Consider the following 56,435-nt stretch of genomic DNA (forward strand, 5'->3'; position numbering starts at 1 on the left):
GCATGGTGTTTATGATCTTGAGCGCAGTAATGTTGTGGCTGCTCAGGATATTCCACTGCATGCCAGCGGTGATTATTCACCAAGCGTCAAACGATTTTACTCTCGCCATCAAGATTCTCACTCGCCGCTCAAACACTTTGATCCACACAGCGATTTTCCTTCTACAGAATTAAGTAATTTTTTGCCGGTAATTTTCTCGTCGGCAACAAATTTCTACAAATATTACCCAGCTCTCTGCTTGCATCAACTGCAAGCCCTCAATGCCCCGCGCGCGCCACCGCTCGTTTAATTAATCCTGCTTAAAAACAACGTAATTATTTTTTTGCTTTCCTTTCTTGATTGAAAGTCGGGGGCATAGTGGAGTATTAGCGATGAAAACACTTTTTTCGCGGGCGCTTGTTTATGGCCTGATTATTTTATTTGGATTACTTTGTGCTTTACCAAATGTGCTACCGGATTCGGCGTTAGAAAAGTTACCAGCTTGGTACACGCAAAATGAAATAACCCTGGGGTTGGATTTACGCGGTGGTTCGCACTTGTTGTTGGAGGTTGATACCAGTGATCTGGTGCGCAATAAAAATCCAGCCTTGCATGAAAAAATAATACAGGATGCAGTCGAACAAAGCGTAGAAGTCGTGCGCCGTCGCCTGGATGAAACCGGCATGGTAGAGCCGCTGATTTCCCGGCAGGGAACGGACGGCATAGTTGTGCAATTGCCGGGCGTTAGTGATCCGCAGCATATCCGCACTTTATTGGGTACTACTGCACGCATGACATTTCACTGGGTCGCAAATGAAAAGTCAGCCATGTATACCAAGGTCATTTCAGTGCAAAGTGATTCTCCCGCAGAGAACTATCCGCTGGAGGAGCGGATTGCATTGGAAGGCAAACATATTAGCGATGCGCGTTTGGCATTTAATCAGGAAACGGGAGAGCCAGTTGTTAATTTCAGATTAGATGGTGAAGGCGCGCGTCGTTTTGGTGACATGACCAAAAATAATATTGGTCGTGCGCTCGCCATAGTGTTGGACGATAGAGTGATCACTGCTCCTGTTATTCGCAGCGCAATTCAAGGCGGCAGTGGAGAAATTAGTGGCAGCTTCACCAGTGAGAGTGCAAATGATTTAGCTTTGTTGTTGCGTGCAGGCGCGTTACCCGCACCCTTGAATGTTATTGAAGAGCGTACGGTCGGCCCCGATTTAGGCAGCGATGCAATCTCCATGGGTATTAGCACTGGCATTCTTGGTGCCTTGTTAGTGTTGGCGTTTATGGTGGGTATTTATGGGCGTTGGGGATTTACTGCCTGCGTTGGCCTTGCGCTAAATATTGGCCTGACGTTTGGGGTATTGGGATTGCTCGGCGCAACGCTGACGCTGCCCGGCATTGCCGGTTTTATTTTAAGTATCGGTATGGCGGTGGATGCCAATATTTTAATTAACGAACGCATCCGCGAGGAAACCCGGCGCGGAAAAGCAGCAATGGCAGCGCTGCGCGCAGGTTTTGATCGTGCTTACAGTACTATTCTCGATTCCAATGTCACCTCCCTTATTGCAATCAGTTTGTTATTTTTATTTGGCAGTGGACCAGTGCGCGGATTTGCAGTGACTATGGCGGTGGGCCTATTAATCTCGATGTTCACGGCGATTTCTTTTACGCGCTTGGTAATGGAATGGCGTGTAGAAAAATTGGGTCGGCAGCCGCTGATTATCTCGGGCATAAAATGGCTGGATACTATCAGCGAAAATACTATTCCATTTTTGCGTGCGCGCTTTTTCGGTTTATTGGTCTCGGCGATTTTATCGTTTGCATCGCTATTTTTATTATTTAACCCGGGGCTGGATTACGGTATTGATTTTAGTGGCGGTACTGTTGTGGAAGTGAGTGCGCCTCACGCCACTATCACCGACTTACGCGGCGCATTTAAAGGCGAAAATACAGCGGTAGCAATTCAGGAGTTTGGTGCAGAAGGGCATTATTTAATGCGTTTACCTATGGTGTCAACGGAAGATGTTGCGAGCGGAGACAGCGTACAAAAAGTAAAAGCTGCGGTGTTAGCCATTTCTCCCGAGGCAGAGTTTCCGCGTGTTGAAATGGTAGGCGCACGGGTGAGTGGCGATTTTGGTGATGCAACTATCCTCGCTATTATTTTAGCCGGACTAGGAATGCTGGGGTATTTGTGGGTGCGTTTTGAATCGCATTTTGCGCTAGCTGCAACACTTACGCTTGCTTTGGACTTGACGAAAACGATTGGCTTTTTTGTACTGGCGGGGGTTGAATTTAATCTCACTGCTGTGGCTGCATTGTTAGCGCTGATTGGTTATTCGGTGAATGATAAAGTGGTTGTGTTTGATCGCATCCGCGAAAATTTGCGCAACACTCCCGATAAACCGCTGGTGCAATTGCTCAATGAAAGTATTACTTCAACGCTCACTCGTACAGTGTTTACCTCGGTCACTACTTTTCTCGCGCTTTTGCCCATGGCTGTTGCAGGCGGTAGTGCGGTGGCCAGTTTTTCTTTGCCGATGTTGTTCGGCATTGTGATAGGAACCAGTTCATCAATTCTTATCGCTGCACCTATAGTGCTGTGGTTGGGCGAGCGACGAATGCGCAAAGGGCTGGGGCAGGTGCGGTCTGCACTAACGAGTGAGAATGTAGATGATTTGCCGTGACTAATTAATGTGGTGCAAGGTTGAAACAAAAACGCCGGCAATTGCCGGCGTTTTTTGTATGGCAATAAAACAGTCTGTCAGAATTTAACGTTGTCAGAATCTTCACCGAACCAGCGCTGCTTTTCATCACCGCGCGCATACTCCACAGTGAAACCGGAATTACCGAAGCCCTGGAAGTAGGAGACGTGTACCTGATGTTCGCCTTCATTTAAAAATACCATGCAAGGCTGAACACTGTAGGGGCGATCACCAAGGTGTTCACAAATCAGTTTTCCATCAATGCTCAGCGAAAAACCGTCATCACTGCCAACCATAAAGCGATAGTTGTCTGACTTTTTGACGGTAATTTTGTGATCAACATCGACGAAGAAGTCATCGCTGTAAGTCGCAATATTGCCAAGCTTTGGATGGCTGAAGCGGCTTTTATCCAGCAGGTTTAACCGGTCAATCATTACCTCGCGGGTAAATTCAATATCGCGCTGCTGATAAATATTGCCGATGCTTACGCGGTTTTTACTGATAACCAACTTAACAACCGGGTCGACAGTTACCGGCGTAATACGCACCAAAATAATAATGACCACCAATGCGATGAGCGCGGTGAAAATACTATTTTTATTAAGAAAGTTCTGAATGTTCATCTTATCTCACCACCTGCAATTTCCAGAAGCTGAACCAGTTGCGCAGCTCGAATTGGTCTTCAGTTAAACCAAAACCGTAGGTGAAAGGCGAGAAAAATGCGAACACGCCGATTACCAGCAGCGCAAACAAGCTGGCGTTGATGATGGTATGTTTGTTGTTGGCAATGACTTCATCACGGTAGATGTAATTAAATACCAGGGCGAGATTGACCGCGCCAAACATAAGTGCGATCAAATAGTGGTAGAGATACATTACCCGCTCGATTTGCAGCACCGCGATCATGTAGCAGATATACAGCCCGGTAAACGCGCAAATCCAATAAAACAGTCGCTCATCTTTAACAGGATTGTTGTAAACAAAGCGGCCAATGATTAATCCAGACGATAAAACAATTCCCGCAATCACCGACAACCATACAATCGGATTCCCGATTAAATATTTATATTGGGTGACTGTTTTACCATCGACAGTATTTTTGTCCCAGCGATAACTAATGGTTTTGCTGCTGAGCGGCCAGTTCATCACATAGCTGCCATTTTCATCGGGTTTACATTCGTCGAGGCGCGGAACTCCATCGGCGTATTCAGACATGAATTTCCAGTTGTCGCGCATGCCCAATGAAAAGGTTTTGAGTGACCAGGTTTCGCCCATGCGAATTTGGTTGAGATATTCTGGTGATGCTTTGTAGGTGCGCTCTTGATAGACCTGACTACCCAGGCCGATATGGATATAAAACACACCGAAAAACGCGATGGCAACGGGAATAACACCGGAGGGCACTGTGGTTGCCAAGCGCTTTAGCAATACCTGCCAGTTCCAGCTTTTAATATTTTGCCATTGATCCACCAGATACAGCATCGCGAGCAGCAGTACCAAAATGGCCGCAGTCACTTTTACCGTAATGCCTAAACCTACTACTAATCCAATGATGGCGTAATCTTTTAATTGGATTGGTCTTTTCTGGTTAATAAATGCAGTCACTGTTCGAGCGAAATAATAAAGTGCTCCTAGAATAAAAAAGAGCTGTATGCCGTCGAGATGCGCTGCGCGGGAATGGATGACCAGCGCGTTATCAAAAATCACCATGCTGGTGAATGCCGCTGCTAACCAGGCTCGTTGGGTGATGCAATTGATAATGCCGTAAAAAAATAACACTGAAAGCGCCATCATTACTGTTGATGGCCATCGAAATCCTTTATACGTCATTTCTGGCGGTGCGTTGTCGCCGGTCAAATAATCGGTTTCCAGCAATTTGGTTTTATTGACGTTTTCGTTGCCGCCAAACCAAACCTCCCCCACCGCCATGAGCAATTTGCCCAGTGGTGGATGGGGCTCCATATACATCACACCATCAACATATTTTTGCGCGTTAGGGACGTGGTAATTTTCATCCCAAAACATTGCCTGTGGTGATCCGTAATACGGAAAATAAATGCTGAGCGACACCACCAAAATAAGGGCGGGATAAATAAACCTTGCATAGGTCTTAAGGAAATTTTTCATAATATTTTTTAGTTTTGTATAAGATGAAAGTCAGGAATTATTTTTTGCGCAAACCTTTACCGGTTGCTGCCCAATAAAGCCCACCATAAATGTGTTCAAGAAAGAGTTTGTCACTATAGGTGGCGGGCATGTGGCCGAGAGCGGTGTAAAACGCGCGGCCGCCGTCATAATTGTGATACCAGGCGATGGGATGGAATTTGCCCATGCCCTTTGTTTCTTTCTCGCCCCACTTGGCGGAAGGATCAAAGGTTTGCTCATCGACCGTTAAAATATAATTCAGTCCCTCAATGCGCTCTGCGCCAAATTCATACCATTCATCAGTCCATAAGAAGCGATCTGGCATGCGTTCAACGCCGGGAAATTTGCGATTGGTAACAGTCAGTTCCGCTGTTTGAATTGCTGGGTGGATATGAAATGTGCGGCCGACCATTTTGGTGTACCAGTCCCAGTCGTATTCGGTATCAGATGCGCTATGAATGCCGACGAAGCCTTTGCCGGAGCGGATAAAGCGTTCCATGGCCGCCTGTTGCTCGTCATTGAGGATATCGCCTGTGGTTAACAGGAAAATGACAGCCTGGTATTTTTTTAACTTTTCATCGTTGAAAATGCTCGCATCTTCATGCCAGTCGACGGCGAAATGATGGCGCACGGCAAGCTTGCGCACCGCATCAACTCCCTCATTGACCGATTCATGGTGAAAACCACTGGTTTTGGTAAAGAGCAATACATTGAATTGTTGCGCTTGGGCACTAAGTGCTGTGCAAAAGAATGCGCAGGCCAGTACAAGGGATGAAGCGATTCGTTTTGACATACATTTACCTCGCAGATGGATTGTTATTGTTGTGCCTGTTTTCTTATTATCTTTTTTATAACCGGCGCCATCATAAGCGATACAAATATATAGGCAATAAAAAAGGGCGCTGAAGGCGCCCTTTTTGGTTTGGATTACTGCTTGTGAGAACTAGGCAGCGCGACGGCGCACTACGCCTAAACCGATCAAGCCTAATGCCAACAGTAACAGTGAGCTTGGCTCAGGCACTTTCACTACCGGTGGGCGCTCAACGCTCACGCCTTTGACTTTAAAGTAGTCATTGCCGTTGCTGAGGTTTTTATTTGAGCCAGTGAAGCCGCCCAGTTTATCGTTGTAAGCACCTACCAACCAGTATTGGGAAGTAATGCCTGTGGAATTTACGTTGCCATTGTTAGAGCCGTAATCCACGTTGTAATAGTTGCCCGCGGACTGCCAGCCATTACCAATCAGGTCTTCCCATTTTTTGCCAAGCAGGGAGCTGGAGTTGAAGGTTGTACCAGTGAAGGCAAGGAGCGATATATCGCTGTCACCGCTGATCCACCCCAAGTCGATGCTCAGAAGCTTAACGACTTCATCGAACGAGAGTAGGAGCATATCGAAATCGCCCCCTTCGTTATCAACTGCATGGTTTGGCGAGTCAGTCTTTTCAACACCAAGACCATCCCACTTGCCTACATATTCCTGTTCGATACTTGTGACAACTGATGTTGTTGTCACTGCTGCGTTCCAGGATGTGCAATTACCACGGCGATCTTTCTTCGCACAGGTTTTGGGGGTGGTTACGGTTTTAGTTCCGTAAGACCAGCCCGTAACTGCCAAACCTAAATCACTTTTTTCGTAGTTGTATTGCTTTGCGTAAGTACTGTTAAAAATACCAGTGCGAGAGTTAGGTGAAGTCAGGTCGATAGTGATTGCACCTGCGTGTGCAATGCCGCTGAAGCTGAGAGCGATTACAAGACCTGAGAGTAAGTTTTTGATGGTGCGCATAATTAGAGTCCATGAGTGGTTGTCTTCAGCCTCTGCTGAATTACATGCCTAAAGGCAATTAGTGCGCCAAATTTGTAAGTTATTGATTCTGTTGTGTGATGCTGTTCTCGCTTTTTCGTGGCGTCATAAATTTGTAAAAACAATCGACGGTTTTTATGTGTGTGGGGATATTGGCGCCAAAGTTGCGTTATTTTGATAGTGAATAACGCGACAGAAAACGCGATGTGATCGAAATAAAAAAGCCCGACATGAGTCGGGCTAAAGGGCTTTCTTAAAGGAGAAGAAAGGGGTTTTTATCAAGCCGTTTGGGGTTTGGTCTCGATTGGTTGCGGTTCTTGTTCTTCTGCGTCTACGGCCGCCAGTTCGCCGGTTTTCCGTGCATGCTTGCCGTACACGAGTTCAAACAGTGGTGATGCCATCAAGGTAGTGACAATCGCCATCAATACCATGATTGAGAACAGGGCTGGGCCAATCACGCCCGCTTGCAAGCCGATATTGATGATGATCAGTTCCATCAATCCACGTGCGTTCATCAATGCGCCTATGCCCATGGCGGTACGGTTGTCCGCGCCGCACAGACGAGCTGCGCCCCAGCAGGCAACACCTTTGGCGACGATTGAGCCAACCAGAATTACCGCTGCGATAGCGAGCAATTCAATGTTGTTCACCATGGTCAATTGTGTGTTCAAGCCAGAGTAGGTGAAGAAGATTGGAATCAATACGATGACGACAAAGGGTTCCAATTGACGCTTGATCTCTTGGGTCAGTTTGCCGCGTGGCATTACTGCACCGAGCAGGAAGCCACCGAAAACCGCGTGCAGGCCAATCGCATCTGCAGTAAAGGCAGACAGCATGAATGCCATCAGGACCAGGGCAAAGATGGTTGGGCTGAGGGTTGCTTGTTTCTCGGCGGCGCGAGCCAGTGGGGCGAGGATTTTTGGCGCAACCAGAATCATAAAGGTCGCGAAGATGATACCGCCAACAATTGTTTTAACTGCCAATTCAGCACCAGCGCCGAAGGTGGCCAACACAATCGCAAGTACACACCATGCGCCTGCATCATCGATTGCGCCTGCAGACAAGGAGAGCGTGCCCAGTTTGGTTTGGCTTAATCCGCGCTCATGGATAATGCGCGCCAACATCGGGAATGCGGTGATCGCAATACATGCACCCATAAACAAGGTTGCGCTAAAGGTAGTGGCTTTCTCGGAGAAGAGGCCGGGCACAGTGAGCAGCCAAGGGGTTATTGCAAGCGCAACGAGAAATGGCGCCGCCATTCCAGATATGGAAACCGCCGCTGCACTTTTGAAGTTGGATTTAAAGTGATCGCCACGGAAGCCCAGTCCCACCAGGAACATGTACATGCCGACGCCCAGCTGTGCGCCAACGTAGAGCACGCCTTTCATCTCGGTTGGGAATACAGTTTTTTGTAGTTCTGGCAACAAAAGGCCAAACAGTGATGGCCCGAGAATTACACCGGCGATCATCTCACCGACAACTTGGGGTTGATGCAAATACTTCTTCCCGATCCAACCGACGAGACGGCAGGCGGCGAGAATGATGAACATTTGCAGGAAAAATACGACCGATAATTGAGCAATTGGCATAACGCACCTACTGATAATTTTTATAGTGTTTTATTGGAGAAATAAGAACTGTCGAAAAGACGGTGAGCCCGTCGCACTTTTTACGTGAGCGGGTGAATCGGGGGCAATTCTGACGCCATAGATTTTATCTATAGTCTTTTAGGGAGGGCGCTTTACCTGAGGGGCTGCAAAAGGGCACACTGGCGTCATTATCTGACTTTTGGGATTTCCATGACCCTGACCGAGCTGCGCTACATCGTTATTCTGGCGGAAGAAAATCACTTCGGGCGTACGGCCGAGCGCTGTCATGTGAGCCAGCCGACCTTGAGTATTGCCGTCAGGAAGCTTGAGGAGGAGCTGGGCATCGAATTATTCGAGCGCACTAAAACCAAAGTTCAGCCAACGCTTTTGGGTGAGAAAATTGTTGCCCAGGCAAAACTGCTGTTGGCTAATACGGCTGCGATTAAATCACTCGCCGACGCTGGTAAAGATCAGCTCAATAGCCCGCTGGCACTGGGAACTATTTTCACTATGGGACCCTACCTTCTACCGCAGTTGATTCCGCATCTGAAAAAGCAGGCGCCGAACATGTCGCTCTTTGCGCAAGAGGATTTCACCGAGAGTCTGCGCAAAAAACTGCGCGATGGTGCATTGGATGCAATTTTGGTCTCGCTACCCTTTAGTGAATCTGATGTTGTCACCCAGGAGTTGTTCAGTGAGCCGTTGGTGGTGCTGATGCCGCAAAACCATCCGCTTGCGCGTAAAGATGAAATTGCAATAGCCGATATTGCTCGCGATGATTTATTGCTGATGGGTGAGGGGCATTGCCTGCGTGAGCAAGTATTGTCGCTCTGCCCTGAATGGCGCGAGCCGGGTAGTGATGGTCAGGTGGTGCGCAAATTCACCGAGGGCAATAGTTTGGAAACAGTGCGCTATATGGTGGCGGCTGGTTTGGGGGTGAGCATTTTGCCGCGCTCTGCGGCGGAGAGTAATACTTGTGCACCACTTAAGTTGGTCGCACGGCCACTCGTCGGTGCAAACCGCAAATTGGCCTTGGCTTGGCGGGCGAGCTTTCCCCGTCACAAAGCCATCGATGTGCTGCGCAAGTCCATCCAGTTTTGCAGTGGCGCCTATTGGAATTTTACAACTGAACCAGATTCCGCAGAGCAGACTATGCTTCCGATACAGCGCTGGTAAATGTTGGGATGTCGTTATGAGTGCAAGTATGAATCCACTTAAAAAAATCGTCGTGTTGGGTGGTGGTACATCCGGCTGGATTGCTGCATCCATGTTGGCTGCGCATCTCAAACGCGAGTTGTGTGAAATTGAATTGGTTGAGTCGGAAGAAATTTCATCGATTGGTGTGGGTGAATCCACTATCCCACCCGTGGTGCGATTGATCACCAGCTTGGGCATTGATGAAGAAGAGTTTATTCGCGAGACCCAGGCCTGCTACAAATTGGGCATTAAATTTGTTGATTGGAAAGCAAAAAACGAATCCTATTTTCACCCCTACGGTACGCTGGGCAAACGCATTAATTCGCAGGATTTTTACCAGTGCTGGCTCAAGGCGACTATGGAGGGTGAGCAATACAATTTACAGGATTTTTCTCCCTGCGCCGTGATGGCCGCGCAGGAGCGTTTTTTCCCACCGTCGCAGGCGATGAATACACCGATTGGCGGCGCGGGATATGCGGTGCATTTGGATGCAAAATTGGTGGCGGCTTATTTGCGTCGCTACGCGGAAGCGCGCGGCGTGGTGCGCAGTGAAGGCAATTGTGTTGATGTGCTGCGCAAAGAAAATGGTTTTATCGATGCGCTGGTGCTGTCGGACGGGCGCAAAATTCACGGCGATTTTTTTATCGATTGCTCCGGCTTTAAAGCGCTGTTGATTGAAAAATCCATGGGCGTTGCGTTTGACGATTGGTCAAAATATTTACCCTGCGATCGCGCTATAGTCGTAAAAACCCAAGTGGCAGGTTCGCGCATGCCTTACACCACCGCGACCGCGCGCAAAGCTGGTTGGGCGTGGCGTATTCCGCTGCGCAATGGCACCGGTCATGGTTACGTCTATTCCAGTAAATTTTGCAGCGATGCCGAAGCAAAAACGACCTTGTTAAAAAATCTGGATGCACCGCGCATCAATGATCCGCGAGTGATTCATTTTAATACCGGGCGTCGTACAGAATTTTGGAAGGACAATTGCCTTGCAGTTGGTTTGTCGGGCGGATTTATTGAGCCGCTTGAGTCCACTGCGATTCATTTAATTGCGCGCGGGATGGATTTCTTTTTGCGCTTTTTCCCCGATGCGGATTGTGAGCCGAGTTTGCAGCGCGAATACAATCGGCGCATGGGTGCGGATTACGAAGAGGTGCGCGATTTTATTGTATTGCACTACTGCGCAACTGAGCGCGACGACAGCGAATTCTGGCGCTGGTGTAAAACGATGGAGTTGCCCGAGTCGCTGCGTGAGCGCATCGAGCTGTTTAAAGGCCACGGTATTTTGCGTGAAGATAACGATGAATTATTTCGTAGCACCAGTTGGCAATCAGTATTTGAAGGGATGGGAATTCGCCCGCAAAAATACAGCCCGCGGGTCGACAATCTCGATTTTGAGCAGATCAATGAAACTTTAAAGCTCGCGCGCTCAGCCATTCTCAATATGGTGAAGAGTTTGCCTACGCACGACGATTATCTCGCGGAGCACTACGGCTCCGAAGCTCCCGGCAAATAAGTTATTCGCTTACCGCCAAATAGCTACCGTTGAGGTAGCTCCCACCTTCAACCACTGCGATGCTGTGCGAGGGATATACCTCGCTCAAATGCAGGCGTGTGTCGCGCTTTACCAGGCGCGTGTCGGCCACTTGATAGTCAGTGTTTGAGCCAACCACAATCACTTGGTACAAGTGCAAATTATCGCCCGCATGCAAACCGTTATTCGCGCCGCCGTGCAATAAAATTTGCGCCTGCCCTGGTGCGCTATCGATTGTTGCCATAAACGGTTGGCAGTGAATTACTTGGGCTAATTCCTGGCTGATTTTATCGGTGAGTGCAACAACCTGCTTTCCATATGGCGTGTTGAAAAAAGCCGCCGAATCAAAACCAACGGGTTTGCGTTGGTTCCAGATGCCAGTAGTTACATAGTGTTTGTTAAATAATAAATCGCCGGTAAATCCATCGCGCAACTGCACGTCCATGCTCAGAGTGCGAGTGCGCTTATCAAATTTTTCAATGCCGGAAATATCGTGAAATGCATTGGCGGTGCGGCGGTAGAGATTGGGGGCGTAAGTGGTTTCCGGTGTGTCCATCGCCATATCGTAAATGGTGCCGCTCAGCACAAATTGCGTGCGCGCTTGTCGGGCGATTTTTTGCGCGTGCTGCTTTAGTTGCGCTTCGGTGAGGTTGGTTGCTGCGAATCCTTGTTGCAATACCGATGGCCCAATCGATTGATATTGTTCGCTGAGCTGCGCGCGGATTAATTCCGGCACGCCGGATTCGGCCGCAAATAAATTCCCGGCATTGGCCGTTTGCTGTGAGTTGCGCAGGAAGCGGGTAATCACCAGGGATTTTTGCAAGTTGTCGTGGCTGCGGCTTTGGTCAGGGCATTGGCCTCGGCCCAGGTAGCTTGTCGGTTGTGCTGTTACCGCGATATCCGGTGCGATGGCGGGGGATGAGCCTGGCTGGGATGTGTTTGGAGGTGTGTTTGGCAGCTCGGCAGTGCCTACGATCACGCCTGGCGTGTTGGCAGGAGCGGTTGTGCTTTTGGGCTTGTAGGCGATGTCATCCGGCACAATTGAGTTGGCGCCCAAAGCTGAACTCGCGCCCAAAATGCAGGTCAACAGCAGTCCATAACCCAGGCTGGTGTGGCGGTTGGATGAACCCATGGTAGGCTCCGGCGTTAAACGCGTGTAGTGTATGCGGAAAGATAAATAGCTATGGCTAGTTTGTCGGCTGTCAGCATGGATTCTTTAATCGGATGTGTAATGTGTTTGCCGGTAACGGTAGCGCCACAAAATTGATAAATAATGAAAACCGGATGTGGGATTTGTGCATGAAGAAACTGCTGATTCTGATGCTAATAGCTGCGGGCGTGATGAGCCTCGCTGGCTGCGGAACCTCGGGACGCAATTACGTCGATACCGAAATGGTAGAGACGCTGGAGGTGGAGATCCTGCCCAATACCAGCAAAATGTTTACCTATCGCCTGCGCTGGCCTGAAGAGCATATTCCTAATCATGTCCAGGTCGCGCGCAGCGGTGGCAGTCCGGGGCGGGATTTTGCCCGCGGCGGTGTCGATATGGGGCGCGGTACTTATGATCGCCTGCTCGAAAACACGGCTTATGTGGTCGAGCATGCCGGATATTGCCGGGAAGGATTTTTTGAGTTGGATCGCAGCATCTCCCGCTATCACCTATGGGTGCGCGGTGAGTGCAAAGACAGTGCAAGCGACGCTGACCAACAGGCATTCGGCGGCAAACAAACCCTGACGCGCGAGCGCTGGGGTAAATCTTCCTGATCTGCCAAGCGCCGTCCGGTGGTCGGATGGCGCAATAAATTCGGTAGTCCCAGCTGATTTTTGCACCGATCTGGCTCATAATTCTACATCTGTAACCCCTTTGCTTGTCTTGCCAATACCCCTCTAAGCGGGTAATATCCTGCGCCCATTTGCCCAGCCCCTACACCTCAGGGGCTTTTTTGTCTGGGATGTGATTTGGCGCGGCTTTCGCATGAGCCTTGCCTCTACTTGCAGCACATTCCGTGATAGTGATTTTTGTTGAGAATCAGCCTATGACCACTGGCCTCTACCAGATAGACGAGTTTAAAGATAACTGCGGTTTTGGTTTGATTGCCCATTTAAAGGGCAAGACCAGCCATCGTCTGCTTACAACGGCGATCGAAGCCCTGACTTGTATGACCCACCGTGGGGGCATCAATGCAGACGGTAAAACCGGTGACGGTTGCGGCCTGTTGATCCAGAAGCCGGACAGCTTTTTGCGTGCTGTCGCGAAGGAAGCCTGTGGTGTTGAGCTGACCTCTATTTACGGCGTGGGCGCGATTATGCTCAGCCGCGAGCCTGCTGTTGCCGATAAAGCGCGCGCAATTGTGGCGGAAGAATTGACTGCCCAAGGCCTGATCGTGGCTGGCTGGCGCGAAGTGCCGGTTGATCCGACGTGCCTCGGCCCAATCGCCATGCGCTCGCTGCCTGCGTTTAATCATTTGTTCGTAAACAACCCTGACCTCACCATTGAAGAGGTTAACTCCAAGTTGTTTATGGCGCGTCGCAAGGCTGAAATTCGCCTGCAAGACGACAAGACTTTCTATGTGTGCAGCCTGAGCACCGGGATTCTCTCCTATAAAGGATTGATGATGCCGGTCGATCTGCCGCGTTTCTTTTCTGACTTGGCTGACGAGCGTCTGGAAACCGCGATCTGCGTGTTCCACCAGCGTTTCTCTACCAATACCTCGCCGCGCTGGCCATTGGCCCAGCCATTCCGCATGCTCGCGCACAACGGTGAGATCAATACCATTGTGGGTAACCGCAACTGGTCGGTAGCGCGTACCCCTAAATTTGTGACGCCACTGCTGCCGGATTTACACAGCGTGACTCCGCTGGTTAACCGTACCGGTTCTGACTCATCAAGCCTGGATAACATGCTTGAAGTGCTGGTGTTGGGTGGCATGGAGTTACACCGTGCGATCCGTATGCTGGTGCCGCCGGCATGGCAGAACGTGGAGAACATGGACCCGGATCTGCGTGCGTTCTACGAATACAACTCCATGCATATCGAGCCGTGGGATGGCCCCGCTGGCTTGGTAATTACCGATGGTCGCTACGCGGTATGTACCCTTGACCGTAACGGTCTGCGTCCGTCCCGTTGGGTTATCACCAAAGACGATATGATCACCGTGGCCTCGGAAGTGGGCGTGTACGCCTATGATCCGGCTGACGTAGTGGCAAAAGGGCGTCTTGGCCCTGGCCAGATTATGTCGATCGACACCCTGACTGGCACCTTGCATAGAACCCAGGATATCGACAACCAGCTGAAAGCAACCCAGCCCTATAAAAAGTGGCTGAAAGAGCGTGCGCTGCGGATCGAATCCACCCTGAATACCGATGCCAAAGAAAATGGTATCGACGGTATCGCGCTCAAAGCCAACATGAAAATGTTCCAGGTGAGCTTTGAAGAGCGCGACCAGTTATTACGTCCCTTGGCTGAAGGTGGTCAGGAAGCAGTTGGCTCCATGGGTGACGATACCCCTATGGCGGTCTTGTCGCGTCACCAGCGTTCACTGTATGACTATTTCCGTCAGCAATTTGCGCAGGTAACCAACCCGCCCATCGACCCGCTGCGTGAAGCGATTGTAATGTCGCTGGAAACTTGCCTTGGTCGTGAATTGCCGGTCTATGACGAGCTGCCAGAGCATGCGGATCGCGTGATCCTCAGCTCACCGATCCTGTCGCCGGAGAAATTCCGCGGCTTGATGAATTTGAATCGCCCCGGCTATGAAGTGGCGAAGTTCTCGCTCTACTACAACGCCGAGCAGACCAACCTGAAATCTGCATTGGTTAAGCTGTGCGATGACGTAGCTGCTGCCGTTAAATCCGGCAAAGTGCTGATGGTACTGAGCGATTACGGCTTTGAAAAAGGTCTGTTGCCAATCCCGGCATTGCTGGCGGTAGGTGCTGTTAACCAGCATTTGACCAACGTTGGCCTGCGTTGCGATGCCAACCTGATCGTTGAAACCGGCAGTGCGCGCGATCCGCACCAGATTTCTGCTTTGATTGCCTACGGTGCGACGGCGGTATATCCGTTCCTGAGCTACTACGTACTCAACGACCTGATCGAAACCGGCGAACTGCTGAGCGATGTGGATACCGCGTACAAAAACTATCGCAAAGGTATCGATAAAGGCCTGCTGAAAATTCTCTCCAAAATGGGGATTTCCACTATTACCTCTTACCGTAGTGCCCAGTTGTTTGAAGCGATTGGTCTGTCGGAAGAAGTGGTTTCCATGTGCTTTGAGAGCACGCCGTCCCGTGTGGCCGGTGCGCGTTTTGAAGATCTGGAAGCTGACCAAAAGATTCTGGCGCAAACAGCTTGGCTGGAGCGTAAGCCAATCGTACAGGGCGGTCTGCTCAAGTACGTACACGGTTCTGAATATCACGCTTATAACCCTGACGTGGTGCAATCGCTGCAGCGCGCGGTACAGAGCGGTAATTACGCCCTGTGGCGCAACTATGCCGATCTGGTGAACAAGCGCCCGGTGGCGATGCTGCGCGATCTCTTGGCGATTCGCGAGGATGCCTGCACACCTGTGCCGTTATCGGAAGTTGAGCCGATCGAAAGCGTCATCAAGCGTTTCGACTCAGCCGGTATGTCGCTCGGTGCTTTGTCACCTGAAGCACACGAAGCTTTGGCTGAAGCCATGAACCGTTTGGGTGGCCGCTCCAACTCCGGTGAAGGCGGTGAAGATCCGGCGCGTTACGGTACGGTTAAATCGTCCAAAATCAAGCAAGTGGCCTCAGGCCGTTTTGGTGTGACACCGGCTTATCTGGTGAACGCCGAAGTACTGCAAATTAAAGTCGCCCAGGGTGCAAAACCCGGTGAAGGTGGTCAGCTGCCTGGCGGTAAAGTGAATGCGTTGATCGCGCGTCTGCGTCACTCGGTTCCCGGCGTGACCCTGATTTCGCCACCGCCGCATCACGATATTTATTCGATCGAAGACCTGGCGCAGCTGATTTATGACTTGAAACAAGTCAATCCTGCCGCATTGGTATCGGTGAAGTTGGTATCGCGTCCAGGTGTGGGTACTATCGCTGCTGGTGTGGCGAAAGCTTACGCCGACTTGATCACTATCTCCGGTTATGACGGTGGTACAGCGGCGAGCCCGTTAACCTCGATTAAATATGCCGGTTCGCCGTGGGAATTGGGCTTGTCCGAAACCCATCAAACCCTGCGTGCTAACGACCTGCGCGATAAAGTGCGCGTACAGGCGGATGGTGGTTTGAAAACCGGTTTGGACGTTGTCAAAGCAGCAATGCTGGGTGCAGAAAGCTTCGGTTTTGGTACCGGCCCGATGGTTGCGCTCGGTTGTAAATACCTGCGTATCTGCCATTTGAATAACTGTGCGACCGGTGTTGCTACCCAACAGGACAAACTGCGTAAAGACCATTACATCGGCACCGTTGAAATGGCGATGAACTTCTTCAAGTTTGTTGCTGAAGAAACCCGTGAGTGGATGGCGCGTTTAGGCGTGCGCAGCTTGGGTGAGTTGGTTGGCCGTGTTGATCTGCTCAAGATCCTCGAAGGTGAAACCACCAAGCAACAACAATTGGATTTAAGCCCGATCATCTATACCGATGATTATTTGGCAACCAAGCCGCAGCTGTGTGCTGTTGCTAAAAACGAGCCGTTCGATAAAGGTGAAACTGCTGAGGCGATGGTGAACGTATTGTTGCCAACGATTGAAGCTAACACCGGTGGTGAGTTTGAGTTCCATATCACCAACTGCGACCGTTCAATCGGTGCGCGTATCAGTGGTGAAATCGCCAAGCGCTACGGCAACCACGGTATGGCTGACAAGCCGCTGAAACTGAAACTCACCGGTATTGCTGGCCAGAGCTTTGGTGTGTGGAATGCGGGCGGCCTGGATATGTACCTTGAAGGCGATGCTAATGACTATGTCGGTAAAGGCATGGCTGGCGGCAAGTTGGTGATTCGTCCACCGCGCACCTCCGAGTTCAAGTCCAACAAAACCAGCATCATGGGTAATACCTGTTTGTATGGTGCGACTGGCGGTAAGTTGTTCGCTGCCGGTACTGCAGGTGAGCGTTGTGGCGTGCGTAACTCCGGTGCCCATGTGGTAGTGGAAGGTGCGGGCGATCACTGCTGTGAATATATGACTGGCGGTGTAGTGACTGTATTGGGTCAAACCGGCGTTAACTTCGGTGCAGGTATGACTGGCGGTTTTGCCTACGTGCTCGACGAAGCCAATGATTTCGTAGATCGTTATAACCACGAATTGGTGGATATCCACCGTATCAACACTGAGGCATTGGAAGCCCATCGCAACCACCTGCGTACTGTTATTGAAGAGTTCACGCAGGAAACCGAGAGTGCATGGGGCCAACACCTGCTCGACAACTTCGATGACTACATCGGCAAGTTCTGGCTGGTAAAACCCAAAGCGGCGTCTTTGGGCAGTTTGTTGGTTAGTTTCCGCAAGCGCGGCGAATAAGGCCTGGGTGAGGAGAGATCTATGTCAGCACGTTTAAACAATGACTTTCAATTTCTCGATGTGGGTCGTCAAGACCCCGCCAAGAAAGATATCGAAACCCGCAGACATAAGTTTGTGGAGATTTACCAGCCTTTTGCCAAAGAAGAAGTGGAAGGCCAATCGCACCGTTGCCTTGAATGCGGCAACCCTTATTGCGAGTGGAAGTGCCCGGTGCACAACTTCATCCCTAACTGGCTGAAGCTGATTTCGGAAGGCAATATTTTTGAAGCGGCGGAGTTGAGCCATCAAACCAACTCCCTGCCGGAAGTCTGTGGCCGCGTGTGCCCGCAGGACCGTCTGTGTGAAGGCGCGTGTACGCTGAACGACGGTTTTGGTGCAGTGACTATCGGCAACGCCGAGAAGTACATTACCGACACCGCTTTCGCCATGGGCTGGAAGCCGGATATGTCCAAAGTTGTTTGGACTGACAAAAAAGTTGCCATCATCGGTGCGGGCCCAGCCGGTATTGGTTGTGCGGATGTATTGGTGCGCAACGGTGTTAAACCGGTCGTGTTTGATAAATACCCTGAGATCGGTGGCCTGCTGACTTTTGGTATCCCTGAATTCAAACTCGAAAAAAGCGTACTGAGCCGTCGTCGTGAAATCTTTACCGAAATGGGTATCGAATTCCGCCTGAATACCGAAGTGGGCAAAGACATCACCATGGAAGAATTACTGCGCGATTACGATGCAGTGTTCATGGGGATGGGCACCTACAACTACATGAAAGGCGGCTTCCCGGGTGAAGATTTACCCGGCGTTTACGATGCATTGCCATTCCTGATTTCCAACGTAAACCGCAACCTCGGCTTTGAAAAAGACGCGGCGGATTTCATCAGCGTGAAGGGCAAGAAAGTGGTTGTCCTCGGTGGTGGTGACACCGCGATGGACTGTAACCGTACTTCGATTCGCCAAGGCGCCAGCGGCGTAAGCTGTGCCTATCGTCGCGATGAAGAGAATATGCCCGGTTCCAAGCGCGAAGTAGCCAATGCCAAAGAAGAGGGCGTGCAATTCCTCTACAACCGTCAGCCAGTTGAAGTGGTTGGTAACGGTAAAGTGGAAGGCGTTAAGGTAGTGACTACCCAGTTGGGCGAGCCGGATGCTAAAGGCCGTCGCAGCCCGGTAGTGATCCCCGGTTCAGAAGAGATCCTGCCTGCCGATGTGGTGTTGATCGCCTTCGGTTTCCGCCCAAGCCCACAGCCATGGTTCGAAACCAATGGTGTTAAAACCAATGATTGGGGCGGTGTGATCGCGCCAGAGCATCAGCAATTCAAGTTCCAGACCACCAACCCGAAAGTGTTTGCTGGCGGTGATATGGTGCGCGGTTCTGACTTGGTGGTAACTGCTATCTGGGAAGGCCGCGAAGCCGCACAAGGTATTCTGGATTACCTCGAAGTTTGATCCATTCCGTGTTTTCGCATTGACCACACCGACGGTGATCGCTTAGTCTCCCGTCATCCAACAAGCCCCGCGATTGCGGGGTTTGTTTTATCTGGTAGAGCAAAATTAATTCGATTCAGTGATCGGGGCGTTAGCCTTGGAGATAGCACGATGACACAACTCAAAAACGACCGTTTCCTCCGCGCATTGCTTAAGCAACCGGTAGATGTCACTCCGGTATGGATGATGCGCCAAGCGGGCCGCTACCTACCTGAATATCGCGCATCGCGCGAAAAAGCGGGCGATTTTATGGGGCTGTGCACTAATCCCGAGGCTGCCTGCGAAGTCACTTTACAGCCGCTGGATCGCTATCCCGGTCTGGATGCTGCCATTCTCTTCTCCGATATCCTCACCATTCCCGATGCTATGGGATTGGGCCTTTATTTTGAAACCGGCGAAGGCCCCAAATTCAAGAAAGCGGTGCGTACTGAAGCGGATGTCAATGCACTCAAAGTCATCAATCCCGAGCAGGATTTGCCCTACGTCGTTAACGCCGTTAAAACCATTCGTCGCGAATTAAATGGTCGTGTACCGCTGATAGGTTTCTCTGGCAGCCCTTGGACCTTGGCGACCTATATGATCGAAGGCGGCTCCAGCCGCGATTTCCGTCGCGCCAAAGAAATGCTCTACAACCAGCCGCAGGTGATGCATCGTTTATTGGATGTGTTGGCTGACTCGGTTACCGTTTATCTGAACGCGCAAATTACTGCCGGTGCGCAAGCGGTGCAGATTTTTGATACTTGGGGCGGCGCGCTTTCCCATGCGGCCTATGAGGAGTTCTCGCTCAAATACATGCAGAAAATTGTGAGTGGGTTGATCCGCGAGCATGAGGGGCGTCAGGTTCCGGTAATCCTGTTCACCAAGGGCGGAGGCCAATGGTTGGAGGCGATGGCGGACACTGGCGCTACTGCATTGGGTTTGGATTGGACCACTGATATCGCTGCCGCGCGCGCGCGCGTCGGCAACAAAGTGGCCTTGCAGGGCAATATGGACCCGACTATTTTGTATGCATCACCGGAACGTATTCGCGCTGAAGTCGGCAGTATTCTTGCCGGTTATGGCGCAGGTTCAGGGCATGTTTTCAATCTGGGTCACGGTATTACCCCGGAAGTTGATCCAGCCCACGCTGGCGCATTTATCAACGCAGTGCATGAGCTGTCAGGGCAGTATCACCAGTAAGCCAGTTCCATACAGGTTTATTATTGAGCCTTTAATCCGCGAGCGCTGGCATGGCGCGTGTTTCTTGATTACACTCGACGCAATATCAAGGTTCTTTTTAGGAAGATTTAGAACCTGGTTAGGAAGATTTAGAGCCTGCCTCAGGTAGCTCGCGGAATTTGCAGATTCGCTTGCATGCCGGTTCATTACCGGCAAATCCCGATGACAAGGCTGATAACAAACACCCGCGGGTGATATGGGGAATAAGTGTGGGAATCAAGCAGGTTAAAGTTGACGTCAACGAGTTAACCATAGGCATGTATGTGTCGGGGCTGGATCGCCCTTGGTCACAAACTCCTTTTCCGTTGCAAGGTTTCTACCTGCGCGACTTGGGTGAAATCAATCAACTCAAAGCCCTGTGTAATTACGTTTTTATCGATATAGAAAAAGGCCGTGGCCCCATCGCGGCCAATTTGAAAACGCTTGCTCCTTCCGCTAAAAAGCCAACTACCCGCGAGCGAGTTAACTCATTCAACGAATCGGTCGCACCGCTTAAAATTCAGCGTGGTCTATATCGTCAGGTTGAACCTCTACAGCGCGAAGTTAAGAAGGCTCGCCAACTCCATCAGAAAGTCTACGGCGCTGTTGTAGAGGTGATGGATCAGCTCGAAAAGAACCAGCTGGATACCATGTCCCTCGGCGAAACCAAGCGTGTTGCCAGTGAAATGGTGGACAGCGTGTTACGTAATCCCGATGCCTTTACCTGGTTGTCGCGGGTACAGGAAAAAGACGAATACACCTACAGCCATGCGGTGCGTTCATCTGTGTGGGCGATTTTGTTTGGTCGACATATCGGTTTACCCAAGCGCGATCTCGATGTACTTGCCATGGGCGTGTTGTTAAAAGATGTCGGCAAAGTCATGCTCGATGTGGCATTGCTCTCCAAAGTGGAGCGCAGTGCGGAAGAAGAACAGCTGTATGAAACCTTTGTCGAATTAGGCTGCGAGATTTTGCGTAAAACACCGGGTGTCGAACCGCGGGTAATCAGCGTAGTAAAAACCCATTGCGAGCGCCTCAACGGCAGTGGCTTCCCGCAAGGATTGTCGGGCGATAAAATCCCTCTGCTCGGCAAAATTGCCGGTATTGTGACCTACTACGATTATGTAACCAATCCGCGCGGATCGCGCCATCCAATTGCTCCCTCCAAGGCGGTTGCCAAACTCTATGAGCTGCGCAATATCCAGTTTCAAGAGGAATTGGTGGTGGAATTTATTCGCGCTATTGGCCTATATCCCACTGGCACATTGGTTGAGTTGAGCACCGGTGAAGTTGCAGTAGTGGTGGAGCAAAACTTCGAGCGCCGGTTGAAGCCGCGTGTCATCGTCGTATTGGATGCCTACAAGCAACCGCTGGATGAATATCTGCTGCTCGATTTGTCGGAAGACGACAAACGCAAACAGGAACTGCTCGATTCCGGTAAAAAGACCCGCTATGAAATCGAAAAAATCGAAATTGCCCGCGACCTTGAACCTGGCAGTTACGATGTGGATATTTCCGGTATCCGCGATCACTATTTAATGAAAACGGAGAAGAAAGGATTAATGGCGTTGCTGAGCAAGTTGACCACGCGTAGTTGATTCGATTTTCACTATTTCTGCATCTAAAACCGCATGTGCCTGGCGCATGCGGTTTTTTTATGGCAGCTGACTTGGAAACTGACGCTTATGCCCCAAGGTTTCGCCAGAAGCCCTGTATTTACCGCGTTCGGCAGCATTAAAGTTGTTGCTTTTGGTCACTACGGACAATGTACAATCGGCGACCCTGGCTGACCCGAGCGTTAGCAGGATTCTTTTACGGCAATATCCACCGTCTTGCAGCCTTGGGGATGGATATTGTGTGCCTTTAATCAATGAGATTTGAATGATGTTTGAGTGGTTATCAAGCCCGGAAGCCTGGGTCGCCCTGGCAACACTGACGGCGCTGGAAATTGTATTGGGGATCGACAATATTATTTTTATATCGATTCTCGTAGGTCGCCTGCCAGAAAAGCAGCGTAAATTTGCGCGCAATGTTGGTCTTGGCTTGGCGATGATCACCCGCCTTGCGCTGCTGTTTTCCTTGGCTTGGATCATGGGCTTGGTTGAGCCGTTGTTTAGCGTGCTCGGGGAGGAAATTTCCGGGCGCGATATTATTTTGATCGGCGGTGGTTTATTCCTTATCGCCAAGGCGACCCACGAAATTCATGGCAGCCTTGAAGGTGCAGTGGAAGCCGAGCGCAATGTTGCCACTCATGGTTTGATGATTGTGCTGGCGCAAATCGCGATTCTCGATATCGTTTTCTCGCTCGACTCAGTCATTACCGCCGTAGGCCTGGTAAGCCAAGTGCCGATTATGGCAACGGCAATTATTATCGCTGTGGGTGTGATGCTGTTTGCGGCTAAGTCGATCGGTGATTTTGTTGATTCCCATCCGACAATCAAAATCCTGGCGCTATCATTCCTGGTGATTGTGGGCTTCACCTTGCTGGTAGAAGGCTTCGACGTTCATGTACCCAAAGGCTACATTTACTTCGCGATGGCCTTCTCGCTGGGTGTGGAAATGATCAATATTAAAATGCGCAAGCATCAGGATAAACCGGTAGAGCTGCGCAAAGATTATCCAGACGATAATGGCTAATTGTTTTGACCCTTGCAGATAATAAAAAGGCCAATCATTTGATTGGCCTTTTTATTTGCGTCAGATAATGATGCTTGTGCAGTAGTTAAATTTTTCTGCCCATCAGCTCACCCATTTTGGTCGGCGTACCCGCAACAAAATTTGTATCCCACTGCATTTTATTATTGGCAAATAAAATGACGGCAGTTGAGCCTAATTTGAAGCGGCCCATTTCATCACCTTTATTCAGCGTAATGTTCTGGTAGGGGTAGAGTGAGGTGGCGATATCGCGGCTGGCGAATGGCGCAATTTGGCCGTCCCACACAGTTTCAATTCCCGCCACAATCATTGCGCCAACTAACACCACTGCCATTGGGCCGATGTCGGTATCAAAAATTGCCACAGCGCGCTCATTGCGTGCGAATAAGCGCGGTACGTTTTTGGCGGTGACGGTATTTACCGAAAATAATTCACCGGGAATGCTCACCATGGAGCGCAGCTTTCCGCCGTAGGGCATGTGCACACGGTGATAATCGCGCGGCGACAAATACACGGTTGCAAAAGTGCCATCGGTAAACTCTGCTGCAAGGGCTTCATCGCCGCCGAGTAATTCCAGCGTGGTGTAATCCTGCCCTTTGGCCTGGAAAATCCGGCCATCTTTGATCGGTCCTAATTGGCTGATGGCGCCATCGGCGGGGCAGACAATTGAGTCAGCATCACTATTAATCGGACGGGCGCCGGGTTTTAGTGCGCGGGTGAAAAAATCATTGAAGCAGGCATAAGCGAGCGGATTTTCTTCCTGCGCGAGACTCATATCGACGTTGTAACGTTTTACAAACCAACTGATGAAATTATTTTTCAGGAATGAGTTTTCGGTGCTTGCCAACCAACCTGCGGCGCGTGAAAGGCCGTGTTGTGGTACTAGATGTTGCAAACGGATAAAGAGTTTGTCATTCATGTATCGTTATTGATCCCTGCATTGGCATAGTACTGATTGGAAAAAAGTACTGCCTGAAAATATGGATGGGCAGTGTAGCAAACTCACCGTGTTTGAGGGGAATCATCAATTGAAGGTTTTTGCTAACTGGGTCGTACCAATTGCAGCTAATTTTTGCTCGAATAGCCGGGCGAATAATCATTAAGGACAGGAGATAAAAATGAAGCGTCTGGCTCTGCTTGTCTGTGCCTCATTATTTTTATTAGTGGCTCCGATTTTATCGGCGCATGAAGGTCACGATCACACACCGGTCAGCATGAAAAAAGCAGTGGAAATCGCACTCGCCACTGTGCATGACTACAGCTTGAAACAACCACCTTTCGGTCTGCAATCGCTGGATAAAAGCTGGCGCGGTCTCCCGCAAACGGCCGCGCAAATTCATAAAAATGAGCTGGGCTATTATGTGGTCGGCGTTACCAATCCGCAGCAGGGCAAAACCTTGTATATCCGGATTTTATTAGATGCTTCTGTAACAGGTGCAAATTACACCGGTGAGTTCAGCGATGTATCGGGAAGCTCTCTTTCTGCCAGCTCTGCGCATTCGCACTAAGTTGTCGAATGGCGCCTCAGTATTCTAATTTTGGGTATTTATGACGATTTTATTTTTAAGTGGCGCCGTTTTTCTCGCTTGATTTGACAGCGCTGTCGCATGGGCGGAATATCCATCGCTCGGTCGTCCACTTGTCTACTGCGCACGTGGTTCTGTGGCGGAAACTGACAAGATAATAATAAAGATTTACCTGTGCTCTCTCCTATGATTTTGCCGTTCATAAGCACTCGCTGGACTTCTGATTGTGCATCGCCACCGGCGGTGCCCGAGGCAATGATTGCTTTTTATTCTGCCAAGTAATCGCGCTGCAATAAGGGCATGCCTGATGGCGACGGTGATTCCTGAATCCGGGAATCGTCTCTAAATCCGGTTAAGTGAGGACATCATAATGAATAAGACTTTTATCAAAAATAGCGGGCTGGGTGCAGTATTGCTGGCCTTCTCTGCCCTGAGTTTCGGTCACGGTTTTGTCGATAGTCCCGGCGCGCGCAATTACTTTTGCGGCAAGGTGACCAAGCCTGATCAAGTGCTCAACGGTACGGCGGCATACCCTGTGTGTGGCGATGCTTTTGCCAGCGACCCTAATGGTGGTTATTCCTACATGAGCGTGCTGACTCACCATCAGGGACGTAAAGTGTTGGGCCCTGTCTCTAAAAATGTCTGTGGTTTTGACAGTGAAACCTGGCAGGGCGGAAAAACGCCTTGGGACAATTCGATCAATTGGCCGGTTAACAATATCAATTCAGGATCGCAGGTATTCTCGTGGGATATCAGCAATGGCCCGCACTTTGATGACACCTCGGACTTCCGTTACTGGATTACCAAACCAGGGTTTGTCTATCAAGTTGGACGCGAGCTGACTTGGGCTGATTTTGAAGATCAGCCGTTCTGCGATCTGCCTTACAACGACGATAATCCCAGTGCTTATCCGAACGTGCGCGCCGAAAAGGCCAATGCGCATATCCACACCACCTGTACCGTACCAGCGCGTACCGGTCGCCATGTGATTTATGCGGAATGGGGTCGTGAACCGCCAACTTATGAGCGCTTCCATGGGTGTATCGATGTGCAAATTGGCGGTGGTGGAAATAGCTCGGTAGCGACAAGCTCCAGTCGTTCGAGCGTTGCCCCGATCTCATCTAGCCGTTCCAGCGTCGCGCCCAGTTCGTCGAGCCGTTCAAGCGTTGCACCGAGTTCGACTCCCGCCTCATCGACACCGGCTTCCAGTCGTTCATCCAGCAGCGTCGCCAACAACGCAGGCTTGAGCTGTACTTATGTGGTCAGCAATTCCTGGGGTACGGGATTTACGGGTGTGATTCGCGTGACCAACTCAGGCACCAGTGCGATTTCCGGCTGGACTGCGACCTGGCAATACGCGGGCAGTAACCGCATTACCAGCTCTTGGAATGCCAACCTGACTGGTACCAATCCTTACTCTGCAACTAACGTTGGTTGGAATGGTAGTTTGGGCGCAGGGCAGGTCGCTGAGTTCGGCTTCCAGGGCAATACCAATGGCGGCAGTGTGGAGACTCCAGCGGTTACTTGCCGTTAATTATCGTGATTTTTTGCTCCATGTGATTGAACGCATCAACAGGGGTCGCAAGATTCCTGTTGATGGTTCTGATAAATGTTTGAGGTGTTTTGTGAATCGACAAGATTCCAATCGTCCATTGTCGTTGTCGTTGTGGTTGATCTTGCTGGTACTGCCGATACTGGCGCTGGCGATTTATCTGCAAGTCAATAAAACATCACCGCAAATATCGTCCAAAAAAGATAGTGCAGAGACGATACTGGAAAACGTTGCCGCAAGTACGGCTCATCCCAAAGCGATTGTTTCAGCCGATACCAATCCTCGCGTTGTGAATACTCCAAAAGAATCCCCGTTATCAGCACCAACAGAGCCCGTCGGGTTAGATCCTGAGTCGGCCCGCGCCGCGGTACACAAAGTAGAAAATGGGGTTTATGAGCGAGCGACATTGATGTTTGAGCGGGAACCGGTTGATGTAGCTTGGGCCGGTACACATGAGCAGGCATTGCGCGATATGTTCTCGCAGCATCAGGGATTGCAGCGAGTGAGCGTCAATAGCATTAGCTGTCACACCAGTATGTGTAGGATTGAAGTGTTTACCTCGCGCGATGCCGATGCCGATTTTTTTACCGCCATGTTTTACGATGGCCTCGCCAATTTCCGCGATGGCGCCCTTAAAGCCGAAGCGGCAATTGCCCGGCGCATGGAGCTGGGAATGACCTCTGTCTATGTCGCGCGCAAGGATCACACTCTCGGCTTCTACTAGCTGTTCACACCGATAAAATCACCTGCGCGTAAAACTGCATCATTCAACCTGTGTTATCTTTGTCGCCCCGGATGACGCAGCACCTGCTGCAATATTTTCTGTTCTTCCCCCGTATTTTTCCGGTCGATATCCATTGTGCAGTGAAAGCAGGTTCAAGCATGGCCGATTGGTTCGGTTTGAAAAAAGATACGCCCAAACCCGATTTGGGTTTTGAATTCAGTATTGCTCGCTCGGCGCGGCGGCGCAGCATCAGTATTGAAATCCGGCAGGCGCAGGTTGTTATTCGAGCGCCCATCGGCGTCGCACAATCCGTATTAATAGATTTTTTGCAGCAAAAAGCCGCGTGGGTCAGGGAGAAAATACGCGAACAACAGCAAACTCTGTCGACATTACCTGAACCGCGCAGCTATATGCAGGGCAGCGAGATTCCTTTTATGGATGAAACCCTGACCTTGGTTATCGGGCGCGGCCCGCGCGCGGCGATCGCGCGTATCGACCAACAATTGCATGTCATTCTTTCAGCGCGTGCGCGTATGGCCGATGAAACGCAAATCCGCCAATTGCTCAGCCGCTGGTATCAGCAACAGGCGCTCAATATCCTCACACGCAAAACGACGGAACTAACCCGCTCGATGGGATTGGTGTGCACGCAGGTCAGTATCAAGGCCACCCGTTCAAAATGGGGGCATTGCACCAGCCGCGGCGCGATCCAGTACAACTGGCAGATACTGCTAGCCCCCGAGGCCATAGTCGATTATCTTGTCGCCCACGAAGTCAGTCACCTGCGCCACCAAAATCACAGTGCTGATTTTTGGTCGCTGGTTGCCAGTATTTGCCCAACCTTCAAGGCAGATCGCGCCTGGCTTAAAGCCGAAGGCGCACACCTCTGTTTATAAACTCCAAAGGCTTTTAGCATGAATGACATTACCACTATCGATCCGCTCAGCGACGACCCAGCCGAAAATCTCGACCGTTTTATCGTGGAGGCCATGGAATTGGGTTGTGTGTGGGGGCTTGAAGGGCCGGATGGTTGGGCGCTAAGCGCGTCTGAATCCCACGATGATGTCGATGTAATGCCGTTCTGGTCGCAGGAAAGTTTCGCGCAAGCGCATTGCCAGGACGATTGGAAAATCTATAAGCCGGTCGCAGTCGACCTGCTTGAATTCCTCGAAGAATGGCTGCCGGGCATGCATGAAGATGTATTGCTGGTTGGCGTCAACTGGAATGCCGATCTGGAAGGCGAGGAGTTGGAACCGCTGGATTTGCTCGAAGAGTTTGAACAAGAAATGGGCGAGTAAGGTCTATCTGTTCGCGCGGGTGCTAAAGCGCTCAATAAAAATCGCGCTCTTTAAATTGGTTGTAATCATCGTCTTCGTCACCAAACAAATGCGTGTGCAGTATGTCAATCTCGTGGCGTTTGGCGTAGTCATTAAGGGTTTTTAGGCTGTCCAATGCGGGGGTCATGCTGTACCAGTGTTGGGTGATTTCATCCTTGATGGCGAGCACAAATTCGAATTCACCTGGCACTAGTTTGCGGCTGAGATGACTAAAAATCTTGCGTTGCAACTGTAGTACCGCAAAATTGAAATCAGCGCTCAAGCGCAATAATTGCGGGTAATGGGAGTCATCGCGGCCTTGCATGCGAATAGCGCGGCAACCGAAGTATTCGTCTGGATTAATCAGTGCTTTATTGGGCGGATTAGGCATAGGTGTAGTCAGATAAACATTAATAAAAACGTGTAAGCTGACCATCAATGGTCGGGTAACGCCAACAGTGGAATCCTCCAATCTGCCAGCAAGCCATGCTCCCGATGAGATATAAACAACGTACAACAAGGTTTTTACAGAATCATTATCGTTTCGACTGATTGATTTTACCTGTTCAGGTGTCAGAGTCTTAAGACGAATATTCAGTAAAAAGAGCGCGGATTAGACCACACCGTCGTAAATGGACGAGTGTTGGTATTCACATTTTTGTTTTTAAGAGGGACTACAATGAATTTTATCTCCAGTATCTGCGAATTCGCGCATTCTTTGGCTGCAGTAAGAGTATCGTTCAGTGTTAGCGGTCTCATGGCTAAACTCTTTATTTCCCTCTGTTTGGTACTGTCTGGCTGCTCCAGCTTGCAACCCAAAATAGAACAGCCCACAGTGAAGGTTGCTGGTTTGCAATTATTGCCTGCTCAAGGGTTAACCCAGCCGATTGAAGTCAACCTGTTAATTGCCAACCCTAATGATCGCGATTTAACGCTGCGCGGAATTTCTTACACAGTAGGAATTGAAAATTTTGATGTATTGAGTGGTGTGAGTGACCAACTGCCCACACTTACCGCTTATCAGGAAACGCCGGTAAAAGTTGTCGTTTCGGCGAATGTGTTGCAATTAGTGCGTTTGATTGAGCACTTTAGTCGCAATGGTGTGAAAGACACGGTAAATTATAATTTTTCAGCCAAGCTTGATTTCAGCGCCTGGCTGCCTGCGTTGCGCGTCAATGAAAAAGGCTCTATTCCATTGGCGGCTACAAAACGTTAATAGTGAATTCGATCTAAAAATACGCAGCAATATTTTTAGCGATTTATAATCGACAAACGTTAATCTGAATTTTGTATTTTCAGGATATTCAATGAGTGAAGATATAACCCTGCCCGAGGCCGATGAGCGTATAGCGCTCAAAGATTACACCGAGAAAGCCTATCTCGATTATTCCATGTACGTAATTCTCGATCGCGCATTGCCGCACATTGGTGATGGCCTTAAGCCAGTGCAGCGCCGCATTGTGTATGCGATGAGTGAATTAGGTTTAAAAGCCAGCGCGAAATATAAAAAATCTGCGCGCACCGTCGGTGATGTAATTGGTAAATTCCACCCGCACGGCGATTCAGCTTCTTACGAAGCAATGGTGTTAATGGCGCAGCCATTTTCCTATCGTTACACCTTGGTGGATGGTCAGGGAAACTGGGGTTCACCTGATGATCCCAAATCATTTGCGGCAATGCGTTACACCGAATCGCGCCTCACCAAATACAGTGAAGTTCTGCTTGAAGAATTGGGGCAGGGCACTGTCGATTGGCAGCCTAACTTTGACGGCACGCTTGAAGAACCTATCGTATTGCCAGCGCGCGTTCCCAACGTTTTATTGAACGGCACCACCGGTATTGCGGTAGGTATGGCGACCGATATTCCGCCGCACAATTTGCGCGAAGTGGTAAATGCTTGTGTGCATATGCTCGATAACCCGCAGGCGACCGTGCAGGATTTGTGTCAGTTTATCCTGGGGCCAGATATGCCCACCGAGGCGGAAATTATTTCGCCGCGCGAAGAGCTGATCAAAATGTACGAAACCGGTCGCGGCAGTGTGCGTATGCGCGCGGTCTGGCAAAAAGATGAGGAGTCGGGCGATATTATTATCACCGCGCTACCGCATCAGGTCAGTGGTGCAAAAATCCTGGAGCAAATCGCTGCGCAAATGCAGGCGAAAAAATTGCCGATGGTAGCCGACCTGCGCGACGAATCTGATCACGAAAATCCAACGCGTTTAGTCATTGTTCCGCGCTCTAATCGCGTCGATATTGAGCAGGTGATGCAGCATTTATTTGCCACCACCGAGCTTGAGCGAACCTACCGCGTCAATATGAATATGATCGGTATCGATGGTCGCCCAGCGGTGAAATCGCTCACCAAGATTTTGAGCGAATGGTTGAGTTTTAGAACCGTCACCACCCGTCGCCGTTTGCAATACCGTCTGGAGAAAGTAGAAGAGAAGTTGCTGCGTTTGGCGGCATTGATGATTGTATTCCTCAATGTTGACGAAGTGATTCGTATCATTCGCGAAGAGGATAATCCCAAACCGGTATTGATGAAGCGTTTCAATCTGATTGAGATGCAGGCGGAATACATTCTTGAAACCAAATTGCGCCAGTTGGCGCGTTTGGAAGAGATGAAAATTCTCGAAGAAAAAGCCGCGCTGGAAAAAGAGCGCGATGGCCTGCAAAAAATTCTCGACTCAGCAGTGAAGTTAAAAAATCTGGTGCGCAAAGAATTAATTCAGGTGGCTGAACAATTTGGCGATGAACGTCGCTCTCCTATCGTCGCTCGTGCTGAGGCGCAAGCCTTGACCGAGACGGAATTGTTAAGTGTTGATCCGATTACAGTAGTGATTTCTGATAAGGGTTGGATTCGCGCAGCCAAAGGCCACGATATAGATCCGGAAGGATTGAGTTATAAAGCGGGCGACAGTTTCAAATACGCTTTACGTGGCAAGAGCAATCAGCAGGTAATCCTGATCGACTCTACCGGTCGCAGCTATTCATTACCTGCCCACAACCTGCCATCAGCACGCGGCCAGGGCGAGCCATTGAGTGGGCGCATCAGCCCACCCAGCGGTGCAACCTTTGAAGGCGCATTGATGGGCACTGACCAGCAGCGCGTGCTTCTCGCCTCTGATGCTGGTTACGGTTTTATCGCCAAATTGGACGATCTCACCAGTAAAAACAAAGCCGGTAAAGCACTGTTAACTTTACCTGACGGAGCGCTGGTTTTGCCGCCACAATTGCTTGATAATCCAGAGCAAGCGTTGCTCGCTGCAGTCAGTAACGACGGCCGCCTGTTGGTCTTCCCGGTTACCGAGTTGCCGGAGCTGGCGCGCGGTAAGGGCAACAAGATTATGAACATCCCATCGGCGCGCGCGGCTGCACGTGAAGAGTTTGTGGTGTCGGTGAATGTGATTAGTCCGGGGCAAACCCTGACGCTTCACTCTGGTAAGCGCCATATCACCTTAAAGATGTCTGACCTTGAGCATTACAAAGGTGAGCGCGGACGCCGTGGTAATAAACTGCCGCGCGGCTTCCAGAAGGTGGATAAAGCCGAAGTGACAGATAAATAAAGCAAAAAATAAAGGCGGTCATCCCGCCTTTATTTTTGGTGTAGTTCGAGCTTGTTAAATATACGATAATTCAACAATAACACAGGAGTTTTCATGAGCTCTAAAGACAAGCGTCGCCATGTGCGTACTGCCTTTGCTTGCCGGATTAAAATTACCCACGAGTCTGTCGGAGAGTTATTGGTAAAAACCCGTGATATCTCGGACGGTGGAGTGTTTGTAGTGTTGGAGCCAGAACATATTCCCCCTATTGGTACGCGTCTCAGTGGTCAGGTGCAGGGATTAATGGATGATGCGCCGGTATTGCAAATGGAGGTGGTGCGTGTGGAGCCGGTTGGAGTGGGGTTGCGCTTCATCGAGGAGTAATATTTGTTGTTCGTTTTATAGTGTGTCTGATTTTTCTTTGCCATAAATTAAATAATATCGCTGTAAAGCGCTTCCCTTTTTTAGTGCTTTCAGAGTCTGCTGTTTCCGTAAAATATAAATAAGATTCACGGCAATGCTCTGAAAACTGAAGGAGTTTTTGTGTACAAGCTTATCTACAAAAGCCAATTTGTTGCAGGATTTGATGAGGATCAGATCCTGGGGAATTTGGCGCAATTGCTCCAGTTAAAACCAAAAACTATCCGTTTGGTTTTTTTATCCGGGCGCACCAGCGTTATTAAAATCCTTGAGACTGAGATCGAGGTAGAACAGTGGCGCTCAGCTTTCCTCGATGCAGGTGTGCATCTTGATGTGGTGAATATTGCAGTCCCTGACGCTGACAATATTGCCGATCAAATCGAGTTAGAGTTGGAATTACATAGCCTGGATGATGAGGTCGATGAGGACGAGCCTCCACGGCAATTGTTAGTGAAGAAAATAGTCACGCGTGAAGACTCTGGTGAATTGCAGCAGGTTGTTAATCCTGCAATTAATTCAGTTAGTTCCGCAGTGACAGCGGCTGATCGGGTTCCTGCTGTAGCAACATTGTCCGATACTGATGCTTTAATTCCAAAAGATAAACCTACAGCGCCTGTTGTACGTGAGGCTTCTGTCGATGTTCAGACCATCACTTCCGAGCCAATTTTATCAGCCAGTTTGCCGGAGCAAAAAAATAGCAACGCACCTGCCGAAGAGTCGGCAGCGGAGAGTGCATTATTTTCTCCGCAAGAGGAAAAAACTGTTGCCGATATAGCAGTATCTGAGCCCCCACCAGTTATTCCTGTTGATGTGCCCGAGAGTGGTGAGTTTCAGCGCGGAAATAGCGATGTCGATAAAGATGATTCGCAAACTGATATAGAGCCTGAAAGCGAAACTGTTTCTGTAGCAGAAAATTCGACAGCAAATAAATTATCTGATCTTGATGATGGTGACTCATCTTCAGCGAAAGAAAAGGGTGGTGAAAATGATGCGCTGCTAGATGAGGAATATGTCGATGTGAATTGGCATAAGTCATCATTTTTGTGGGGCATGCTGGTGATCCTGGTGGCGATTGCGGCCACCGCTTCCACTATTCTTTGGCTCAAACGCCCGCTGTGGACTGCTGTATCAGCCCCTGTTCATGCGGACAAAATCGCTACTGCCTTGGCCACTGAATCGCTTTATGCTCTGGCCTATGTTGATGTGCAAAGGTTGCAGCAGCTGCCGGATGTTTTGCAAAAAGACACGGGCATGAAAAATTTGCCTGCACCCGACGCCAATTTTTGGCGCAGTTTGGAACAGTCCGGCGTTGATATTTCACAGCAATTAAAACAGTTATGGATTGCTGCATATCGCTCCAATAATCAAACTCAACCGCTGTGGGTGTTGAGCGGAAATTTTAATACTGAAAAAGTGCGTGACTGGGTTAAAAAAAATTATTCAATCGATGAGGATACGCCGCAACAAATTGTTTTTTCCTCGGTTGATGCCAACACCTGCGAAAAGCATCCGGCAATGATGGCGGTGGTTGAATCTGACCGCATAGTTTTTGGCGCTCCAGAGCATGTTGCCGCATTCCGCGGACGTTTGGATGCCGCTGCAGCAGCGATAACGGATTTATCGGATTGGCAACGACTCAGTGCGGGCCAAATGCTCAGCGTAGCAATGTTTAACCCCGCGCAATTCAATGAGCCTTCTACAGTCGCGATGTTAAATAAATTAGCGATAAGCAATCCTTCGCAAGTGAAAGGTGTTTATCTCGGCCTCGCGCCGCGCCTGCTTCCCCCCGCGTTGGAGTTTTCCGCTGTTCTTGTGGGCGCTGAGCCGCAATTTATTAGTGCGACCAAAGATAATCTGGTGCAGATGATTGGTAATGTAAAAAATACTATTGGCAAAGATTGGCCGGAAACTTTACCGCTTTATGAACGGATGAAACTCAATCAGACAGAACAGCAGCTACAAGCGCGAGTTTTTTTTGATGAGCAGGTGCAGCAACATATAAAGGTTTGGACACAATCTCTTTTTGCCCAATTACTACCCATCAACAATAATTTCCCCGTTATTGAGCAGGAACGTTTTGAAGAAAAGCCGCGTGCTTTTATTGATCTTGCTTCAACAAAATTGCCGGAGTTCGCTGAATCCAAACATCTAAATAGTTCCGTTGTCTCACAAACGACTACCGGACCTTTTGGGGTGGGAATTAGCAGTATTGAAGCAACTGCTGACGGTGTTGTTATCAATCTTGATGTGAGCGCGTTTAATTTGCCCAACCTTGGCAAAGAGGCTGACGCGATCCAGTTGCGTATTACCGATATTGTGGATCATCAAGACCAGTCATTAATTGCACAGCCCTCTTGCACTCCAAATGGCGTGCGGCAAGTTGCAAATGTAAATGCTGTGTATGAAGGTTCTTTTTTTGATCAGGGGCAATCACAAAGTTATCTGGGGATTCAGGGTACAAAAAAAATAATTCTCCCGGCTAATATTAATCTCGCCAGTATTGGTGCGATTAAGGGTGAAATTGAATATCGTCTGCCAACAAAAATAGAGCGCTTGCTAGTAAGTGCTCCGTTCGCAGGAAAATCTATTAATAGCAACAATACACAGGTGCGTTTTTTTTCTGCCGGTGCTAGCAGTTTGTATTTTCAGCAAGAGGGAAACACTGAGGCACTTTTGCAGGTGAATGCCCTCAATGCAGACTCCAAAGTGTTGGCGGTAATCAACACCCAGCGCAGTGAAAATACTTTGGGTGCGGGAGAAGTCACGACTATTGACGTGCAAGGCAAGGTGGCTGCTGCAGAAGTTATTGTTGCTGGTAAGTTAGAAAAGAAAATTTACCCGTTTAGCTTTGGTCGGATCCAACCACCGGAAAAAACGTTTTCCCAGGATAAGCCGGCACCGGAGTTATTGAATAAGGAGAAATTAAAAGCGCTAAAGCAGGACTCGCCTCCAACGGATGTGAAATATCCTTACCAAACGCCGCAGCAAACAACGGTAGCGGGACCCGCGTTAATTGCTGTAAATCAATTGAATATCTTTGAACAAAAATTATTGTTAGTTGCCGATATTTATTTGCGCAACCAGCATCCATTGACTCGCCAGCTCAGTGCGGCCCGCTTGGTGATCACCGAAGTTGAAGACTCCTCAGGCAACTTGCATGCGGTTGATATTCAAGTGCCGGTGTCGCTAGAGCATCAGGGCGGCTCATGGAGTGAAGGCAGTTACCATCCTGATCCTACCCAGCCCTGGTTGCGTGGGCAATTAGAATTGCGCGATCAAGTGTTAGGTGTGAGTGATACTGTTGCCCTTTGGGGCAAGTTGGTATTTTTAGCGCCCGGTGAGCCCATTGCTATTCCAATTCCGTTCCAGTTTGGCATGGAGTGGAATGGCTCCGGTTCATCATTAAAATTATCGCGCTGGGAATCCGGGCGCTTGTTATTTGATATTCACGGCAGCTTTTCTGAGTTGATGGCGATCACGGCACTGGATGATGCTGGCGCGGTGATAAGTCAGGCAGCCGAGTTACGCAGTAGCCAAGGTGTTAATCAAGTTGAATTGCCGGTTAAACAGCGCCCTGCATCGATTGAATTCAGTATTGCACGCGACCAGCAGACTGCAGAGTTTCCATTTGAAATTCGTGCGGCGCAATAAGGCGCCGCTCATATCAATATTCGATAGGAATATATCTAGTGATACGGTGTGTTAGTGCATTTATTTTCTCGCTTGGTCTTTTTCTGATGAGCGGAGCGCAGGCTGCTGTTGTCATTTTATATCATCATGTAAGTGACTCCACACCAAAATCGACCAGTATTAGCCCTGAGCGATTTGAAGCCCAGATGGATTATCTGGAAAAAAATAATTTCAAAGTAGTACCGCTGCTGGAACTTACCGAAAAACTGCGCAAAGGCGAGCCGCTTCCGGATAAAACAGTGGCGATCAGTTTTGATGACTCTTATGTTTCGGTCTACGACTCCGCTTATCCCCGCTTAAAAAAACGTGGTTGGCCGTTCACGTTTTTTGTGAATACGGATTCCGTCGGTACCTCTAAATTATTCGTCAGTTGGGATCAGTTGCGTGAGATGTCGAAAAACGGCGTGACTATCGCCAATCACACCACCAAACACAATCATTTACCGCGCCGGGAAAACAACGAGAGTAACTCTCAATGGCGTGAGCGTATTACGGTCGAAATTACGCGTGCACAGGAAAAAATTGTGCAGGAAATTGGCACTGCTCCAAAGATATTGGCTTACCCTTTTGGCGAGTACGATGTTGATGTACAGCAGATCGCCAAAAAGCTTGGCTACATAGCATTTGGGCAGCAATCCGGTGTGTTGTATGAAAAAGGCGATTTGCAATCTGTGCCGCGCTTTCCCTTTGGCGGCAGCTTTACTGAATTAGATGATTTCATTATGAAAGTAAACACGCGGCCGATGCCAACAAAAAAAGTATCCTTTTACAGCGATAAAAAAACCGAACAAAAAAATATTATCGTTAAGGCGGGTGAAAAACCTTGGCTAGTGTTGGAGTTGGATGGCGCTGCCATAACGAAAAAAATTAATTGCTTTGCTACCGAGCAGGGCGCTATTACTGTAGAAATGATTGATAACAAACTCTGGGCACAAGCTAAACAGGCTCTGGCACCAGGGAGAACACGCTACAACTGCACCGCCTACTCTGGAGAAAAAGGTCGTTTTTATTGGTATACCCAACAATGGTTGGTGACTGATAAAAATGGTGGGTGGACCTACAAGGATTAGCCTTCTTATTTGTGTGGGCTAAATTTTTCGTTATCTTCCAGTTGTTGGTAGAGGGATTGCCTATGCGTGTTATTTTTGTCTTTTTCAGTTGTCTTCTCTTATTGTCCGCCTGTGGTGGTGGATCATCTTCCAAATCATCTAACTCCGGTCAAAGCTCGAAGAAAATTATTTCCTCTACAAAATCATCGTTATCTTCTGCCAGTTTTGTTGGCTCATCGCTCAGTCAAAAATCCTCCGCCGCGAGCTCGGTGGTGGTTGTCGTGGAGCGCCATGTTGTTACAGATGAAGATAAACCACTGATTATTGAACTCGATGCAAATATCCGTCTTGGTGGGTATGCGGGGCCGGGTGCTTTGATATCTGCGTATGCGCACTATACAACTCAGGAGGGGGGGCGTAGTTGGTCAGAGTCTCTCGGTAATACTATTTATTACACACCCAAAACAGATTTTTACGGACAAGACAGGTTTTCTTATTGGATTTATGAAAACGATACGGTCTCAAAAAAAATAGAGTTTATTGTTGAAGTGAATCCAATTGTGGATTTGCAGCCCCGTATTTATCTTCCGGAAAAGCAAGCTTATGCAGCGGGAGACGTGTTACGTATTCCATTTCCTGCTTATCCCGATGAAAACATAACGCTTACTCCTGATAGTAGTACCAAACTGTATTTTGAGGGAGCTTTGTTGGCGTTTGAACAGCATGAAAATTATCTTGAGGTAATTCTTCCTGCAATCACATTGGCAGGGACACATAATATTTTATATACCCAGCTTGATGGTGCACGCGAAATAAATTTTCCCATTGCGCTTCAAATGGTCATCCGCAAAAGCAATATTGAATATTTTATCGGTAATGAGTCCAGGCCTGGGCAAACTATTGTTCTTGTGAGAACGGACAATGTCTCTGATGGACAATATTCCGAATGGATTAATTGGCATTTGTTGGAGTTTTTGCGCGAACCTCTTGTTACTGCGTTTCAACCTTACTGGAACTTTGTTGTTATAAAACCTGCAGGGGAAGCAAAATTGAAAGCTTATGGCGATGTTTGGGCTGCTGATGCGCCTTACTTCAGTCGATTCGTAAGTGAATATGTTTCTGCGAATACTAAGCTAATCGTTCTGGATGGACGTCAATTCAGGGCGTCAGGTGGGCACCCCATTACGATGAATGTATTTAACGATAGCCGGGTTTTATTTCATGAGCTGGGGCATAGCCATGCGAAACTGGGAGATGAGTATACCGACGCAGGGAATGCTGGCTCACCATACAGCGAAGGCATCTATCCCAATGTATCAGCTTCCGGAAGCAATACGAAATCTATACCCTGGTCTCATTGGATTAATGACTGGTCAATTGTGCCAGGGCAGAATGTGAAAGCCTGGGACCATAATTCGGTTGGTGCATTTCTTGGGGCATTTTATTATTCAGATCGCTATTATCGACCGGCCTATCGTTCGCTGATGAGGGTTCCTGCAGCGCCTCCAAGTCCGGTGGATGAAGAGACATGGGCGCTGGCTAATTATGAAGCCTTGGGTTTACTGGCTTCAGCGGCTGTTAATTATAAAGTTGGACTCGCTGAAGTATCCATTTCTCGCGAGTGGGATAAGTCGTTAACCAGAGTTAACTGGTTTCTCAATGGTGTTGAATTAACTGAGTATGCCAATCAGGCAAAAATTTTTGTCGATGAAAAGCAAGTTGTGGAAAAACAATATTCGATAAAAGTGGTATTGACTGACCTCACCGGGAGAATAAAGAACCCCCATGCCTATAGAGCGTTTAATACATTTATCGATCCTATAACTCATCAATTTGTCGATGATGGCGTTAATAAAACGTTTGAACGCTCATGGACATTGCATAAATTTAGCTCGGTGGCGGCTAAACAAAATTCACAAGCTAAGGTTTCTTCGATTGCAAAAACAGAGCAATGGACAAGCCATTTGATCGTCGTTAAAAACGGAGTGCATCAATTGGATTCAACAAGACATTACAATGCGCAAGGGACTGTGCCTCCCGTTACGGGCGAGAGTCATTTTTCAGTTGAGATTCTAAGTGACGGTGATGCACTTTTGTATGAGCAGGGTGTTAGTTTGCGGAAGTTTGATGCGGGTGTTATCCCTGTTCCGTTTGTCAATGAGAGTGCTTACAACATTGTGCATCCTAAAATTACAGGTGCATATCAAATAAAAATTTATACCCTGCCAGAGCGTGAATTGGTTGCAGAATATTCTTTATAAGCACATAAAAAAACAGCGGCAATTGCCGCTGTTTTTTTATCGATAGTTTTGTTGGATCTACTATCGGTTGATGGTAATTCTAATGGTGTCTTTAAGCTCCGCTCCATCGCTGCCGGTGGCAGTACCGCCACTGGAGTTTTTGATTCGGGCGCTGATGGTAAGCGTTAAACTGGATACGAGGCTAAGATCGTCATTAACCGTTAATTTTCCAGTAGCCGTATCAATAGTGATATTGCTAGTGTCGTATTCTGATGAGGTATTATCAATTGCCCATGCGACATCGTTGGCGTTATAAATTTCAGCGGCCACAGTTGAATCGACATAAGTAACTTTGACGCGTGGTGTAATAGTGCCACCAACGGAAACTGACAAACTCTCTGTTGATGTGTCAGAGTTTGCACCCACGATCTCCATGGTTTTTATATCTGGCTTCAGCACTTTTATAACGATTGTTTGCTCAATGTCATCGCAGGTTGCTTTCACGTTCACATTGGTGCCGCTTTGGCTGCCGCTTACTGCAGTGATTAAACCGGTAGCTGCGTTGACGGTGAGCGCGCTGGTGTTGTCGCTGCTTAAGGATACGTTCGGTGTAATAGTTGCAGTCGTACCATTTTGGTATTCACCGGTGGCGGTAATTGTGGCCGTTTGGCCTTGGCGCATACTGAGGTCTCTGCTGGATGCCAGTGTAAGTTTGGTCAGTGATTTGGAAATAGAAAAAGGCAGCTCGTTTGACGGCACAACTTTATCGGTGTTGTCTTTTCCTGATGCTGTGATTTTGATTTCACCCGCTTTTTTGGTGCTCAGTTCGGGTTTGCTGGTATCGGCAAAACTGGCGAGTGATGCACTGGCGGCATCAACGGCCCAGGTCAACGGATAGTCATAATCTTTGCCATCGTTAAATATTGCTTTGGCGATGAACTGGGTATTTTTGCAAACATCAACAAGGCCGACGGGGTGGCTAATTTCGATGCCGGTCAAGTTAGCGTTCGATAAAGTAATCTGTTGTTCTTTTAGGATACCTGCATAGGACGCAGTTAATATTAAACTATTACCTTCTTTTCCTGATGCGGTGAATAAGCCATCTTTGATTGATCCGAGGGTTTTATCACTGAGTGTCCAGGTCGCCTTACTATTTAAATTGATCTCTTTACCATCTTTTTTCTTGCCAATTAAGTCGAATTGGCGAGAACCTTTAATATGAACATAGCCATCATTAGCGGCTATAGCAGTATCTATTACATCATTTTTACTCGCATCAACGGTTTGTGCGAGGCGTGCGCTGTCGCCGTCACCACCACCGCAGGCTGTCAGGCCAAGTGCGCCAACACTGATGAACAGTGCGAGTGAGTAATTAATTCCTTTAGAACGCATAAGTAACTCCCAGGCCGAGGCCATCAATACGTAAATCATCATCTTTGAAGTAGCGGATGTAGTCGAGGGTCCAGTAGAAAGGTTTGCCTTCTATAATGCGATCCTGCAACGAAATGCCGTAGCTGAAATCAGAAAAGGTATCTTTGTGTTTGGCATTAAGCCCGGTCGATACAGTTTCGATTTCGGTTGATGCATAGCCCAGCAGAACACTGACCTTCACATCATCCGGTTGGTATTCAGGATTGGTAAGGGTGATGTAGACACCGCTTTGCTGCGCGATCTCCAGTGTTATACCCGTCGCTTTATCATCGCTGATTGGCGCCGCAACCATACCCTGGATTCCGATACCATCAAGCAGGCCGTCGGTAACCTCGATGTCAGCTTTGAATTGGAACAGTGAAGGGGAAAAGCTTTCGCCGCCGGTTTTGATTTTGGTGTAAACCGGTTGTCCTGATACATGAAACGCCAAGGGAGCTTCTGCCATGGCGCCGAAGCTGGCAATGGAGCCCGCTGCGCCGATAATTAGAGCCAATCGTTTACACATAAGTATTCCTTGCTGTGTGATGTTGTCGTGATTATTAATGTTTTAACTGCGCATTATTCCAGATTATTCGTACGTATAACGGTGCGCAATTCATGAATATACATGCTGCCGCGACCGGAATATTTGCCCAATTCTGCCACCATCGCGCTACCTGTGAACTGTTGCGGGGCGTCGCGCAACTGGGCGCGCAATTGTCGCCAGGGGCGATAGGCATTGTGGGTGTTAATGTTGTTGAAGTATGCCGTAAGCGATTCCTCAACATTGTTAAATTTCTTAACTTCGTGTTTGGCTCCCTTTGGGCGCTTGCTCGGGACTATGCCGCAACCCTCTTTATAACACCAGTGGCCAAACAAATTGTGCGCCTCTTCGGCAAAGCGCGAGGTGCCCCAACCTGATTCCACTGCCGCTTGCGCCATCACCATCGCGGGCGGAATTGCATCTACACGCAGCAATAAAATATCGACGGCTTTGTCATCCTCGGGATAAGTCTCATAGGTGACATGAAACTTGGCGCGCAGTTTTTCGAGGTTGCGCTGGTTAACACCGCTGATGGTTTGTGATTCCTCCCATTCGGCTTTGATTTTTAATAAACGTTCACGGGATTTTAATAATTTTGCGTTTTTTTCGTCGATTAGCGGGCGCAACATATTCAGGAATTGTTCTTTGCGCTCCGGTGTTTGGTCGATAGCGGCGAAATCGGGTAGCAGTGTGCTGCTGGTGAGTTCGTCCTGATCCATAAAGACCTGTTTGGCCGGAATAGTGGCAAGGGCGAGCACGAGCACTAAAGTGGCGAGTGGGAAAGAGACCAATAAAAAACCAAGCAGCCACTGTGAAGCGTTTTTGTTCATGGAGCGAGTTACCAAAAAATAAAAGGGAGGGAAATTATGTGCGGCTTGTAAAATTACAAGCCGAGTTGCTTGCGCAGCTCTTCCATGCGCTTGACGTTTTCTTCTTTGCTGAGCGGTGTTTCAATTGTCTCGGGCAGAGCGGGAATATTCGGTGCGGGTAGCACTGCACCGTTCATCACTCGCTCACACAATTTTAAGTAGTGACGCTCGAAAATCGGAAAGGCGATTTTTTCAGAATTGCTGGCGAGAAAATACCAATCGCTCGCGCAACCGGCGTGATACACCGCTGGATGGCTCCAGTTATGCGCCGCTTTAGGGCTAGGCGCACGGCAGGCTTCAACATAGGCCTGATGTGCATCTACTAAACCGATTTTGCTTGGATCGCCCTGGCAAGCGCGAATCATGCGGTGCAGTGTGGGTAAATATTCTGACTCTTCAATCACTGTGCGTGCGCCGCGCAAAATGGTTTCCGGCGCAAATTGAGCGAGCGAGTTTAACCACAGGCGTCGCGCCTGATTGAGCAACTCGGTATCTTTAAACGCAGCGTAATACTGGTTGTGATAGTTGATACGGAACAGCGCAAACACCTGATTGATTGCATCAATGTGGCCATCGCCCGGTGTAGGGCGTTCTTGCTCTGCGCGCTGCTGTCCCTGTTGATGAGGATTAGCTTGCCCAGCTGCGGTCGTTGAGTTGTTCTGCGAGGCTGCTATCTCTTGTGCGACCTGATGAATGAGTGAGTTGCTGTCCTGCATGCTGATTAACCTGCTGCGAATTGACGGTTGTTAATGCGTGTTGTTTGGCCCAGTGATATTTCACATGCTGCAAAAATTTGGTATTCCAACTGGCGTAAACCTGATTGCTGTCGCGCCAGAATAAAACGAATTCCGTTACTTGCTGCTGCGCAAATTGCAAATCGATATTCGCCAGTTTCAAAACGTCGTAGACATCTTTGCTGGGGTTCCAATTTTCGGGAATACGTTTGGGTTCTGTGTCGTGTTCGAGCGCCGAGCTATAGCGCATCCACTGGCGTTTTACGTGCTGGATAAATTTGCTGTTCCAGGTGCGGCCAACTTCGCCGCGCTCTTGCCAATAGACCACAAATTCCGGAATCGAATCTTCCACAAAGGCGAGGCTGATGCCGGCGTGTTTCACCAATACTTCGAGTGCATCTTTGCTCGGACGCCACTGGCTGTGCATGGCGGTTTCCAAATCGCGCTTGAGGAATTCGGTATCCCGGTCGCGCACTTGTCGCTCATTTTCTTCGCGCTGTTGCCGCGCGATTTGCGTTTCGTAAGAGCGCCATTTATGCAGCACATCTTTTAAAAATTTTGCGCCCCATGAATGATTGGTTTCGCCGCGCTCGCGCCAGTAAGTCACAAACTCCGGCACCTGTTGGCGAACAAACTCGGCGGGAATGTTGTACTGGGCGATCTGCCGCAACAACTCCTGATCAGGCTGCCAGTAGGGCGCGATTAAAGTGGCGCCGGTATTGATTGTCGGCTGTGTCGGTGCAGACACTGGCAGCGGGGCGTTATCGGTTTTGCCCAATTCATCAAACGCCAGCGTCAGGCGGCGGCTCTCCACATAAGGCGCGGAGGCGAGCAGGATAATACCTTTATCGCGCAGGCTGCGGCTGATGCGCTGCACATCGTAATCAGTCCAAAACGGCATAGCGCGGGCGATGCGGCTTTCGTCCAGATCCAGCCATTCACGGCCATTGGCGGGCGTGAGCGGTAAATAGGCCGCCATATCGCCCAAAATCGACAACATACAGGCCTCTTCCAGCCCGATAGTGGCGGCGAGGGAGGGCGAAATTAGCAGTGGACGTTCAGGAATCAGCGATGAACTCATGGCTCTCGGGTCGCAATTGACCATCTAAAGGCAAAGGTGGGAATTGTAGGCGGATAGGGTAGTAGATGCCAGCGTTGAGGTGCGCGTCGGGAGCTGGTTGGATGTTAAAAACCGGTGCGCAGGCGGAGGTAATAGTAGGCGCCGGTGTAGTCGAACGGGCTGATGCCGCGGTACTGGAGGATATTGCCCTCGCCATTAAAGGGCGCGCTGGTGGTGCGAGTCTCGGGGCGAGTATCGAAGATGTTGTGTCCACCAACGGTGATGCTGGTATCCGGGTTGAGTTGGTAGGTGATGTCGGTGTCGTAAGTGACGCGGGCGCCGAACCATTGATCTTGCTCTGGGCCAGTGGCTGCGGCGACATAAAGCACTTTGCCAAAATAGTTGGCGCGGGCGAGTAGCGTCCAATCGCGCAGGCTGTAAGTTGCAGATAGCAGCGCTTTATTTTCCGGTAAATAATGCTGCAAACGCTCCTGCTCTGAACGATCAAACACCTGATCTGCCAATGCATTGAGTTGCTGCGGCACATCCATGGATTCAATCTCAGTTTGTTGGTAATGAAATTGTGCGTTTACATTTAATTCGTTGGCATAAACCAGCGTGCTGTATTTTATCGATGCATCAAAGCCCTGGGTGCTGGTATCAACACCGTTAAGAAAGTAACGCGCGTAGGAAATATTATTCGCCGTCATATAGGCCTGCGCGGCGGCAGGAATACGCGTGCTGTTGTCGATGTCGCCCGACAAAATAATTCGCTCGTCGATATTGATCTGGAAAAAATCCAGATTCATTTGCAATGCGTTAACCGGATGCCAGGTCACACCGATATTCGTGCGCTGTGATTCTTCCGGATTTAAATCTTGCGCGCCTAAAAGTTTTGCCACTTCGTTGTCGACCGGAAATGTGCCGTTCTCCTGCGCGACGGTACTGCCGTCTGCCTCAACCTTAAAACTGGTCGCCGTGCGGTAGTAACTCATTTGCTGCAGGGAAGGAGCGCGATAACCCGACGACAAAGATGCGCGAATATTGATGCTATTGGATGGTGTGTAATTCAGCAGCAACTTGCCATTCAAGGTATTGCCGAAATCTGAATAATATTCATCGCGCAGAGAAATTCCGAGTTCGACTTTTTCGCTAAGCGGATGATTTATTTCTGCATAGAGTGCAATCAAATCGCGATTGGATTCGTTGGCATTCGCGGGCGAAAACCCGGGATACATCTGCGCTCCGCCCACTGTATCACCACCACTGTTTGGTCCATCCAGAATCGGCACCAAACCATCAACCCAGGATGCCCATTCACCTGCACTAATACGCGCCTCTTCATGGCGATATTCGCCACCGTACGCAAGGTTAAGTGGTTGCTCGCTCGGCCAAGCCAATATTTGTGTTGCATCGACATTCAAGGTGTTTTGCCAAAAGCCGAGTTTGCCCGCATCAAATTCAGTGGGTGAATTAATTCCAAGGGAGGTGTTGATGCTGTTCTCCACGCGAATGTTCATTTGGTTGTAACCAAAGGTGTTGGAGATATCGATGCTTGAATTGTTGCTAGTGTCGCGATAGCCGAGGGTGGTAAATAAATCAGTTTGTTTGGGGGTTAAGAGAGGAAGAAATCCATCGGGATAAATTGCCCGGATCGTTCGGTCATCTTGAGGTCGGCGAAAGAAACCGGACGCTTCACTCTCTTTGTAAACCAATTTTCCTTGTGTATACAAATGCGAATTATTAAAAAAGTTTTCGCCATTAAACGTAAGGCTCAAACTTTGCGCGAGGGGATCGCCGTAATTGTGCGTAACGCGATAATTGCCGTTGCGTGCATCGCCCGCAAAATAATAATCGCGCCGGTCGAGGCCGGAGGTGTTCGAATTCGATTTGTGTTTGTACTCCAGCGAGACAAATAATTTATCGTTGCCGTAATTGTAGTTGCCGGAAAATAATTCACCGTCGCCCGCTTGTCGTTGCCCGGCAGTAACTACTGCTTCATTGATTGGGCCGCGTTTCAGTACGATATTGATAACACCCGCGATTGCATCGGAACCATATTGCGCCGATGCGTCATCGCGCAGGATTTCAATGCGCTCGATCGCTTCAATTGAAATGAGATTGATATCCACCGATGAGCTGCCAAAATTCTGCGAATCATTCACATCAATAACAGCACCCTGATGCACCCGCTTGCCGTTAATCAGTACCAGCACCTGATCGCCTTTCAAACCGTTGAGCGAAAACGGGCGTACGTGATCGGTGAGGTCATCAAGGGTGGCGAATTCGTAGGTGAAGGATGAAACCAGATGGTTGAGCGCTTTGGGCAGCTCGCCGTAACCGGTACGGCGCAAATCGTCGGCGCTGATAATATCCACCGGCAGCTTGTGATTACGCAGGCGCTTATCACCCGTTCGCGCGCCCACCTGCACATCCAGATTCATCAATTCTTCAAGCGATAGATCCAGCAAATGCTCCATAGACCGGTCATCCGCATATGCCACCGGCCCTGCCACTGCAATGCAGGCAGCCAGAAGATAATGCGGCTTGGGTAAGGGCATAAGCGATCCAAGGGGTGGCGATTCAGTGACAGACTGAAGGTATAGCGCCCAAATCCACCTAGATCAAGTTTGCATATAGGATTCTGTGGATATTTCGTTCGAGAAGATAGATTGTTAGGAGGTAGGGATATTTATTTGGAAACCCGCCCCTTTGCTTTGGTCTGCATCCAGCAGGATTTCTCCGCCGAGTTTTTGGGTGGCGAGGTTGTAGACGATTGAAAGTCCAAGGCCTGAGCCGCCGGTGCGGCGGGCGGTGGTGAAGAAGGGTTCGAAGATTTTGGGGCGGATATCCTCGGCGATGCCGCAGCCATTATCTTGATAGTGGATGGTAATTTTTTCGGGTGTTTGGGTTAGGTGCAGGCGAATTTTTTTGTCGGTGGTGTGATCGAACGCGTGGTGAATCGAATTGGTAATCAGGTTGGTAATAATCTGGGCGATGGCGCCGGGGTAGCTGTTAAGTGTGATGTTTTCACCCGGTTCGAGTTCGCAGTCGATTTGACTTTTTTTCAGCAGTGGTTGCAAACTTTTTAAGGTGAGTTCAATGCAGGCGCGCAGTTCAAATTGTTCCTCTTCATTAGCGGTGTGGATGGCGCCGGATAATTTGAAATTTTGTACCAATGTGGCGGCGCGGTTGAGGTTGTTATTAATCAGCCCCAAACCATCATCCAGGTCATTCAGGAATTGTGCGAATTCGTCTTCATCAAGAGTGCCATCTTTGTAACGTTTTTTCACCAAGCCGAGTTGGCTAACGCAATGGCTGGAAGAGGTTACGGATACTCCAAGCGGGGTATTAATTTCGTGTGCAAGCCCCGATACCAAGCGCCCGAGTGAGGCTAGTTTTTCGCTCTCGATCAGTTTTGCCTGGGTGTGATTTAAATTGCGCAATGCATCCTGCAAAACATTGGTACGGTCATTAATTTTGTGTTCGAGTTGTTCATTGATTTCTTTTAATTGGCGCTCGTAATCATTGCGCTGCGCGGCGCTAATAGCGCGACCATAGGTGTCGGCTAATGCGCTAACAAATGCGATTTCCTGGCTATCCCATTCGCGCGTACTTCCCTGATGTTCACAGCAGATAATGCCGAGCATTTGGCCGCGATGACGAATAGGAGCATCCAGCATGGCGGTAATGCCAAGAGGTGCTAGATAGCTTGCACTCAATTCGGAAGTACTGACATCGGTTTGCGCATAATTGGCGACTACGGCGCGTTCGCTGTCGAGGCTGGAAAAATAAATTGGATAATCCGCACGCAATAAAAGTATGTCGCTATCAATAGTGCAATCATCGCCATCGATTAACATTTTTCCCTGGATCGCAGTTTTATCGTCGGTGAGCAGCCAAATGCCGGCGCGATTAATATTTAATCCATGGATAGCGGCGGTGAGAATGAGTAGGCCCGCTGTTTGTAGATCACCTTCGTCGATCATGGCGGATTTGGAAACATCGAGCAAAATGTCGTACAGCGATTTAGGCATAATAGATACTTTATTCGTCAGCTGATTTTTTAATGATGTGTGTGGTCGGGCAGGTTGAGGCGAATTTCGCGGAAGTTATCAAATAATTCCAGTGCCGCATCAACCATGCGCGGATCAAATTGTTTGCCGCTGCGCTCGCGGATGTATTGGATAATATCGTTTTCTTGCCAGGGCTTTTTGTAGGAGCGCTCGGAGCCTAAGGCATCAATCACATCAATGAGCGCGACTATGCGCCCCTCTAACGGAATGGCTTCGCCCGCTAATGCGTTGGGATAACCATTGCCATCCCAATGTTCGTGATGGCTTAGCGCAATGCGTGCACCCATTTTGGCGATGGTGCGGGTGGAATCTTTTAATAAGTCGTAACCCATTTGCGCATGGGTTTTCATAGTTTCCCATTCGTCGGCATCCAGTTTTCCCGGTTTGTGCAAAATGGATTCCGGTATACCGATCTTGCCAATGTCATGCAGCGGTGATGCGTGACGCAGTATTTCAGCGTATTCGCTGCTTTGTCCCAGCTTGAGCGCCATCAGTTCGCACATGAGCGCGACGCGGCGCACGTGGGAGCCGGTTTCTTTGGAACGCTGTTCAATTGCATCGCCCAACACCAGCAACAATTCAATTTGTGTTTCCTGGATATGTTCGCGGCTGTGCAGGTTTTGGAAAATCAGCGTGATGTTTGCGGCAAATAATTTCAGGATTTCATCTTGCAGTGAGTTGTGTTCTTCGTGGAAGCGCGTGTAGAGCACGCTCTGGGTATTTTCATCGGTATGGTAATAACCGATAAAAACATCCTCAGTCACTTTGGACTGCTTGTGTTTCAGCGTATCGATAATCGCGCTTTTTACCTCCGCGGGCAGAACGTCGGTATCCCATTCTTTATTGAGCCGGACTTCATCGCCAGTGGCGGCGAGCAGGATTAATTCTGCATCGCCAAATAAATCCACATGCTGGCTGACCAAATACATCTCCGCCGTTTTGATATTCAGCAACTGCACCGTGTGCGCGAGTATGGCATTGCCAAACTGATGCAGGGTTTGGCTGCGCAATACGGAATCGGATGCGGCAATCACTTTTTGCATCCCGCGTTTGCTGGTTTCGATGGTGAGTATGTCGCGGTAGGAACGGATAGACGAGTAGACGCAGGTTTTTAATTTGGTATCGGTTAATTCGGTTTTGCTTTTGTAATCATTGATGTCATAGGTGCGAATTACAGTTTCTTCCGGTGCGGTTCCCGGTTGGCCAGTGCGCAACACAATCCGTGTTAAATGGTTCTCCAGCTGGTTGCGGATCTGGTGGATTAAATTCAAGCCTGCATCATCGGTTTCCATAATGACATCGATAAAGGCGAGCGCGATATCGGGGTGATCCTGAAATAAACGCAGCCCTTCTTCCGCGCTGTAGGCATTGAGGAAGGTAATGGGCTGGTCATCGACCAGCGTATTTTTCAATACCAGTTGCGTAACCGCGTGCACCTGTTCTTCGTCATCGATAATCGCGACTTTCCAGGGTTTGATTCGCAGCGGTTTGGCAGTTGTTGCCGGGGCGGCAGGTTTGAGAAATTTCATCGTTGTAGGCACCTGTTTTCAAGAAGTATAGGCGCTCTAATTAACCTGGCGGCGACTTCTTTAGACTGTTTTGATAACTCGTCCTGCCGTCAAGCCGGGTTTGGCAATAACAATAATGAGCAACAACAATAACCGGGTTTGGCGATAGCAAAAAACAGTTACACCGCAAATCACTTGTTACAGACTGATACAGACGCATTCGCACTGTTACAGCCATGCTGGCCCCCTGTTGTTAGGCTGTGCACTCTCTCTACCTGCCCGGAGCAGGTTTGTGCCCGGTTTAAAAAGGAAACTGCCATGCGTCTCCCCCTCGTTGTATCCCAAGGATGCCTGCTCGCGCTCATGTGTGTATCGGCTACGGCAAGTGAGCCAGCGGACGCGCAACAAAATACAAGCTCGTCCTCCAGTCATCCGCAGCCTGCTCGCGCGCAAGTGCCCGCGGTGGCGGAGGTCATGGTGCTGGGGCGCAAAAGTGACTATTCGGTCATTACCGAAAATGCACAAAAAATTATTGATGTTCCCGGTTCGTTGGGCGATCCGCTAATGGCGGTGTTCAGTTTGCCGGGCGTAATTGGTGAAGGCGATGGCGGCGGTGCCCCGGCGGTGCGCGGTTCGTCGCCGAGCGACAATCGCTATCTGGTAGATGGTGCGCCTGCTGCTTATGTATTCCATGCATTTTCCACCTCGATTTTTAATGAAAATATTATCCAGGATTTTGAATTGTATTCAGCGGGATTTGGCCCGCGTTACAGCAACGCCATCGGCGGTATTTTTGATATCAAATTGCGCGATCCCAAAGCGCAGGAATTAAAAACCAAAGTGGATGTTTCCATCCTGCGCGCGGGTGTGTTTGTCGAAGGTGAAGTGAGTGAAAACTCGGCCTTTTATTTGTCGGGTCGCAGCAGTTTGTTGCAATATTTTTTTGATGCCGACGAAGCCGAGCAAGAAGACGGTATTAAAGTACAGGATGCTCCCGAAGATACCGACTACCAATTTAAATACCAGTATCGCATCGGTGACAACCACAAGCTGACCCTGAATGCAAATGGCGCAACTGATTTGGCGGCAGCGGAATTTACCGAGTTATCAACAGAAGTGTTGGAAGAGCCTGATTTCGCCGGCGATGCCAAAATTAAAAATGCATTTAACAACCAAAGTTTGCGTTGGCAGTTTGCAGCGGGTGCCGGTAGCGAGTTGGATATGCAAATCGGGCACTATCAAAAAAAGGACGATACCTTTTGGGGCGGCGAGAAATATTTTTTCGATATGACCACCGAAGACGTTTATGCACTTGTTAATTACTCAATTCTGTTGGGTGATTCCCATTCCTTTTCGATGGGAGTGGAGGGACACGAAACGCAATACAGTTACGACGCTCGTTTTATTAATTATGTGTGTACCGAGTTTGATCCCGATTGCGAATTGCGCCGTGGCGAATTGGTGGAAGCAAATGATGAGGTCACTATTCGCGAGTATTCGACTTATTTAAATGATCACTGGGCCATTACCGATGCACTGGCGTTGGATGTAGGCGCGCAGGTTCATTACAACGACTTTACTGATGAAACATTTACCCATCCGCGTATGGCGCTGGCGTGGGAGTTTGTCGATAACTGGACGATCAATACTTCTGCGGGTTCGTACAATCGTTTACCGGATATTGATAAAACATTTCCGCAAATCGGCAATACGGAATTGAAATCACCCACATCCAATCATTACACCTTGGGGATCAAACACGAGTTGGCAAATGAATGGAGTTGGTCGGTTACCACCTATTACAAAACCATGGATGATTTACCGCTTGCCAGTAGCCTTAGCGACAATAACCAACCGCTCTACACCAACAATGTAGAAGGCGAGGCTTACGGTGTAGATTTATTTATTAACAAAGGTTTAACCGACCGTTGGTACGGTTGGTTGGCGATCAGTGCGTCGCGCAGTACGCGCACTAATCAGCTGACCAATGTTGAGCAGGATTATTATCTGGATACACCACTGGTGTTGAATTGGGTAATGAATTATCAGTTGAGCGAGAAGTGGGATGTGGGCACGCGTTTGACCTTGCAATCAGGTCGCGCGATTACACCAATTGTGGGTATTCAACCCAATCCTTATTTTGAAAATCGGATTTTGCCGGTGTACGGTGAACCCTATTCGGAAAATTTGCCAACCTATGCGCGGCTGGATTTGCGCTTTAAACGCGAAATGACACTTTGGGGTTATCCCGGCACTTACAATATTGATATTCTTAACGCGCTGAATCGACGCAATGTTACCGACCGCCGGCTCGATTACAAACGCACCCAATCGCCACAGGATGTTAAGTTGGAAGATGAAGTTGGTTTGGGTGTGATTCCGGCAGTGGGGATGTCGCTTATTTTTTAAATAACAATTTTTCCGTGACAGGTTTTTTGCTTATGCCTTATTTTTTGCGCGCATTGATGCTTGCATGCATATGCTTTCCGTTGGCAGCTATTGCTGGCGATCTTTCCAGTGAGGTGCGCAAAGGTGCGTCCGGGCCAGATTCAAGTAACGGTGGTTATCTTGAAGTCGGCGGTGGATTAAAAGTATTTACCAGCCCTTTTTATGGCGCGCCGGAAGGTAATGAACAAGGTGAAGTTCACGCCGAAGCGTTTATCGATATCAGCGCACGCTATCAATACAACGGCTGGTTTGTGGAGATGTTTTCGCAAAGCCTGGAACAATTTTCAGCGGGTTACAATTTTTATAACGGCGATAATTGGGCAGTCGATCTGGTTGGGCTGTCTGATCACGATGAAATGGATGAAGATGCCAGCAAAGATTATCGCGGTTTAAATCGCCGCCGCTTTGATGTGTTGCTCGGTCCACGCGGCACTGCGTATCTTGGTAATTACATTCTGCAAGTGCATGCGTTAAAAGATATTGTCAGCACCCACGAAGGTGAAGTTTATTCGATAAAACTGGCGCGACATTGGCAGCATCGTAATTTAAATTTCCATGCGATTGTGGGCGCAACTTATCGCACCCAGGAAGTGATGGATTATTACTATTCAATTGATGCAGATGAAGCATCGGAAAAATTTCCGGAATTTACCGCGTCTGGTGGAATGTCTTATATCGTTGAATTGGGAGCGACTTATCCTATCAGTGAGAGCTGGGTGTTCCGTGGATTTATCCGGCGTACGCAAATAGATTCTGCGCTCACCAAGAGTCCGCTCATTGTTGATGATCATGGTGAGATGATCGCCACGGCAATCAGTTACGTGTTCTAGCGGCGGAGATGCAAATGGATAGTTGTGCAGTTCGTCAGCGATCACTCCTCAGGCGATTATTATTGAGCACCTGTTTAAGCGTGTTTGTTTTTTCCGTTCACGCACAAACCTTGGCAGAGGCGCCCATCGCGCAGTTGCAATCCAAACCTAACCGCTGTGTTGCCTTGCACCAGGGGCAAGTGTGTTATCAGGATATTGTGTTGTACTGGCATGCTGATCGCAGCGGTGAATATTGTATCTACCAAAAACAAGCGCAAGAACCATTGCATTGTTGGCAAGCGCAAGCCTCGGGTGAATACCGTTATGCCTTTGCCAGTGATTCGCCCGTGCAATTGCAACTGGTCAGTATGAACAACAAAACTCCGGTAGCAGAAATGCAAATTGATGTTGCCTGGGTATACAAAGCCAACACCCGCCGTAAAACCCATTGGCGGCTTTTTTAGTAGCTTATTTATGACTCAGGATGCCCACGCTGTTCAATCTCGCCCCGCCCATATTTTATTGGTGGAAGATGATGTCTCTCTTGCTGAGTGGATTCTGCAATATTTGCGCGGCCACAATTATCAGTTAAGCCATATTGATCGCGGTGATCAGGTGCTTGCTGCGGTAAAACAACATCCGCCGGAATTAATTATTCTGGATGTTATGTTGCCTTATAAAAATGGTTTTGATTTGTGCCGCGAGTTGCGTACATTTTATTCCGGTCCCATCTTGATGCTCACTGCCTGTGGTGAAGAGACGGATGAAATCCTCGGCTTGGAGTTGGGCGCCGATGATTATCTAAATAAACCGGTGCGCCCGCGTGTGCTGTTGGCGCGTATCAAAGCGCTGTTGCGGCGCGAACCTTCAGAGCAACATGCAAACGAAGGCCAATTGCGTTTTGGGCAATTAAAAATCCTGCGCGATGCAAAAGCCGTTTTTTATCGCGATGAAGTGGTGCCCATCACCGCTAATGAATTTGATGTGCTCTGGTTGTTGGCCAGCCATGCAGGGCAGGTGATTCGCCGCGAGGAATTGGTCAATCAATTGCGCGGTATTGAATACGATGGTTTTGATCGCTCAATCGATATTCGTATTTCCCGCTTGCGCAAAAAATTGCTCGACAATACCGAGCAGCCTTATCGAATCAAAACGGTGTGGGCCAAAGGCTATTTATTTTCACCAGAGGCTTGGGAGTAATTGTGCAACGCCTTATTTTCTCGTTATTTCTTATTGTTATCACTGCTGCTGTTGGGCTTGGTTGGGGAATTGATCGCTGGTAAAGTGCCCCCTCACTTATTCAACTTTGTCATGGAAAGCTTAAATTGGAATCCCTCATCAATCGCGTTATAAAAACCTTTGCTATCGGCCTACTTATTTCTATTTCATTGTACTCTTTCGCTGCTGATGGTCGTCTGGATTATGATCTTGATAATGACGGTCTTATTGAGATTAATGATTGGGATGATGTCATTGCCATCAACAATAATTTAGATGGAAAAGCACTTTATGGAAGTAGCCTTGGTTGCCCCGTGAATGGTTGTCGCGGCTTTGAATTAACCACCGACCTGGATTTTGATACCAATGGCGATGGAAAGCTGGATGCCCAAGATACCTATTGGAACAGCGGTTTAGGTTGGCAAAGCATAGGAACTCCTGAGCAGCCTTTTTCAGCAATCTTTGAAGGCAACAAACATCTCATCCGCAACCTCATGATTAATCGTTGGAACAACAATAACCAAGCTTTTTTTGGTGCTTTATACGGTGCAACAATTCGCAACTTGGGGTTCAGTGGAGAACTGATGTCCATCACCGGCGCCTCAGTCACAGGAGCCTTAGCAGCTGTGGCAAACGATAGCAAGATTAGTGGGTGCTCCTCTGTTGGCAACGTTAGTGGGCGGTCTTACGTCGGCGGTCTTGTGGGTTTTATGTCGGGAGGCATCATTACCGCAAGTTTTACAGGTGGAGTTGTGAACGGATCGAAACGATATGTTGGTGGCGTGGTGGGTCAAACGAAGCCTGGCACGCTAGAGGCAATATTTTCCAGCGCGATAGTAACGGGAGACTCTGAGATTGGTGGCATCATTGGGTATGCAATAGACAGTAACCTCTCCGCTTCGCTTTCTACAGCCTATCTCACTGGGAATACCAATGTAGGGGAGCTATTGGGTGCATCCTACAGAACGACAACATTTACCCCCAATTATTGGCTGGCACAAACCCAATCTCCCCCCGTAATAGATCAACTAGGAATTGGGCTGACACTTACTCAGTTGCAATGCCCTATTACTGCGGATAATACCAGCTGTGTCTCTGGTAAAATTCTCTATCAGGATTGGGGGGGGCATCGTCACTGGCACTTTGGTAGCGCTAATCAATTACCCGGCCTGGTTATAAATGACGTAACCAACAGAGATAATGATGGTGACGGAACTTTTAACGCCGATGACCTTTGGCCCAATTCATTTGCAACAAGTAAAGATACAGACGGAGATGGCGCTGTAGATAGTTTTCACCCTCGCTGTGACAGTGCCTGCCAAACCGCTACAGGATTAAAACTCGATCATTTCCCCAACAATTCAGCAGCCAGTATTGATCAGGATGCTGATGGTAAACCAGATGCGTGGAATAGCTCTTGTGATGCAACCTGCCAAAACAGTTCGGGTCTTGTATTAGATACACAAGTCGATAATGCCGATTCTGATTCCAATGGTTTAATTGACATATCGACTTGGGCACAATTCAACGCTATCCGTAATAATCCCATGGGCACTGGTAGACAAATGAATGCTAGAGGCACCATCGATTCTTCTGGTTGCCCTATACAATTAATTGATGGAGTGTCCGAAGCAAGATGTAATGGGTACGAATTAAAAACAGATCTTGATTTTGATACCAACGCTGACGGTAAATTAGATTCCAAAGACATCTACTGGAACAGTGGAGCAGGTTGGGTTCCAATGTTTTTCTCAGCAACATTTGATGGTAATGGGCATGTCATTCGTAACTTAATGATCGACCGTCTTTATGCTGGAGAAGATGGTTACTTCCAGGGTTTATTCAGCAAACTGGAAAATGCCACTGTACGCGATCTCGGATTAACCGGGGATCTAATGGATATTAAAGGGCTTAGTATAGTTGGCGGTTTGGCAGGCTCTGCTACCAATACGTCAATTACAGGATGTTTTTCTACCGGGAGTATCACCAGTTTGAATGGCTCTACCGGCGGGCTGGTTGGAAGCTTATATGACAGCTCCATCACGAACAGTTTGGCGCTTGGTAAGGTACAAACCGAACGTGATTGGACTCCTGATGACTGGCCAACCAAAAACACCGGCGGTATAGCAGGCTATGCGTCAGCGTCAAATATTAATGCCGTATTTTCCAGTAGCACGGTGAACGGATATTCCTATGTCAGTGGAATTATTGGTGGGCCAGAAAACACAACATCAACCGGTGCCTTTGCAATCGGAGTCGTTAATAAAACAGCAGCACCCGATGCCGTAAAACTTCCTGCATTAAAGTGCGCAACCGCAACGGATAATTGCGCAAATGGCCAACCACTTTATGAGGGGTGGGACAAACTGAAAGATTCCGAGGGTAATTTGTATTGGGATTTTGGTGATGCATTACAGCTACCCGGTTTAGTGGTAAATCAAGTCATTTATCGTATCGACGACAATAATCAATTAACAACTACACCGCTTAATCCAAGCTCAAGCTCTTCGAGTTCGTCTGGCACACATTCATCAAGCTCGACTGAATCGTCATCCAGTATATCGAGTTCAATCTCTTCCAGTTCACAATCAAGCTCCCCTGTCATCAGCCAACCTGGAAGTTCTGGAACCAAAAAGGGTGGAGGTAGCGCAGATTTTGCTTTGTTGCTGATGTTGAGTGGATTGGTTGCAGGTTGTCTTAGGGGCAGGAGAGAGACAGTACACTAAGTCGATTGTACTGCAGTTAAACTCAAGGGTTCCTCTAGGTTAAACCTATGTTTCTCAGCAATTTGAAAGATATTTGGGCTATCACCTGCCGCAAAACCCATTGGCGGCTTTATTAATGATGAATATCAATTAAAAAACGCAAGCTACTATTTTATTGGTGGAAGATGATGTCTCTCTTGCTGAGTGGATTCTGCAATATTTG

42 protein-coding genes are annotated in these 56,435 nt (G+C 48.9%); 26 read left to right on the forward strand and 16 right to left on the reverse strand.

Annotated features, from left to right (window positions below; translation table 11 throughout):
• Positions 1-289, forward strand: a 289-nt coding sequence (locus tag AAGC78_RS16805; RefSeq protein WP_435785257.1) for a hypothetical protein, incomplete at its 5' end; no start/stop codon positions are given.
• A gap of 82 nt (positions 290-371) precedes the next feature.
• Positions 372-2,669: a protein translocase subunit SecD gene (secD, locus tag AAGC78_RS16810; RefSeq protein WP_435785258.1), complete on the forward strand. Its 2,298-nt coding sequence runs from the start codon at positions 372-374 to the stop codon at positions 2,667-2,669.
• A 77-nt stretch (positions 2,670-2,746) separates the two neighbouring features.
• Here the strand turns inward: secD and AAGC78_RS16815 are convergent, their stop codons facing one another.
• The 5 genes from AAGC78_RS16815 to AAGC78_RS16835 all read right to left on the reverse strand — a co-directional run bounded on the left by AAGC78_RS16815 (position 2,747) and on the right by AAGC78_RS16835 (position 8,219).
• The gene (locus AAGC78_RS16815; RefSeq protein WP_435785259.1) at positions 2,747-3,310 is read right to left on the reverse strand and encodes a PA14 domain-containing protein; all 564 of its coding nucleotides are present in this window, start codon (positions 3,308-3,310) and stop codon (positions 2,747-2,749) included.
• A 1-nt stretch (position 3,311) separates the two neighbouring features.
• Entirely contained in the window at positions 3,312-4,814 is a 1,503-nt protein-coding gene (locus AAGC78_RS16820; protein WP_435785260.1) for a phospholipid carrier-dependent glycosyltransferase, read from the reverse strand.
• A gap of 37 nt (positions 4,815-4,851) precedes the next feature.
• A complete protein-coding gene (locus tag AAGC78_RS16825; protein WP_435785261.1) occupies positions 4,852-5,625 on the reverse strand; it encodes a ThuA domain-containing protein in 774 nt (257 codons plus the stop codon).
• Between the two features lie 150 nt (positions 5,626-5,775).
• Positions 5,776-6,612 carry an exosortase-dependent surface protein XDP1 gene (gene xdp1 / locus AAGC78_RS16830; protein WP_435785262.1) on the reverse strand — a complete coding sequence of 279 codons (837 nt, stop codon included), beginning with the start codon at positions 6,610-6,612 and terminating at the stop codon, positions 5,776-5,778.
• A 296-nt stretch (positions 6,613-6,908) separates the two neighbouring features.
• Entirely contained in the window at positions 6,909-8,219 is a 1,311-nt protein-coding gene (locus tag AAGC78_RS16835) for a cation:proton antiporter (protein WP_435785263.1), read from the reverse strand.
• A 210-nt stretch (positions 8,220-8,429) separates the two neighbouring features.
• On the opposite strand from AAGC78_RS16835, the gene AAGC78_RS16840 reads away from it, so the two are divergent.
• Together AAGC78_RS16840 and AAGC78_RS16845 are read left to right on the forward strand one after the other, a co-directional pair.
• On the forward strand, positions 8,430-9,395 hold the full coding sequence (locus AAGC78_RS16840) for a hydrogen peroxide-inducible genes activator (protein WP_435785264.1): 966 nt from the start codon (positions 8,430-8,432) through the stop codon (positions 9,393-9,395).
• Between the two features lie 16 nt (positions 9,396-9,411).
• A complete protein-coding gene (locus AAGC78_RS16845; protein WP_435785265.1) occupies positions 9,412-10,932 on the forward strand; it encodes a tryptophan halogenase family protein in 1,521 nt (506 codons plus the stop codon).
• A 1-nt stretch (position 10,933) separates the two neighbouring features.
• Here the strand turns inward: AAGC78_RS16845 and AAGC78_RS16850 are convergent, their stop codons facing one another.
• Positions 10,934-12,082, reverse strand: coding sequence for a flagella assembly protein FlgT middle domain-containing protein (locus AAGC78_RS16850; protein ID WP_435785266.1), 1,149 nt, complete (start codon positions 12,080-12,082; stop codon positions 10,934-10,936).
• Between the two features lie 167 nt (positions 12,083-12,249).
• Here AAGC78_RS16850 and AAGC78_RS16855 point away from each other — a divergent pair, with 167 nt between their 5' ends.
• The 6 genes from AAGC78_RS16855 (at position 12,250) to AAGC78_RS16880 (ending at position 22,751) form a co-directional block, all read left to right on the forward strand.
• The gene (locus AAGC78_RS16855; protein ID WP_435785267.1) at positions 12,250-12,714 is read left to right on the forward strand and encodes a hypothetical protein; all 465 of its coding nucleotides are present in this window, start codon (positions 12,250-12,252) and stop codon (positions 12,712-12,714) included.
• Between the two features lie 272 nt (positions 12,715-12,986).
• Positions 12,987-17,438: a glutamate synthase large subunit gene (gene gltB, locus AAGC78_RS16860; protein WP_435785268.1), complete on the forward strand. Its 4,452-nt coding sequence runs from the start codon at positions 12,987-12,989 to the stop codon at positions 17,436-17,438.
• Positions 17,439-17,459: 21 nt separating this feature from the next.
• On the forward strand, positions 17,460-18,878 hold the full coding sequence (locus tag AAGC78_RS16865) for an FAD-dependent oxidoreductase (RefSeq protein ID WP_435785269.1): 1,419 nt from the start codon (positions 17,460-17,462) through the stop codon (positions 18,876-18,878).
• A gap of 150 nt (positions 18,879-19,028) precedes the next feature.
• On the forward strand, positions 19,029-20,096 hold the full coding sequence (hemE, locus tag AAGC78_RS16870) for a uroporphyrinogen decarboxylase (protein ID WP_435785270.1): 1,068 nt from the start codon (positions 19,029-19,031) through the stop codon (positions 20,094-20,096).
• A gap of 248 nt (positions 20,097-20,344) precedes the next feature.
• Positions 20,345-21,712 (forward strand): HD-GYP domain-containing protein, encoded by a 1,368-nt coding sequence (locus AAGC78_RS16875; protein WP_435785298.1) that lies wholly within the window; start codon positions 20,345-20,347, stop codon positions 21,710-21,712.
• Positions 21,713-21,995: 283 nt separating this feature from the next.
• Positions 21,996-22,751, forward strand: a complete 756-nt coding sequence (locus AAGC78_RS16880) for a TerC family protein (protein WP_435785271.1) — start codon at positions 21,996-21,998, stop codon at positions 22,749-22,751.
• Positions 22,752-22,836: 85 nt separating this feature from the next.
• Here AAGC78_RS16880 and asd read toward each other — a convergent pair whose 3' ends face one another.
• Positions 22,837-23,688: an archaetidylserine decarboxylase gene (gene asd, locus AAGC78_RS16885; RefSeq protein WP_435785272.1), complete on the reverse strand. Its 852-nt coding sequence runs from the start codon at positions 23,686-23,688 to the stop codon at positions 22,837-22,839.
• A gap of 199 nt (positions 23,689-23,887) precedes the next feature.
• On the opposite strand from asd, the gene AAGC78_RS16890 reads away from it, so the two are divergent.
• From AAGC78_RS16890 to AAGC78_RS16910, 5 genes are all read left to right on the forward strand, one after another.
• Positions 23,888-24,277, forward strand: a complete 390-nt coding sequence (locus tag AAGC78_RS16890; RefSeq protein WP_435785273.1) for a DUF6488 family protein — start codon at positions 23,888-23,890, stop codon at positions 24,275-24,277.
• Positions 24,278-24,665: 388 nt separating this feature from the next.
• Positions 24,666-25,829 (forward strand): lytic polysaccharide monooxygenase, encoded by a 1,164-nt coding sequence (locus AAGC78_RS16895; RefSeq protein ID WP_435785274.1) that lies wholly within the window; start codon positions 24,666-24,668, stop codon positions 25,827-25,829.
• Positions 25,830-25,920: 91 nt separating this feature from the next.
• Positions 25,921-26,571, forward strand: a complete 651-nt coding sequence (locus AAGC78_RS16900; protein ID WP_435785275.1) for a hypothetical protein — start codon at positions 25,921-25,923, stop codon at positions 26,569-26,571.
• A gap of 71 nt (positions 26,572-26,642) precedes the next feature.
• Positions 26,643-27,467: a M48 family metallopeptidase gene (locus AAGC78_RS16905; RefSeq protein WP_435785276.1), complete on the forward strand. Its 825-nt coding sequence runs from the start codon at positions 26,643-26,645 to the stop codon at positions 27,465-27,467.
• A gap of 18 nt (positions 27,468-27,485) precedes the next feature.
• Entirely contained in the window at positions 27,486-27,869 is a 384-nt protein-coding gene (locus AAGC78_RS16910) for a DUF2750 domain-containing protein (RefSeq protein ID WP_435785277.1), read from the forward strand.
• A 31-nt stretch (positions 27,870-27,900) separates the two neighbouring features.
• Here AAGC78_RS16910 and AAGC78_RS16915 read toward each other — a convergent pair whose 3' ends face one another.
• The gene (locus AAGC78_RS16915) at positions 27,901-28,407 is read right to left on the reverse strand and encodes a hypothetical protein (RefSeq protein ID WP_435785278.1); all 507 of its coding nucleotides are present in this window, start codon (positions 28,405-28,407) and stop codon (positions 27,901-27,903) included.
• Positions 28,408-28,566: 159 nt separating this feature from the next.
• Here AAGC78_RS16915 and AAGC78_RS16920 point away from each other — a divergent pair, with 159 nt between their 5' ends.
• The 6 genes from AAGC78_RS16920 (at position 28,567) to AAGC78_RS16945 (ending at position 38,852) form a co-directional block, all read left to right on the forward strand.
• Positions 28,567-29,103, forward strand: a complete 537-nt coding sequence (locus tag AAGC78_RS16920; protein WP_435785279.1) for an LEA type 2 family protein — start codon at positions 28,567-28,569, stop codon at positions 29,101-29,103.
• 91 nt (positions 29,104-29,194) lie between these two features.
• Entirely contained in the window at positions 29,195-31,453 is a 2,259-nt protein-coding gene (gene parC, locus AAGC78_RS16925) for a DNA topoisomerase IV subunit A (RefSeq protein WP_435785280.1), read from the forward strand.
• Between the two features lie 93 nt (positions 31,454-31,546).
• Positions 31,547-31,816, forward strand: coding sequence for a PilZ domain-containing protein (locus tag AAGC78_RS16930; RefSeq protein WP_435785281.1), 270 nt, complete (start codon positions 31,547-31,549; stop codon positions 31,814-31,816).
• 159 nt (positions 31,817-31,975) lie between these two features.
• Positions 31,976-35,503: a hypothetical protein gene (locus tag AAGC78_RS16935; RefSeq protein WP_435785282.1), complete on the forward strand. Its 3,528-nt coding sequence runs from the start codon at positions 31,976-31,978 to the stop codon at positions 35,501-35,503.
• Between the two features lie 86 nt (positions 35,504-35,589).
• Positions 35,590-36,612 carry a polysaccharide deacetylase family protein gene (locus AAGC78_RS16940; RefSeq protein WP_435785283.1) on the forward strand — a complete coding sequence of 341 codons (1,023 nt, stop codon included), beginning with the start codon at positions 35,590-35,592 and terminating at the stop codon, positions 36,610-36,612.
• Between the two features lie 62 nt (positions 36,613-36,674).
• Entirely contained in the window at positions 36,675-38,852 is a 2,178-nt protein-coding gene (locus AAGC78_RS16945; RefSeq protein ID WP_435785284.1) for a hypothetical protein, read from the forward strand.
• A 60-nt stretch (positions 38,853-38,912) separates the two neighbouring features.
• Here the strand turns inward: AAGC78_RS16945 and AAGC78_RS16950 are convergent, their stop codons facing one another.
• From AAGC78_RS16950 to AAGC78_RS16985, 8 genes are all read right to left on the reverse strand, one after another.
• Positions 38,913-40,223 (reverse strand): hypothetical protein, encoded by a 1,311-nt coding sequence (locus AAGC78_RS16950; RefSeq protein ID WP_435785285.1) that lies wholly within the window; start codon positions 40,221-40,223, stop codon positions 38,913-38,915.
• On the reverse strand, positions 40,213-40,767 hold the full coding sequence (locus tag AAGC78_RS16955; protein ID WP_435785286.1) for an outer membrane beta-barrel protein: 555 nt from the start codon (positions 40,765-40,767) through the stop codon (positions 40,213-40,215). The genes AAGC78_RS16950 and AAGC78_RS16955 overlap by 11 nt, the downstream gene beginning before the upstream one ends.
• 53 nt (positions 40,768-40,820) lie before the next feature.
• Positions 40,821-41,615, reverse strand: a complete 795-nt coding sequence (locus AAGC78_RS16960; RefSeq protein ID WP_435785287.1) for a glucosaminidase domain-containing protein — start codon at positions 41,613-41,615, stop codon at positions 40,821-40,823.
• Positions 41,616-41,668: 53 nt separating this feature from the next.
• Positions 41,669-42,370 (reverse strand): replication protein P, encoded by a 702-nt coding sequence (locus AAGC78_RS16965; RefSeq protein WP_435785288.1) that lies wholly within the window; start codon positions 42,368-42,370, stop codon positions 41,669-41,671.
• Entirely contained in the window at positions 42,282-43,469 is a 1,188-nt protein-coding gene (locus tag AAGC78_RS16970; protein WP_435785289.1) for a DnaT-like ssDNA-binding domain-containing protein, read from the reverse strand. Before AAGC78_RS16970 ends, AAGC78_RS16965 begins: the two co-directional genes overlap by 89 nt.
• A 104-nt stretch (positions 43,470-43,573) precedes the next feature.
• Positions 43,574-46,009, reverse strand: a complete 2,436-nt coding sequence (locus tag AAGC78_RS16975; protein ID WP_435785290.1) for a TonB-dependent receptor plug domain-containing protein — start codon at positions 46,007-46,009, stop codon at positions 43,574-43,576.
• Between the two features lie 114 nt (positions 46,010-46,123).
• Positions 46,124-47,485, reverse strand: a complete 1,362-nt coding sequence (locus AAGC78_RS16980) for a sensor histidine kinase (RefSeq protein WP_435785291.1) — start codon at positions 47,483-47,485, stop codon at positions 46,124-46,126.
• Between the two features lie 29 nt (positions 47,486-47,514).
• Entirely contained in the window at positions 47,515-49,053 is a 1,539-nt protein-coding gene (locus AAGC78_RS16985) for a DUF3369 domain-containing protein (RefSeq protein ID WP_435785292.1), read from the reverse strand.
• Positions 49,054-49,350: 297 nt separating this feature from the next.
• On the opposite strand from AAGC78_RS16985, the gene AAGC78_RS16990 reads away from it, so the two are divergent.
• The 5 genes from AAGC78_RS16990 to AAGC78_RS17010 all read left to right on the forward strand — a co-directional run bounded on the left by AAGC78_RS16990 (position 49,351) and on the right by AAGC78_RS17010 (position 56,233).
• Entirely contained in the window at positions 49,351-51,441 is a 2,091-nt protein-coding gene (locus tag AAGC78_RS16990; RefSeq protein WP_435785293.1) for a TonB-dependent receptor plug domain-containing protein, read from the forward strand.
• Between the two features lie 32 nt (positions 51,442-51,473).
• A complete protein-coding gene (locus AAGC78_RS16995; RefSeq protein ID WP_435785294.1) occupies positions 51,474-52,310 on the forward strand; it encodes a MipA/OmpV family protein in 837 nt (278 codons plus the stop codon).
• A gap of 62 nt (positions 52,311-52,372) precedes the next feature.
• On the forward strand, positions 52,373-52,753 hold the full coding sequence (locus AAGC78_RS17000) for a DUF3019 domain-containing protein (protein WP_435785295.1): 381 nt from the start codon (positions 52,373-52,375) through the stop codon (positions 52,751-52,753).
• Between the two features lie 10 nt (positions 52,754-52,763).
• A complete protein-coding gene (locus AAGC78_RS17005; protein WP_435785296.1) occupies positions 52,764-53,489 on the forward strand; it encodes a response regulator in 726 nt (241 codons plus the stop codon).
• 125 nt (positions 53,490-53,614) lie between these two features.
• Positions 53,615-56,233 (forward strand): GLUG motif-containing protein, encoded by a 2,619-nt coding sequence (locus AAGC78_RS17010; protein ID WP_435785297.1) that lies wholly within the window; start codon positions 53,615-53,617, stop codon positions 56,231-56,233.
• The last annotated feature ends 202 nt before the right edge of the window (positions 56,234-56,435 follow it).

It is taken from the genome of Cellvibrio sp., from assembly GCF_039207905.1.
GTDB lineage: Bacteria > Pseudomonadota > Gammaproteobacteria > Pseudomonadales > Cellvibrionaceae > Cellvibrio.

Bases quoted from the DNA above. Each gene is read 5' to 3' on its own strand.
- AAGC78_RS16975 (WP_435785290.1), bottom strand. From the start codon at position 46,009: ATGCCCTTACCCAAGCCGCATTATCTTCTGGCTGCCTGCATTGCAGTG.
- AAGC78_RS16990 (WP_435785293.1), top strand. From the start codon at position 49,351: ATGCGTCTCCCCCTCGTTGTATCCCAAGGATGCCTGCTCGCGCTCATG.
- AAGC78_RS16965 (WP_435785288.1), bottom strand. From the start codon at position 42,370: ATGCAGGACAGCAACTCACTCATTCATCAGGTCGCACAAGAGATAGCA.
- AAGC78_RS16950 (WP_435785285.1), bottom strand. From the start codon at position 40,223: ATGCGTTCTAAAGGAATTAATTACTCACTCGCACTGTTCATCAGTGTT.
- xdp1 (WP_435785262.1), bottom strand. From the start codon at position 6,612: ATGCGCACCATCAAAAACTTACTCTCAGGTCTTGTAATCGCTCTCAGC.
- hemE (WP_435785270.1), top strand. From the start codon at position 19,029: ATGACACAACTCAAAAACGACCGTTTCCTCCGCGCATTGCTTAAGCAA.
- AAGC78_RS16855 (WP_435785267.1), top strand. From the start codon at position 12,250: ATGAAGAAACTGCTGATTCTGATGCTAATAGCTGCGGGCGTGATGAGC.
- parC (WP_435785280.1), top strand. From the start codon at position 29,195: ATGAGTGAAGATATAACCCTGCCCGAGGCCGATGAGCGTATAGCGCTC.
- AAGC78_RS16890 (WP_435785273.1), top strand. From the start codon at position 23,888: ATGAAGCGTCTGGCTCTGCTTGTCTGTGCCTCATTATTTTTATTAGTG.
- AAGC78_RS17005 (WP_435785296.1), top strand. From the start codon at position 52,764: ATGACTCAGGATGCCCACGCTGTTCAATCTCGCCCCGCCCATATTTTA.
- AAGC78_RS16985 (WP_435785292.1), bottom strand. From the start codon at position 49,053: ATGAAATTTCTCAAACCTGCCGCCCCGGCAACAACTGCCAAACCGCTG.
- AAGC78_RS16845 (WP_435785265.1), top strand. From the start codon at position 9,412: ATGAGTGCAAGTATGAATCCACTTAAAAAAATCGTCGTGTTGGGTGGT.
- AAGC78_RS16940 (WP_435785283.1), top strand. From the start codon at position 35,590: ATGAGCGGAGCGCAGGCTGCTGTTGTCATTTTATATCATCATGTAAGT.
- AAGC78_RS16930 (WP_435785281.1), top strand. From the start codon at position 31,547: ATGAGCTCTAAAGACAAGCGTCGCCATGTGCGTACTGCCTTTGCTTGC.
- AAGC78_RS16910 (WP_435785277.1), top strand. From the start codon at position 27,486: ATGAATGACATTACCACTATCGATCCGCTCAGCGACGACCCAGCCGAA.
- AAGC78_RS16880 (WP_435785271.1), top strand. From the start codon at position 21,996: ATGATGTTTGAGTGGTTATCAAGCCCGGAAGCCTGGGTCGCCCTGGCA.
- AAGC78_RS16955 (WP_435785286.1), bottom strand. From the start codon at position 40,767: ATGTGTAAACGATTGGCTCTAATTATCGGCGCAGCGGGCTCCATTGCC.
- asd (WP_435785272.1), bottom strand. From the start codon at position 23,688: ATGAATGACAAACTCTTTATCCGTTTGCAACATCTAGTACCACAACAC.
- AAGC78_RS16825 (WP_435785261.1), bottom strand. From the start codon at position 5,625: ATGTCAAAACGAATCGCTTCATCCCTTGTACTGGCCTGCGCATTCTTT.
- AAGC78_RS16815 (WP_435785259.1), bottom strand. From the start codon at position 3,310: ATGAACATTCAGAACTTTCTTAATAAAAATAGTATTTTCACCGCGCTC.
- AAGC78_RS16945 (WP_435785284.1), top strand. From the start codon at position 36,675: ATGCGTGTTATTTTTGTCTTTTTCAGTTGTCTTCTCTTATTGTCCGCC.
- AAGC78_RS16960 (WP_435785287.1), bottom strand. From the start codon at position 41,615: ATGAACAAAAACGCTTCACAGTGGCTGCTTGGTTTTTTATTGGTCTCT.
- AAGC78_RS16850 (WP_435785266.1), bottom strand. From the start codon at position 12,082: ATGGGTTCATCCAACCGCCACACCAGCCTGGGTTATGGACTGCTGTTG.
- AAGC78_RS16840 (WP_435785264.1), top strand. From the start codon at position 8,430: ATGACCCTGACCGAGCTGCGCTACATCGTTATTCTGGCGGAAGAAAAT.
- AAGC78_RS16905 (WP_435785276.1), top strand. From the start codon at position 26,643: ATGACGCAGCACCTGCTGCAATATTTTCTGTTCTTCCCCCGTATTTTT.
- AAGC78_RS16920 (WP_435785279.1), top strand. From the start codon at position 28,567: ATGAATTTTATCTCCAGTATCTGCGAATTCGCGCATTCTTTGGCTGCA.
- AAGC78_RS16980 (WP_435785291.1), bottom strand. From the start codon at position 47,485: ATGCCTAAATCGCTGTACGACATTTTGCTCGATGTTTCCAAATCCGCC.
- AAGC78_RS16865 (WP_435785269.1), top strand. From the start codon at position 17,460: ATGTCAGCACGTTTAAACAATGACTTTCAATTTCTCGATGTGGGTCGT.
- AAGC78_RS16995 (WP_435785294.1), top strand. From the start codon at position 51,474: ATGCCTTATTTTTTGCGCGCATTGATGCTTGCATGCATATGCTTTCCG.
- AAGC78_RS16895 (WP_435785274.1), top strand. From the start codon at position 24,666: ATGAATAAGACTTTTATCAAAAATAGCGGGCTGGGTGCAGTATTGCTG.
- AAGC78_RS16970 (WP_435785289.1), bottom strand. From the start codon at position 43,469: ATGAGTTCATCGCTGATTCCTGAACGTCCACTGCTAATTTCGCCCTCC.
- AAGC78_RS16820 (WP_435785260.1), bottom strand. From the start codon at position 4,814: ATGAAAAATTTCCTTAAGACCTATGCAAGGTTTATTTATCCCGCCCTT.
- secD (WP_435785258.1), top strand. From the start codon at position 372: ATGAAAACACTTTTTTCGCGGGCGCTTGTTTATGGCCTGATTATTTTA.
- gltB (WP_435785268.1), top strand. From the start codon at position 12,987: ATGACCACTGGCCTCTACCAGATAGACGAGTTTAAAGATAACTGCGGT.
- AAGC78_RS16835 (WP_435785263.1), bottom strand. From the start codon at position 8,219: ATGCCAATTGCTCAATTATCGGTCGTATTTTTCCTGCAAATGTTCATC.